At 40.8% G+C, this 57671-nt stretch carries 56 protein-coding genes and 6 pseudogenes (1 of these 62 running past the window's edge); 36 read left to right on the forward strand and 26 right to left on the reverse strand.

Translation table 11 applies throughout. The annotated features are described in order from the left end of the window. Positions 1-152 precede the first annotated feature (152 nt). The 10 genes and pseudogenes from JEU79_RS05090 to JEU79_RS28345 all read left to right on the forward strand — a co-directional run bounded on the left by JEU79_RS05090 (position 153) and on the right by JEU79_RS28345 (position 6961). A complete protein-coding gene (locus JEU79_RS05090; RefSeq protein WP_198263236.1) occupies positions 153-809 on the forward strand; it encodes an OB-fold-containig protein in 657 nt (218 codons plus the stop codon). Positions 810-854: 45 nt separating this feature from the next. Then, a complete protein-coding gene (locus JEU79_RS05095; protein ID WP_198263237.1) occupies positions 855-2975 on the forward strand; it encodes a flotillin family protein in 2121 nt (706 codons plus the stop codon). A gap of 52 nt (positions 2976-3027) precedes the next feature. Further along, positions 3028-4431, forward strand: coding sequence for a DNA repair ATPase (locus JEU79_RS05100; RefSeq protein ID WP_198263238.1), 1404 nt, complete (start codon positions 3028-3030; stop codon positions 4429-4431). Then, positions 4421-4897: pseudogene (locus JEU79_RS05105) on the forward strand (IS3 family transposase); the annotation flags it as partial. The gene JEU79_RS05100 and the pseudogene JEU79_RS05105, both read left to right, overlap by 11 nt. A 286-nt stretch (positions 4898-5183) precedes the next feature. Next, positions 5184-5414: pseudogene (locus tag JEU79_RS05110) on the forward strand (IS1595 family transposase); the annotation flags it as partial. Between the two features lie 52 nt (positions 5415-5466). Further along, positions 5467-5619, forward strand: coding sequence for a hypothetical protein (locus JEU79_RS05115; RefSeq protein WP_198266125.1), 153 nt, complete (start codon positions 5467-5469; stop codon positions 5617-5619). A 34-nt stretch (positions 5620-5653) separates the two neighbouring features. Further along, positions 5654-6059 (forward strand): annotated as a pseudogene (locus tag JEU79_RS05120) (hypothetical protein). Positions 6060-6092: 33 nt separating this feature from the next. After that, positions 6093-6551 carry a CAP domain-containing protein gene (locus tag JEU79_RS05125; RefSeq protein ID WP_198263240.1) on the forward strand — a complete coding sequence of 153 codons (459 nt, stop codon included), beginning with the start codon at positions 6093-6095 and terminating at the stop codon, positions 6549-6551. Beyond that, positions 6488-6643 (forward strand): CAP domain-containing protein, encoded by a 156-nt coding sequence (locus tag JEU79_RS27975; protein WP_343074945.1) that lies wholly within the window; start codon positions 6488-6490, stop codon positions 6641-6643. The genes JEU79_RS05125 and JEU79_RS27975 overlap by 64 nt, the downstream gene beginning before the upstream one ends. Before the next feature lie 165 nt (positions 6644-6808). Then, a complete protein-coding gene (locus JEU79_RS28345) occupies positions 6809-6961 on the forward strand; it encodes a hypothetical protein (RefSeq protein ID WP_198263055.1) in 153 nt (50 codons plus the stop codon). 206 nt (positions 6962-7167) lie between these two features. On the opposite strand, the gene JEU79_RS05140 is transcribed toward JEU79_RS28345, so the two are convergent. Continuing rightward, the gene (locus JEU79_RS05140) at positions 7168-7320 is read right to left on the reverse strand and encodes a hypothetical protein (RefSeq protein WP_214660499.1); all 153 of its coding nucleotides are present in this window, start codon (positions 7318-7320) and stop codon (positions 7168-7170) included. Positions 7321-7348: 28 nt separating this feature from the next. After that, positions 7349-8548 (reverse strand): radical SAM family heme chaperone HemW, encoded by a 1200-nt coding sequence (gene hemW, locus JEU79_RS05145; protein WP_198263242.1) that lies wholly within the window; start codon positions 8546-8548, stop codon positions 7349-7351. A 215-nt stretch (positions 8549-8763) separates the two neighbouring features. Between hemW and dapF the strand changes: the two genes are divergently transcribed. From dapF to JEU79_RS05165, 4 genes are all read left to right on the forward strand, one after another. Further along, positions 8764-9642, forward strand: a complete 879-nt coding sequence (gene dapF / locus JEU79_RS05150; RefSeq protein WP_198263243.1) for a diaminopimelate epimerase — start codon at positions 8764-8766, stop codon at positions 9640-9642. Between the two features lie 38 nt (positions 9643-9680). Then, on the forward strand, positions 9681-10424 hold the full coding sequence (locus JEU79_RS05155) for a DUF484 family protein (RefSeq protein ID WP_214660500.1): 744 nt from the start codon (positions 9681-9683) through the stop codon (positions 10422-10424). 342 nt (positions 10425-10766) lie between these two features. Beyond that, positions 10767-11546, forward strand: coding sequence for a PEP-CTERM/exosortase system-associated acyltransferase (locus JEU79_RS05160; RefSeq protein ID WP_198263245.1), 780 nt, complete (start codon positions 10767-10769; stop codon positions 11544-11546). Positions 11547-11630: 84 nt separating this feature from the next. After that, positions 11631-12095 carry a ThiF family adenylyltransferase gene (locus JEU79_RS05165; RefSeq protein ID WP_425511164.1) on the forward strand — a complete coding sequence of 155 codons (465 nt, stop codon included), beginning with the start codon at positions 11631-11633 and terminating at the stop codon, positions 12093-12095. 227 nt (positions 12096-12322) lie between these two features. Here the strand turns inward: JEU79_RS05165 and JEU79_RS05170 are convergent, their stop codons facing one another. The 6 genes from JEU79_RS05170 to gpmI all read right to left on the reverse strand — a co-directional run bounded on the left by JEU79_RS05170 (position 12323) and on the right by gpmI (position 18479). Beyond that, positions 12323-12640 (reverse strand): hypothetical protein, encoded by a 318-nt coding sequence (locus JEU79_RS05170; protein ID WP_198263246.1) that lies wholly within the window; start codon positions 12638-12640, stop codon positions 12323-12325. Between the two features lie 86 nt (positions 12641-12726). Then, entirely contained in the window at positions 12727-13290 is a 564-nt protein-coding gene (locus JEU79_RS05175) for a DJ-1 family glyoxalase III (RefSeq protein WP_198263247.1), read from the reverse strand. A 9-nt stretch (positions 13291-13299) separates the two neighbouring features. Beyond that, positions 13300-14139, reverse strand: coding sequence for a divergent polysaccharide deacetylase family protein (locus tag JEU79_RS05180; protein WP_214660501.1), 840 nt, complete (start codon positions 14137-14139; stop codon positions 13300-13302). Between the two features lie 74 nt (positions 14140-14213). Further along, positions 14214-15578, reverse strand: a complete 1365-nt coding sequence (locus JEU79_RS05185; RefSeq protein WP_198263249.1) for a S41 family peptidase — start codon at positions 15576-15578, stop codon at positions 14214-14216. Positions 15579-15709: 131 nt separating this feature from the next. Then, positions 15710-16891 carry a murein hydrolase activator EnvC family protein gene (locus JEU79_RS05190; RefSeq protein WP_198263250.1) on the reverse strand — a complete coding sequence of 394 codons (1182 nt, stop codon included), beginning with the start codon at positions 16889-16891 and terminating at the stop codon, positions 15710-15712. 19 nt (positions 16892-16910) lie between these two features. Then, entirely contained in the window at positions 16911-18479 is a 1569-nt protein-coding gene (gene gpmI / locus JEU79_RS05195; RefSeq protein WP_198263251.1) for a 2,3-bisphosphoglycerate-independent phosphoglycerate mutase, read from the reverse strand. A gap of 499 nt (positions 18480-18978) precedes the next feature. Between gpmI and JEU79_RS05200 the strand changes: the two genes are divergently transcribed. The 7 genes from JEU79_RS05200 (at position 18979) to murI (ending at position 23479) form a co-directional block, all read left to right on the forward strand. Continuing rightward, the gene (locus JEU79_RS05200) at positions 18979-19284 is read left to right on the forward strand and encodes an ArsR/SmtB family transcription factor (RefSeq protein ID WP_198263252.1); all 306 of its coding nucleotides are present in this window, start codon (positions 18979-18981) and stop codon (positions 19282-19284) included. Between the two features lie 520 nt (positions 19285-19804). Further along, the gene (locus JEU79_RS05205) at positions 19805-20152 is read left to right on the forward strand and encodes a rhodanese-like domain-containing protein (RefSeq protein WP_281401048.1); all 348 of its coding nucleotides are present in this window, start codon (positions 19805-19807) and stop codon (positions 20150-20152) included. Positions 20153-20185: 33 nt separating this feature from the next. Further along, positions 20186-20458: a glutaredoxin 3 gene (grxC, locus tag JEU79_RS05210; RefSeq protein ID WP_198263254.1), complete on the forward strand. Its 273-nt coding sequence runs from the start codon at positions 20186-20188 to the stop codon at positions 20456-20458. 149 nt (positions 20459-20607) lie between these two features. After that, the gene (gene trxC, locus JEU79_RS05215; protein ID WP_198263255.1) at positions 20608-21042 is read left to right on the forward strand and encodes a thioredoxin TrxC; all 435 of its coding nucleotides are present in this window, start codon (positions 20608-20610) and stop codon (positions 21040-21042) included. A 39-nt stretch (positions 21043-21081) separates the two neighbouring features. Further along, on the forward strand, positions 21082-21579 hold the full coding sequence (gene secB, locus JEU79_RS05220; protein WP_198263256.1) for a protein-export chaperone SecB: 498 nt from the start codon (positions 21082-21084) through the stop codon (positions 21577-21579). A 24-nt stretch (positions 21580-21603) separates the two neighbouring features. After that, positions 21604-22602: an NAD(P)H-dependent glycerol-3-phosphate dehydrogenase gene (locus JEU79_RS05225; RefSeq protein ID WP_198263257.1), complete on the forward strand. Its 999-nt coding sequence runs from the start codon at positions 21604-21606 to the stop codon at positions 22600-22602. A 28-nt stretch (positions 22603-22630) separates the two neighbouring features. Continuing rightward, positions 22631-23479, forward strand: a complete 849-nt coding sequence (murI, locus tag JEU79_RS05230) for a glutamate racemase (RefSeq protein WP_198263258.1) — start codon at positions 22631-22633, stop codon at positions 23477-23479. 133 nt (positions 23480-23612) lie between these two features. On the opposite strand, the gene JEU79_RS05235 is transcribed toward murI, so the two are convergent. Beyond that, positions 23613-24683 carry an integron integrase gene (locus JEU79_RS05235; protein WP_198263259.1) on the reverse strand — a complete coding sequence of 357 codons (1071 nt, stop codon included), beginning with the start codon at positions 24681-24683 and terminating at the stop codon, positions 23613-23615. Further along, entirely contained in the window at positions 24676-24918 is a 243-nt protein-coding gene (locus JEU79_RS05240; protein WP_198265871.1) for a phage integrase N-terminal SAM-like domain-containing protein, read from the reverse strand. The genes JEU79_RS05235 and JEU79_RS05240 overlap by 8 nt, the downstream gene beginning before the upstream one ends. A 232-nt stretch (positions 24919-25150) precedes the next feature. Between JEU79_RS05240 and JEU79_RS05245 the strand changes: the two genes are divergently transcribed. Together JEU79_RS05245 and JEU79_RS05250 are read left to right on the forward strand one after the other, a co-directional pair. Further along, positions 25151-25570 (forward strand): hypothetical protein, encoded by a 420-nt coding sequence (locus tag JEU79_RS05245; protein WP_198263260.1) that lies wholly within the window; start codon positions 25151-25153, stop codon positions 25568-25570. Between the two features lie 141 nt (positions 25571-25711). Continuing rightward, entirely contained in the window at positions 25712-26119 is a 408-nt protein-coding gene (locus JEU79_RS05250) for a hypothetical protein (protein WP_198263261.1), read from the forward strand. 28 nt (positions 26120-26147) lie between these two features. Here the strand turns inward: JEU79_RS05250 and JEU79_RS05255 are convergent, their stop codons facing one another. The 4 genes from JEU79_RS05255 to JEU79_RS26050 form a co-directional block, all read right to left on the reverse strand. Further along, complete coding sequence (locus tag JEU79_RS05255; RefSeq protein ID WP_198263262.1) at positions 26148-26312, reverse strand: hypothetical protein; 165 nt, start codon at positions 26310-26312, stop codon at positions 26148-26150. Positions 26313-26834: 522 nt separating this feature from the next. Next, complete coding sequence (locus JEU79_RS26040) at positions 26835-27056, reverse strand: transposase (RefSeq protein WP_246540016.1); 222 nt, start codon at positions 27054-27056, stop codon at positions 26835-26837. Next, positions 27041-27232, reverse strand: coding sequence for a hypothetical protein (locus JEU79_RS26045; protein ID WP_246540017.1), 192 nt, complete (start codon positions 27230-27232; stop codon positions 27041-27043). Before JEU79_RS26045 ends, JEU79_RS26040 begins: the two co-directional genes overlap by 16 nt. Positions 27233-27246: 14 nt before the next feature. After that, positions 27247-27714, reverse strand: a complete 468-nt coding sequence (locus JEU79_RS26050; protein WP_246540018.1) for an IS110 family RNA-guided transposase — start codon at positions 27712-27714, stop codon at positions 27247-27249. Positions 27715-28087: 373 nt separating this feature from the next. On the opposite strand from JEU79_RS26050, the gene JEU79_RS05265 reads away from it, so the two are divergent. Both JEU79_RS05265 and JEU79_RS05270 read left to right on the forward strand, forming a co-directional pair. Then, positions 28088-28552 (forward strand): tRNA (cytidine(34)-2'-O)-methyltransferase, encoded by a 465-nt coding sequence (locus JEU79_RS05265; RefSeq protein ID WP_198263263.1) that lies wholly within the window; start codon positions 28088-28090, stop codon positions 28550-28552. Between the two features lie 386 nt (positions 28553-28938). Beyond that, entirely contained in the window at positions 28939-29568 is a 630-nt protein-coding gene (locus JEU79_RS05270; RefSeq protein WP_198263264.1) for a DUF3334 family protein, read from the forward strand. A 68-nt stretch (positions 29569-29636) separates the two neighbouring features. Here JEU79_RS05270 and JEU79_RS05275 read toward each other — a convergent pair whose 3' ends face one another. The 4 genes from JEU79_RS05275 to JEU79_RS05290 form a co-directional block, all read right to left on the reverse strand. Beyond that, positions 29637-30110 (reverse strand): hypothetical protein, encoded by a 474-nt coding sequence (locus JEU79_RS05275; RefSeq protein ID WP_198263265.1) that lies wholly within the window; start codon positions 30108-30110, stop codon positions 29637-29639. A 183-nt stretch (positions 30111-30293) separates the two neighbouring features. Then, entirely contained in the window at positions 30294-31283 is a 990-nt protein-coding gene (gene moaA, locus JEU79_RS05280; RefSeq protein WP_198263266.1) for a GTP 3',8-cyclase MoaA, read from the reverse strand. A gap of 112 nt (positions 31284-31395) precedes the next feature. Beyond that, entirely contained in the window at positions 31396-32301 is a 906-nt protein-coding gene (locus JEU79_RS05285; protein WP_198263267.1) for an NAD-dependent epimerase/dehydratase family protein, read from the reverse strand. A gap of 29 nt (positions 32302-32330) precedes the next feature. Next, the gene (locus JEU79_RS05290) at positions 32331-33065 is read right to left on the reverse strand and encodes a ComFC family protein (protein ID WP_198263268.1); all 735 of its coding nucleotides are present in this window, start codon (positions 33063-33065) and stop codon (positions 32331-32333) included. 271 nt (positions 33066-33336) lie between these two features. Between JEU79_RS05290 and JEU79_RS05295 the strand changes: the two genes are divergently transcribed. The 3 genes and pseudogenes from JEU79_RS05295 to JEU79_RS05305 all read left to right on the forward strand — a co-directional run bounded on the left by JEU79_RS05295 (position 33337) and on the right by JEU79_RS05305 (position 40277). Continuing rightward, positions 33337-35697 (forward strand): penicillin acylase family protein, encoded by a 2361-nt coding sequence (locus JEU79_RS05295; protein ID WP_214660502.1) that lies wholly within the window; start codon positions 33337-33339, stop codon positions 35695-35697. A gap of 145 nt (positions 35698-35842) precedes the next feature. Continuing rightward, complete coding sequence (locus JEU79_RS05300) at positions 35843-39364, forward strand: EAL domain-containing protein (RefSeq protein WP_214660503.1); 3522 nt, start codon at positions 35843-35845, stop codon at positions 39362-39364. A 129-nt stretch (positions 39365-39493) separates the two neighbouring features. Then, positions 39494-40277, forward strand: a pseudogene (locus JEU79_RS05305) (IS1595 family transposase). 194 nt (positions 40278-40471) lie between these two features. On the opposite strand, the pseudogene JEU79_RS05310 reads toward JEU79_RS05305, so the two are convergent. Next, positions 40472-41414 (reverse strand): annotated as a pseudogene (locus JEU79_RS05310) (IS1595 family transposase). Between the two features lie 254 nt (positions 41415-41668). On the opposite strand from JEU79_RS05310, the gene bioB reads away from it, so the two are divergent. From bioB to JEU79_RS05325, 3 genes are read left to right on the forward strand one after another with little or no spacing between them, the layout of a single operon-like run. Further along, positions 41669-42724 carry a biotin synthase BioB gene (gene bioB, locus JEU79_RS05315; RefSeq protein ID WP_198263271.1) on the forward strand — a complete coding sequence of 352 codons (1056 nt, stop codon included), beginning with the start codon at positions 41669-41671 and terminating at the stop codon, positions 42722-42724. A gap of 8 nt (positions 42725-42732) precedes the next feature. Continuing rightward, positions 42733-43917 (forward strand): 8-amino-7-oxononanoate synthase, encoded by a 1185-nt coding sequence (bioF, locus tag JEU79_RS05320; RefSeq protein ID WP_198263272.1) that lies wholly within the window; start codon positions 42733-42735, stop codon positions 43915-43917. After that, positions 43914-44747, forward strand: coding sequence for an alpha/beta fold hydrolase (locus tag JEU79_RS05325; protein ID WP_198263273.1), 834 nt, complete (start codon positions 43914-43916; stop codon positions 44745-44747). The genes bioF and JEU79_RS05325 overlap by 4 nt, the downstream gene beginning before the upstream one ends. 224 nt (positions 44748-44971) lie before the next feature. Here the strand turns inward: JEU79_RS05325 and JEU79_RS05330 are convergent, their stop codons facing one another. From JEU79_RS05330 to JEU79_RS05345, 4 genes are all read right to left on the reverse strand, one after another. Then, entirely contained in the window at positions 44972-48286 is a 3315-nt protein-coding gene (locus JEU79_RS05330; protein ID WP_198263274.1) for an efflux RND transporter permease subunit, read from the reverse strand. 89 nt (positions 48287-48375) lie between these two features. Then, positions 48376-49245 (reverse strand): efflux RND transporter periplasmic adaptor subunit, encoded by an 870-nt coding sequence (locus tag JEU79_RS05335; protein WP_484637073.1) that lies wholly within the window; start codon positions 49243-49245, stop codon positions 48376-48378. A 365-nt stretch (positions 49246-49610) separates the two neighbouring features. Then, positions 49611-50021 (reverse strand): hypothetical protein, encoded by a 411-nt coding sequence (locus JEU79_RS05340; protein WP_246540019.1) that lies wholly within the window; start codon positions 50019-50021, stop codon positions 49611-49613. A 62-nt stretch (positions 50022-50083) separates the two neighbouring features. Next, positions 50084-50683, reverse strand: a complete 600-nt coding sequence (locus JEU79_RS05345; protein ID WP_198263277.1) for a TetR/AcrR family transcriptional regulator — start codon at positions 50681-50683, stop codon at positions 50084-50086. 153 nt (positions 50684-50836) lie between these two features. Here JEU79_RS05345 and JEU79_RS27980 point away from each other — a divergent pair, with 153 nt between their 5' ends. Further along, complete coding sequence (locus JEU79_RS27980; protein WP_343074946.1) at positions 50837-51013, forward strand: hypothetical protein; 177 nt, start codon at positions 50837-50839, stop codon at positions 51011-51013. Positions 51014-51313: 300 nt separating this feature from the next. Further along, positions 51314-52372: a tetratricopeptide repeat protein gene (locus JEU79_RS05355; protein ID WP_198263278.1), complete on the forward strand. Its 1059-nt coding sequence runs from the start codon at positions 51314-51316 to the stop codon at positions 52370-52372. A gap of 95 nt (positions 52373-52467) precedes the next feature. Here JEU79_RS05355 and JEU79_RS05360 read toward each other — a convergent pair whose 3' ends face one another. From JEU79_RS05360 to JEU79_RS05370, 3 genes are all read right to left on the reverse strand, one after another. Further along, positions 52468-53454, reverse strand: a complete 987-nt coding sequence (locus tag JEU79_RS05360) for a PEP-CTERM sorting domain-containing protein (protein ID WP_198263279.1) — start codon at positions 53452-53454, stop codon at positions 52468-52470. Between the two features lie 1098 nt (positions 53455-54552). Next, positions 54553-54924 carry a transposase gene (locus JEU79_RS05365; protein ID WP_198263280.1) on the reverse strand — a complete coding sequence of 124 codons (372 nt, stop codon included), beginning with the start codon at positions 54922-54924 and terminating at the stop codon, positions 54553-54555. A gap of 16 nt (positions 54925-54940) precedes the next feature. Next, complete coding sequence (locus JEU79_RS05370; protein WP_198263281.1) at positions 54941-55702, reverse strand: hypothetical protein; 762 nt, start codon at positions 55700-55702, stop codon at positions 54941-54943. 202 nt (positions 55703-55904) lie between these two features. Here JEU79_RS05370 and JEU79_RS05375 point away from each other — a divergent pair. The 3 genes and pseudogenes from JEU79_RS05375 to JEU79_RS05385 form a co-directional block, all read left to right on the forward strand. After that, a pseudogene (locus JEU79_RS05375) lies at positions 55905-57135 on the forward strand (ISL3 family transposase). A 111-nt stretch (positions 57136-57246) separates the two neighbouring features. Beyond that, positions 57247-57534, forward strand: coding sequence for a hypothetical protein (locus JEU79_RS05380; protein ID WP_198263282.1), 288 nt, complete (start codon positions 57247-57249; stop codon positions 57532-57534). A gap of 33 nt (positions 57535-57567) precedes the next feature. Beyond that, on the forward strand, positions 57568-57671 hold the 5' portion of the coding sequence (locus JEU79_RS05385) for a hypothetical protein (protein ID WP_198263283.1). Its footprint extends 361 nt past the window's final position; 104 of the gene's 465 nt are visible here — the first part of the coding sequence; it begins with the start codon at positions 57568-57570; its stop codon lies beyond the right edge, outside the window.

Here is a 57671-nt window from a genome sequence, read left to right on the forward strand (position 1 = left end):
CAGTATTCTCTAATGCCAACTGATTTAGTATGAATCTTTATTACTCGTCCACACTACATGATTACTGATTTTAGTTTAATCCAAACAAACTTGACATAATATGTCATTTTCTTTATTGTTAGTCTTTATACTTATCAGTAGACAGGATTAACATGGAATTAAATCAGCTCTGGGAAATACTAAGTGGCTACCCCACTGGCATCTATACGGTGTTCATTGGCCTGTTATTGGTTTTCTGGCTCTTTGTTATTATTGGTGCCCTGGATCTTGAGCTCATATCCTTTGATGCTGACATTGATGTTGATGCAGAAATTGAAATTCCCGGTTTTGTCGGTCTAATGCACACACTTGGCTTAACGGGCGTACCATTTACCATAGTTATAACCATCCTAGTATTTCTTGCCTGGGTTTTTAGCTATATTGTCTCGGCCTATCTCATTCCCCTTATACCTTCAAGCCTAGTGCAAATTTTAGTCGCTACAATAACACTTGTAGGTGCTTTCCTATTGGCTGTGCCCATCACATCACGTATTGTAGCGCCACTACAAAAACTGTCTCAAGAAAATCAGGCTAAGTCTAATAAAGACTTTTTGGGCAGTCACTGCACTGTCACCTCACTCAGTGTAGATGATACTTTTGGGCAGGGAAAAATTAAAACTCGGGGCGCTAGTTTAATTGTCAGAATTCGTGCTGAATTACCCAATACAATAAAAAAAGGTGATATAGTCAGACCGATTAGTTATGACGAAAATGACAATGTTTACCATATCGTCACCCATGAAGAGTTTGAAAAGAATTTAGAAAAATAGCAAGTACAAAATAATCCAGCAGCATTTAATTAAGGGAGTAATAATATGTATTTCATCGCTTTATCTGTCGGTGTCTTAGCGGCATTTCTATTAGGCGGCTTTTTCCTCTATGCCAGCTTTTACAAGAAAGTCGATCAAGGCAATGCCATGATCGTCAATACCTTAAAAGCTGAGCCGGATGTCACTTTTACCGGACGCTTAGTTATTCCCGTTATTCATCGTCGTGAAATCATGAATATCTCTCTAAAAACCATTGAAATTGATCGTCGCGGCAAAGATGGTTTGATTTGTATGGATAATATTCGCGCAGATATTAAAGTGGCCTTTTTTGTCCGCGTCAACAAAACCACCGAAGATGTACTCAGAGTCGCACAGGCCATTGGTTGTGACCGTGCATCAGAGCAAGAAACCATGGAAGAACTCTTCAGTGCCAAATTCTCCGAGGCCTTAAAAACTGTTGGCAAGCGTCTTAATTTTATCGACCTGTATCAAGAGCGTGATAAGTTTCGCGATGATATTATCAAAGTCATTGGTGAAGACTTAAATGGTTATGTACTCGAAGATGCCGCCATCGATTACCTTGAGCAAACCCCCATTGAGAGTCTGGACAAAGACAATATTCTCGATGCCCAGGGTATTAGAAAAATTACTGAGCTGACAGCGATTGAACATATCAGCACCAACAATCTTGAACGCGAAGAACAAATGAAAATCAAGAAAAAGGATGTTGAAACCCGTGAAACCATCCTTGAGCTAGAGCGTCAGGAAAAAGATGCCGAAGCCAAACAATTACGTGAAGTCTCCAGCGTCATTGCCCGCGAAGAAGCTGAAACCAAGAAAATTCAAGAAGAAGAGCGACAAAAATCAGAGCAGGCACGCATTGTTTCCGAAGAAAAAATTCTCGTGGCCGAAGAAAATATGCAACGTGAAATTGAAGTGGCCAATTTAAACCGTCAGCGTGTCGTGGTCACTGAAACAGAGCAAGTTAAACGCGCTCAAGAGCTTGAAGTCGTCGCGCGCGAACGTGCCGTTGAACTGGAAGAGATTGAGAAAGAAAAAGCCCTGGAAATTGAAAAGAAAAACATTGCCGATGTTATCCGTGAACGCATCGTGGTAGAAAAGTCCGTTGCCATCGAAGAGGAAGAAATTGAAAAAGTCCGCTTAGTTGCCGAAGCCGAACGTGAAAGAGAAGCCACTGTGATTAAAGCCGAAGCCGGAGCACAAGAAGCCCTGGTCAAAGAAATTAAGGCCGCCGAAGCCGATGAAATCAAAGCCTCACACAAGGCTAAAGAAGAAGTGGTATTAGCCCAAGGGCGTTTAAAATCTGCCGAACATAATGCTGAAGCAGACAAACGCAAAGCCGAAGGCATCGAAGCTGTTGAAGCCGCACCCGGACTGGCAAAAGCCCGGGTTCAGGAATTCCAGGCCGATGCTGATGAAAAATCAGGTATTGCCGAAGCGAAAGTGTTAGAAGAGAAATTACTCGCTCAGGCCACCGGCGATGAAAAATTGGGGCTTTCAGAAGCCAAAGTGCTGCAAGAAAAATTATCCGCCCAGGCCATTGGTGATGAAAAAATAGGTATCGCAGCGGTCAAAATCAAAGAAGCCGATGCCGTCGCTATCAAGGCGCTTGGTAAAGCCGAAGCCAGCAAAATTGCCGATCGTTTTGCCGCAGAAGCAGAAGGCTTAGAGAAGAAGTTTGTTGCCATGAAACAAATGGATGAAAACACCCGTGATCACGAAGAATTCCGTATGCGCTTAGATTTGGGGCATGCTGAAGCCATGAAAGGCATTGATGCTAACGTTGAGATTGCACAAGAACAAGCGGATGTGCTAGGCAAGGCAATGTCAGAAGCCAATATTGATATCGTGGGTGGTAATGGTGAATTTCTGGAAAAATTCATTAACTCACTGGCAGTAGGTAAATCCATTGATGCCGTTGCAGACAAGAGTAAAATTGTTTCCAAGGCCATCGAAGGTCACATGACAGGCGAAGAAAGCATTGTTGGCGATATTAAAGAAATTGTCTCTGGCCTAAGTGCTGGCAGTGGTAGCGTACAAAACCTGACCGTCAGCGCCTTTTTGTCACAGGTAATGAAAAGTGGCACAACTGAACAGCAGAACCTAGTTAAAAAGTTAATGGGTACGATTAACTCAGATTCCTAATTTTTTTGTTCAGTTTAAATAATCGCCCCAAAAGCAAAACAAGGAAGAAACCGTGCCCGGAATAAGCCCCGATGATAATACTGAAGTTGAAAATGCCGTCGCAGAAGGCGGTGCCTATGAACTCATTCGTAAACGTCTTGAAGAACAGGCTCGCACATTAGACAGTGCTGCCCGTCAACTTAATGACGAGCGCTTAGCTGAGTTTGGCGAAACATCAATGGGGGTGATTGGCCGTGTTCGAGTGCGCACAGAAAATAATTGTAATGCCCGTGATATTGTACAAATCAACAATTACCTATTATTTGGCTATAACGTCTTTATCGGTTTAAAAACAGAAACTCAGGTCAGCGATGTTTTTGCTCTGTATCAATTACACCATAATGATGCAACATTCACCATTGAACCCACCGAGGTCAAGGGCAGCTTTCTTGATGATGCTAAGTTTAAAAAAGAATTTTTCGAACTCTATAGCTATTACAAAAGCACCCATTTACTTAAATTACGCAAAACCCATAATCGCCTATTAGCATTTTTCCAAATTGGTGAAAAACTAGAAGATACCCGTGTTTTTCGCTGGTCGATTGAATCCAATGGCGAGCTTAAGTACATCGATGCTCGGGGTGAACGGGAATTAAAAAGCCCACCACGCTATGATTTTGCATGGCAGGAAACCACCCGTGACAATCATATCAGTGGCCGCCACCCGCACATCAGCATTCTTGATGAAATCTTTATTGAAACCATCGGTGGACACCTCACCATAAAAGTTGAAAATAACACCGAAGATGGTTTAGGTATCTATCAGGAAAAAGTGGATGACAAAAATCAATCATTAGCCGATGCAGAAATTTTCTATAGTAAACTGGGTTCGTTGATTTTATTAAAGATACAACCCTATCGCGAAAAAGTTTGGCGCTATCTGGTTTTTAATACCATTAACAATCAAATCAACCGCATCGATGCCATTGGTCAGGCCTGTGTACAACTCCCAGAAGATCACGGTCTTATTTTCCCTGGGGGTTACTACTTACAAAGTGGTGAAACCAAAGAGTTTGGTGATGAAGCCGATGGTATGATCTATGAACGTGCCATTAAATCACCTAACGGAGAGGATGTACTTTACCGCTTTTATCGTCGTGATGAAGGCAAGGTGGGCTTATTTAATTATAATTTAATCCGCAAAGAAGTTTCAACGCCCTTATATGGTCATGGCTTTAGTTTATTTGAAAATGGTCGTGCCGTGTTATTTTCTTCTGAGTCCAATGAGCCCTCACGCAATCATCCCATGCAAATCTGGGAAACCCCCTTCAGCAGTGATGACTATGCCAGCAAACAACCTAACAGCCAGACTTTTTTGGGCAAAATTGGCAATGCCGAATTAGTCCATGCTATCTCCGAACTCTATAGTCTGGTTCGAAGCATCAATGAACAATTAATGTGGCTACTATGTGGGTGATATTACCTATATTGCCACCAAGGAAGGCTGGTTATATTTAGCGGTTGTCATTGACTTATTCTCTAGGCAAATTGTTGGCTGGTCGATGGATGAGCGAATGAAAGCCAAGCTAGTCAATGATGCTTTACTGATGGCCATATGGAAGCGTAAACCAATGGATGGATTGCTTTGGCATACTGACCGAGGTAGCCAATATGCCTCTGATAGTCATAGAAAAATATTGTCGGATCATAACATAATTCAGTCTATGAGCCGCAAAGGAAATTGCTGGGACAATGCTGTATCAGAGAGCTTCTTTCATAGTTTGAAAACTGAATTGACGCACCATTGTCGATTCAAAACCAGAGTAGAAGCAAAGCAGGCAATATTTGAATATATTGAGGTATTTTATAATCGGGAGCGACTTCATTCGGCTAATGATTATTTGTCACCAGTCGATTATGAAATACAGCAGGAAATAGCTTAAATCGATTGATTGAAGAGGGAAAGGCGACATAAATGCCGCCCATTACCGTTGACGGCCATCGGCTCCTCAGCCTGTGCCGTGAAGATATTGTAACAGGATCATTACCGTTGTGAAAATACCTTGGGTGAATGGAACGGCTCTATCGTTCCAGAGGGCAAAGCCCTTTCTCTTCATCTGTTTAAAGTTAACATGAGAAACTAAAATGATAGGAAATACAAAATGACAAAAATCACTTGAAACAGCCAAAAAAAATATTTAGAAAACTGTCCGGAAAAGTGTTGACACATCAATTCATCTTATGACTCAATTGAAGACAGCGGTTTCAGCATTAGAATTAAAGAGACAGCTTAAGGTAAGCTACAATACAGCCTGGAGTATGAAACAAAAGATCATGCAGGTTATGAAAGAACGTGATGACAGTAAACCTTTATCAGGCATCATTCAAATTGATGATGCCTACTGGGGTGGTGAGCACAGAGGCGGCTCCAGAGGTCGTGGTTCAGAAAATAAAACACCGTTATCGGTTTAATAGACGCTTTAACTTAAAAAGACATGATGCCAAGGTTTTTATGCGTGGCGATGAAAACGCCACCTATGAATGGAAAGCTCCTAAAAATGGCGGAGCTTTATGGGTAATCAAGTTAATTTATGAGCCGAATAACGTATTGGCAACAAAGAATATTCGACGAGCAGAAAAAGTCATTAAAAACTCACAACATTAAGACAAAAACAAAAAAATTAATATAAGGACATAATATGCGTGGTGCAGGTGGAACGTCAGGTGGTTTAGGGCAATTCTTTTGGTTTTGCTATGTTATGCGGGGGTATTTATCTCTTATTAAATGCTATTACCGTTTCATCACACTTTGGCTTTGGCATGCGAATGTATGGCTTTGGTCGTTTTGGTGTCACCAGTGGTATGATCTTAATTCCCTTTATGTTTGGTGTGGGAATGATTTTCTATAATGGTAAAAATATGATTGGCTGGTTATTGGCAACGGGCTCTATTGTCGCATTAATTTTTGGTGTCATCTCACAAATACAATTCAGCTTTCGACATATGTCGGCCTTTGATCTAATTGTTATTCTTATTTTAACGGTGGGTGGTCTGGGCTTGTTTTTAAAATCCCTCAAAACTATTGATGAGACCTATCCGGATTGATTTTTAACGATAAAAAGCGCATAGAGTAAAAATATGTTAAAGCTGAGTATTTTTTTTATGTTAATGCTAGTGACCGAACTCTATGCCGATGTCATTAAGCTTAATCCACAGGCAATGACAGATGCGCATAATGAGCTGCGCAAGAAATATAATTCACCCCCTTTGAGCTATTCAAACAGCTTGCAAGCAGTCGCTGAAAAATGGGCAAAAACACTGCAAAGAGAGGGTTGTCGAATGCGTCATTCAATGGGTGAAACCGGTGAAAATATCTACTGGGCAAGTCCTCATACGACTATAAAAACAGATGGCAATAATATTAAAACCCGTAGCAGTAGATTGCAAAATATCACTGATAAAAACGTAGTACAATCTTGGTATGATGAAGTAAAGTGGTATGACTATGATACTAATCGTTGTAAAAAGGAAAAATGTGTGGGCATTATACGCAAGTTATTTGGCACACGACTCAACAACTCGGCTGTGCTGCTATAGCATGTAAGGATAAGTCACAAATTTGGCTTTGTGAATATGCACCTGCGGGTAATATTAATATGCATTATCGGGATGGAACTATTAAAACTTAAAATAACTAAAAGATAAAAAGATATTCCAAACCGGTGAAGACGGTAGCCAATAGAAGTGATGAACACATTTATGATGAAGTAAAACGTCTGAAAAAGAATTGGCAAAAGTGATTCAGGAGCGTGATTTATTAAAAAGGCCACAGCGTACTTTGCAAGGGAAACTTTGTGAAGTACGCATGGATAACTGATCAGGCTAAAGATTACCCGGTAACGATTCTGTGCCGTTTTATGGATGTTTCCGTAGTTGCTATTATGATTGGGTTAGCTCTCCTAAAACGGATAGAGAGAAAGAAAATGAAGCGCTTACTGAGCAGCTAAAAAACTGTTTGAAGACAGTCGCAAGACTTATGGAACCCGTCGTCTTAAAAGAAAACTGGCTGAAAAAGGCGTTCATATAAGCCGCCGGAGAATTGGTCGATTAATGAAAAAAGCCGGTTTGTTTTGTAAAACGAAGAGACGCTTTAAAGCGACGACTAATTCCAAGCATAATAAGCGTATATCTCCAAATTTACTGGAATGACACATCACGCCTGTGCGGCACGTAGCATCAATTCATAGCTATTATCGACAAAACCCTGATCGACCATGAGAAAATCAATATTCTTCACTGCCTCACTGGAATAACAATAATACACATAGTCATAAGGACTCGCCTCAGCACTTGCTGCGGCTTTCATTTTATGGCAATTGTGTTTGCTTGATGTTTCATAAGAAGATTGCTTGTAATTCATTGAGATACTGAAGCCCCCTTGCTGTTGGTTTGATTCGCTGCAGATGCCATTCGATGAGCCCTAGTTCCACGGCTCTTTTTAGCCCCTTCTCGATATGGCTAATGGGTAAACCTGTCTGCTGATAAAACAATTCCGTGCTAAAACCATTAGTTAGACGGCTGGCATTAAGCATAAACTCAAAACCAATGTCCTGACGCGAAAGTATTTCTTCTCCACCAATGATAGTTAACTTTAACTTATTTTCAGCACTTTTACCCGATATTACACTATTTTCGACATAAGTTTGTGGGTGTTTGAGCTTCCAGCGCCGAGTAATTCGCTGTTGTGCTGCATCACTGATTTTACCATGTGCCCCTGCACCAATGCCGACATAATCACCAAACTGCCAATAATTCAGGTTATGACGGCATTGCTTGCCCGGGCGGGCGTAGGCTGATACTTCATAATGCTCAAAGCCTGCATTGGCTAATAATTGCTGACATTGAGTTTGCATGTCATAACTTAGGTCATCATCCGGCAAAGCCGGTGGCTGACTGGCGAATAAGGTATTGGGTTCCAGTGTCAACTGATAATGGGATAGGTGGTTGGTGTCATAGTCGATAGCCTGTTGCACATCATCTAAGGCTAGTTGCAGGCTTTGACCGGGCAAGGCATACATCAAATCTAAATTAATATTATCAAAGCCTGCTAATTTCGCCCGTTCAATGGCTTGTCGAGCTTGTTGGCCGTTATGAATACGGCCAATTTTCTGTAATAGCTGATTATCAAAACTTTGAATGCCTATCGACAGGCGATTAATACCGGCGGCATGGAATTCAGCAAATTTTGCCTGATCAACGCTGCCCGGATTAGCTTCCATGGTGATTTCAGCCATGGGAGAGATAGCCAAGCGAGCATGTAATTGACTGAATAAGTCCGCCATGGTTTCAGGATGAATCAAACTGGGTGTACCACCACCAATAAAAATACTTTGAATGCTACGCCCCCAGATAGCAGGTAATTCCTGTTCTAAATCATGGATCAATGCTGCCACATATTGCTTGTCACGGGCTAATTCGCTTGGTGTCGTATTATTGGGGACATGGGAATTAAAATCACAATAGGGGCATTTTTGAGCGCACCAGGGATAGTGAATATAGAGTGTCAGTGGCGGTAGTGTGGTAAAATTTAACATCAGTTCATTCTACTGTGAGCGCAATTTTTAGCAAGACAATTGAGTGCCAAAACAATGATTGTGATACCCTTTATTGGACTGTATACTTGAGAATGTAGGGTGGTCACGCTTTTTGTGCCCACGCTGAAAGTGGGCAGATAAAGCCATGCCCACCCTACGGATGAAGTCAAAATATTGGAAAGTTATTCACTAAACTTTATATAACAAGAACAATAATGCCATTAAATTTTACTAAAATGCATGGTTTGGGCAATGACTTTGTGGTCATTGATGCCATTTCTCAGGCCGTCAATCTAAGTCCTGAGCAGGTACGCTTTATTGCGGATCGGCGCTTTGGTGTGGGCTGTGATCAATTGCTGTTAATTGAAGCGCCTGATAAGTCAACAGATGAGTCGGTGATTGATTTTAAATACCGCATCTTCAATGCCGATGGCAGTGAAGTCGAGCAATGTGGCAATGGTGCTCGTTGTTTTGCTCGCTTTGTACGGGAAAAACAACTCACCAACAAAGACACAATCACAGTGCAAACGCATAGTGGTATTATCCAACTTACGATCACTGAGCAGGATGAGGTGATAGTGGATATGGGACAGCCTGTTTTTGCCCCTGAGCAACTGCCTTTTATCCCTGCAAAAGATGATTCTCAAGACGATAATCGCTATACTCTTAAACTTGATACGTTAAGCGATGACGTCAATACAGAAAAATATGTGGAGTTTGCTGCTGTTTCTATGGGCAATCCGCATATTACCCTTAAAATTGCCGATGTTGAACACTATCCGGTGGCGAAGTTGGGGCAATGGCTGGAGTCACATCCCAGCTTTCCCAAACGGATCAATGTTGGCTTTATGCAGATAATCAACCGCCAGCAAATCCGTTTGCGCGTCTTTGAGCGCGGTTCGGGTGAAACATTAGCCTGTGGTACGGGTGCGTGTGCAGCAGTTGCCAATGGCATTTCCCGTGGCTGGCTGGACGAACAGGTTGAAGTTATTTTACCTGCCGGCAGTTTACACATACAATGGCAACAGGGTGAACATTCCCTGATGATGACTGGTCCGGCCAGTTTTGTTTATGAAGGTCAAATAACACTATGAATTCAAACAGTGAACTCGAAAACGCTAAAGTAAAAAGTATGAACATAAAAAGCACAGAAACCGATATCAGCACTGATACGGAAAACACTAATACAAAAAGCGCCGACGCAATAGTAAAAGACGCAGCTCAAATGACAGCGGACTACCTCACTGCGCACCCTGATTTTTTTACCGAACATAGCGCACTTTTAGCTTCCTTGGATGTATCCCATGACAGTGGTTCAGCAATCTCTCTGATAGAACGCCAGGTAGGTATACTCAGAGAACAAAATGCCCAGCATAAATCACAGCTTGCCGAATTGGTCAGCATTGCTAAAGACAATGAACAATCCAATCAAAAAATGCATAAGCTCACCCTCTCATTATTGGCTTGCAGTGGTATTGATGCCTGTGAAGTCGCTTTGGATGAAGTACTCTGTGATGAGTTTACCGTCGATGCAATTTCTCTGAAACTATTTTCCAAGCCCATCGATGAACAACCAGAGCACCTTTTTGTTACCGCTGAGTCTGCTTTAGCACAAGAGCTGGAGAAGTTACTCAACACCCGTAAGCCTATGTGTGGCTTCTTCAAAAAATTGCCCTTAGAGGAATTATTTGAAAGTAAATCAGACTCAATTTCCTCCGTGGCAGTGATACCACTCTTTGTAGAAAAGAATCATTGCTTTGGTGCCTTAATACTGGGTAGTAACAACATACGACGTTTTAATGCGGACATGGGCACTTTATTTTTAGAACGCTTGGGTGAAATCCTGAGCCACAAATTAAGTTTGTTCTTCAAGTAAGGATTCAAAATTCGTATAGGCTTAAACCGCTTAATTTTACAGGGACACTTGCCCTCGTACGTAGTACCTACTTTTAGCAAGCACGTCCCTATTTTCATCCCTCTCGTAGCACTTTTCTTATCAATAAGCCAAAAAAATGATACTCAGGTCACTTTTCAAGAGTTTGATCATTTTTTTCCCCTTATAAAAATGCAAAACTAATTATTTATCATCAAGAATGTTGGAAAATAAAGGATTGTTTTTCAACTTATGTAAAGTTTAGCCTCTAGGTCTACATAAAAAAATCGAAGAGTGATGCAATGTCTATAAGATTAATAATAGCCCGCACTGCAAAAGAACACGATGAGTGATCAGTATCCGGATAACACGCTGACACCGGCACAAATATTTAAAAAATATTTTTCTGTTATTTTGGCTGATACAAAGGAATTAAAACAACAGGTTTATAATATTCGCTACCGCGTTTATTGTGAAGAATTCAACTATGAAACCGTTGCTTCCTGTCCCAACACAATGGAGAGTGATAAATATGATCGCTATGCATTACACTGTCTGATCATTCATAATAGCAGTCGTATGCCGGCAGCCTGTGTTCGATTAGTACCTGCCACTAGTGGTAATGTCGATACTGAGCTTGCGGCTTTAGATTTATTGCCATTTGAAAAGTACTGCACCGATAGTCTGGATCATGATTTTATCGAACAGCTCAACTTAATTCGTAGCCGGCAATGTGAAATTTCTCGACTAGCCGTTGAGAAAACTTTTCGCAAACGCTCAGGTGAATCCTTAACACGTTTTGGTGACATTAATATTGAAGTTAGCAAAGAGGAACAGCGTACCTTTTTACTTATTGCAGTGGCGGCTTTTTTAGCGGCGACAGCACTCACCGATCTCTCAGGGAAAACAGATGTTTTTGCCATGATGGAACCTTTTTTGCCACGCTTATTAAAACGTTCTGGAATTGTCTTTCAACGTGCCGGGCAAGACATTGATTATCATGGCATCAGAGCGCCTTATTTTATTACTACTCAGTCCGCCCTTAAAACCATGCGCCCGGAACTATTAGCATTATATCAATGGATCCATCAACAAATTGCTCCCGCTTATTTAAAACTGACTTAACTGTTCAAGCAGAGATTCATTATGGCTCAAATTTCGCATCCAGATTTTAATTACAATACGGCTTTTTCCAGAAATCTTGGTTGAATAACGGCCACTGAACAGGAAATTTTACGCAGTAAACGCATTGCTATCGGCGGCTTAGGCGGAGTGGGTGGTTCACATTTAATTACCCTGACACGCTTAGGGATAGGACAATTTAATATCGCTGATATGGATATTTTTGAATTGGCTAATTTTAACCGTCAGACAGGTGCGAGCCTGAGTCATATTAATCGCCCCAAAACAGCAGTGATGGCAGAGCTTGCCCTAGAGATTAATGCCGATCTGGCACTGAATATTTTTTCTGAAGGCGTTAATGAGCAAAATCTTGATGAATTTTTAGAGGGCGTTGATCTCTATGTTGATGGCCTGGATTTTTTTGCCCTCAAAGTAAGAAAATCCGTGTTTAATGCCTGTGCAGAAAAGTGCATACCAGCAATAACCGCTGCCCCTTTAGGTGTGGGGGGTTGCGTTATTGTGTTTTTTGCCGGGGAAATGACCTTTGAATAATTAGCCTCGCCAAAGGAACATACTGAAGAAATACCTTTAGATACACCTATCACACGTATTCTTGATTTAGCCTGTTGGTCACCCAATGGTGATCATTATAAGCAGCGTGTTTTTATGGGACGTCTTGGCTTTGCAGCCACACCTCTATCGCGCTCACTGCGTTTGCCAATTAAGCAACTCATCAAGTAAAACATTAAGAATAAAAGCCTAGGTGTGAAATAATATTGTTAATCAATTAAATAGAAAAATCCAATGGCAATTAATAAAATCATGCTGATAAATAAAACCTCAGATAGTAAGTCAAATAAAAACATAAATAGACTTTTAGGTATATCTAATATGGGCTTAAATGTAAACTTATAGGTTCTATCACCCTCATCGTTGAGGCGTTGTTTTAAACCTTCAATCTGTTTTCTAATTTTCCTATTTTTATTATTGTCCGGGTTAGCAATGATAAACTCCTCCAATGAAGTAATTGCACTAGAAAATTGTCCCATTCGTTCAAGTTGAGCTGCCGCACGTAAATGGTTTAATTTTTTTATCATAGATATAAAAATTCCAAAATGTCGTTCAGAATGCTGTTAATTTAAGTGGTTTTTAGGGTGTATGAGTTAAACAGGCGAGTATAAAATTATGAGCACAATAAAGCAGAAGCAGCTTCATCACGTTTGCTTTTACCGCTGAGTAATTCAATTAGAGTTAGGGCAAAGTCCATTGCAGTGGCAGGTCCTCGGGAGGTAATGACATTGCCATCAATCACAACCGCATCGGTGCTGAGCCGGGTGCTGTTTAAATCCATGGTATCGAGCACGCCCGGATAACTGGTGGCGGACTTGCCATCTAATAGCTTGGCACGAGCTAGGACTTTGGGGGCAGCACAAATAGCAGCGGTATATTTATTATCAGCGCTCATGGATTGAAGTAATGTGTGAATACGAGCATCATTATCCAGATGATCAGCGCCGGGTAAGCCTCCAGGCAACACGATCATATCAAAACTTTGCTGCAAGGCCTGATCCAAGGTAATATCAGGAATGAGTACCACGCCACGGCTAGCCGTAACAGGAGAAACACTATCACCAGTATCTAGGCTGGCGCTGCTTACTTGAATCTCAGCACGGCGCAGGAGATCGATGATGGTAATGGCTTCAAGTTCTTCACAGCCTGGAGCAAGGGGGACTAAAACATGGGGCATGCTGATATCCTATTGTTGGGGGCGGGTCTCGGTTTGAGTGAAATTGGATAGATTTTTTTGTTGAGCGATATAGCGTATTTTATCTTGTTGCTTAATCAGTTCTGATACTGAAATCAGACGAATGCCAATGGCTTCAAGTTGTGGAATTCTTTCTTCTAAAACTTCCAGAGTTTGCTTAAATGGATGACCGATAGCCACTGCTGCCCCATCTCGTTTAGCGACTTCAATCAGGTGATTAAATTGAAATTCAATGGCGGGGCGATTGAGCTCATGATCTAAAAAACCATTGCGGCGGGTATTCTTAATTTGGTAAAGATTAGCGGTTTTTTCGGCCAGTGTTTTGACGGTAGTACGGCTATCAACAAAATATAAATCAGTCAGAACTATTTCATCCATCAACCATTTCATGGCACTTTTTTTGCTGGTAATAAGACTGCCCATATGATTATTAATGCCCTTGATATGGGGTATTGAACGAATACTTTTGACCACAGAATCTTTAAACTCTGCTTCACTCATATTATTGGTCAACGCACCAGGACCTAAAAAAAGCGTATCCATCACCGCCTGCATAGGCAGATGTAGCATGATGTCATTGCCCTTTTTATTGGCAATATCGGTCAGCACTTGAAGATGAGGCGTGTGAGGTAAAAAAGCAAATGTCACTTGACCGGGCAAATTAACGGCACGTTGATCCTGCTTTAATTTATAGCCCAAATCATCAATAATGATGGCGATGTAGGCGATAGGCACATTGCTTGTTGTGGTCTTATTCAAACTTGCTTTGGCATTAGCCAGAGAGGAAAAAAGAGCAGCAAAAAGCACACTACAACAGATGACTAAAAGCATCAGATAGTGGTTATGAGATTGCTCGTGCTCTTGATATAGTGATTTGGAAATACGATTGCTAACAATGCTCATGTTTATTTAGCCGTTTTGCTTTGGTTCAAAATATCAATCCCTTTTAGTAAGTTGAGTGCCTCATGCAAGGCGTAATCCTTGTCGTCATCAGATTTTTTGTCACTGTTCTTGGTTTTTTTCGAATCAGATTTTTTAGTCTTTTTACCTGAGCCATTATGATGCTTGTCCATTTTATGCTCTAAATGACCCTTTAAATCAGCTTCTTTAATTTGTGCGAAGTCATTGTCTTTTTTTGTTTCAAGGCTGATATTAGCGAGTTTAATATCCGGGGTGATGCCTTCAGCCTGAATAGAACGTCCTGATGGCGTATAGTAACGCGCAGTCGTTAATTTGATGGCGGTTGTTTTTGTCAGAGGCTTAATTGTTTGCACTGAGCCTTTGCCAAAGGTGTCTGAACCCATAATAATGGCACGTCGATGATCCTGTAATGCACCGGCTACAATTTCAGATGCGGAGGCAGAACCACCATTGACCAGCACCACAATCGGAGCGCCCTTTAAGGCGTCGCCACGAGTTGCAGAAAAGCGCAGTTCAGAATCCTTAATTCTGCCCCGGGTATAAACAATTAAACCTGAATCTAAAAATGTGTCAGAGACATCAACAGAACCGTTGAGCACGCCACCGGGATTGTTTCTTAAATCGAGAATAAGCCCTTTAAGTACGCGCTTGTTATTTTTTTTCACCAGTGATTTTAGGGCTTTTTTAAGTTGTTCAGCCGTACGTGATTGAAAGCTGGAAATACGTAGATAAGCAAAGTCTTTTTCCAGAAGACGAAACTTAACGCTTTTCACTTTAATGATGGCACGTTCTATGGTGATATTAACCGGCCCATCACTGTCTTCGCGGATAATGGATAGCTTAATTTTTGAACCGGGTTTGCCACGCATCATTTTAACGGCATCATCCAGTTCCATTTCTTTTACTGGCTTGCCATCAATACGGAAAATGAGATCCCCTGCCAATACACCGGCACGTTGTGCGGGCGTGTCATCAATGGGTGAAATGACTTTAATCAGTCCATCTTCCATACCTACTTCAATGCCTAAACCGCCAAATTCTCCAGTCGTGCCTTCCTTGAGGTGTTTAAAGCTTTTTTCATCCAGATAGCTGGAGTGGGGATCAAGACCTGACATCATGCCCTTGATGGCATTTTTTAGAATGGTTTTATCATCCACTTGCTCAACATAATCGGTTTTTATGCTGGCAAAGGCATCGGTAAATTCTTTGAGAATTTCCAGTGGTAAAGGTTCAGTCTGAGTCTTGTCTGATTTTGCCTCTGCCGTACTACTTGCTGTAGTAAAGGGTAGAGCCACAAAAAGGCCGAGTGATAGACTTAATAAAGCAGACAAATACACAGGTTTAGTCATCCAAAGCTCCGGAAAAATAGTCTTGAAAAAATAAGTACGACATGGAAACGATAACCATATCATGTAAAAAAATTAAAATCACGCTCATACAGCGCTTTGCCCATGCTTTTTATCAGGCTTTTTCTCAGGTTTTATATGCGTCGCTTCTTGCACCAGAGTGATGGATCTGATGGCTTGCCATTGTAGCGAACTTCAAAATACAGCCCAACACGCTTTATGCCTCCGCTATTACCAATAGTAGCAATGATCTCATTATTTTCTACCCAGTCCCCGACTTCTTTGAGCAAGGTTTGGTTATGGCCATATAGGCTCATATAGCCATCACCGTGATCAATAATTGTGATCAGGCCGTAGCCTCTGAGCCAGTCTGAGTAGGCAATCCGGCCATTAGAGATGGTATGTACCGGAGTGCCTTCTTTGCCACTGATGATATTACCCTGCCATTTGACCTTGCCTACACTGCGCCAGTGATCATATAACTTTTTTACCTTGCCTTTGGCGGGCCAATAGAGCTTGCCGCGTTTTTTGGCAAAGGGCTGATCGGTGGGCAAGCTGGGAATATCATCCAGGGCTTTTTTTAGTTTATTGATTAAACGGGTTAGATTTTTTTTGTTTTTGTTTAAATTTGCCAGTTGTTTGTCTTTAGATACAATATCCTGATTTAATAGGGTGACCAGGGCACTACGCTCAGCTTGCTTGGTTTGCATAGCGCGTTGTTCTTGTTGTAGTTGGTATTGTTTGTCTTGCAGTGTTTGTGACAAGAGACTGATTTTTTGTTTTTCCTGAACAATAGCCTGCAATAGTGTGTTGACCTTGTTGATCTGCTGGCTACGAGCTTCATTAAAATAATCATAATAAGTCATGATTCGGCTGATAGTGGCAGGGTCTTGCTGGTTGAGTAATAGCTTAATGTATTCTTGACGGCCTATGGCATAGCTAGCCTGTAATTGACCCGAGAGTAATTGCTGCTGAGTGATTAATTGCCTATTGTTTTGTGCAAGATTGTTATTCAGGGTGCTGAGCTGATGATTGAGTTCAGCAATTTGTTGCTGCGTGCTAAAGAGCTGCCGGGCATTGTTGGCAATGCTTTGCTCGGATTTTTGGATGTCTTGCTCTAATTCGCTTTTTTCGCTTTGTTGTTGCTTTAATTGCTTTTTGAGCGCGCTAATATCCTGCCGTAGCTGGTTTAGCTCTTGTTGTTTTAGCTGACCTTTTGATTGTGTCTCGGCGCTGGCTGACAAGGGTAGGCAGAAGGCAAAGAAAAGAAATAGCAAAATAAGACGTGAATGATATTCTGCCATTAATTTTTTCAAAAAAACCTTCAAAATCAGCTTACTCTTCTATGTTTTCAACATCGTCAGCAAGAGTGACAAGAGAGCGACCATTCATTTCCGGTGGCACTTCAAGATCCATTAAATAGAGCATAGTCGGAGCAATATCAGATAGTGCGCCACTTTCAGCCATGACGGCATCCCGTCCCAGATAAATAAACGGCACCGGGTTACAGGTATGTGCTGTATGCGCCTGACCGGTGCTTTCATCCATCATTAGCTCAGCATTACCGTGATCGGCAGTGATGAGAACTTCGCCGCCGACTTTGAGAATGGCATCAGTGACTTGCTTGATAATGGCATCCAGTGCTTCGATGGCTTCGATGGCAGCCGCTTCATTGCCGGTATGACCGACCATGTCCGGGTTAGCAAAGTTACAGATAATGGTATCATATTGGCCAGAATTAACCGCTTCAATTAACTTGTCCGCCAATTCAGGTGCATTCATCTCTGGTTGTAAATCATAGGTGGCAACATCCGGTGAATTTACCAGAATGCGATCTTCGTAAGGGAAAGGATCTTCTTCACCACCATTAAAGAAAAACGTCACATGGGCATATTTTTCAGTTTCTGCGATACGCAGCTGACGCATACCCATATTGGAGATATATTCCCCGAATACATTGGTCAAGCGCTCCGGTGGGAAGGCCACGGGAATATCAAATTTTGATGAATACTCCGTTAGACTGACAAAGGATTTAAGTTTGAATTTACGCTCGCGTTTGAAGGCCTCAAATGTGTCTTCGATAAAGGGGCGGGTAATTTGCCGTGCGCGATCAGAGCGATAGTTCATGAAAATCATGGTATCGCCGTCTTCGATTCGAATCGCTTCTTCACCCTCAGGTATAATGCTGGTCGCTAGTACAAACTCGTCGGTTTCGTCCCGTTTATAAGCTTGAACCAAGGCATCTATTGCCGTCGGGGAACTAAACACACCCTTGCCTTCGGCAATCACATCATAGGATGATTTTACTCGTTCCCAACGGTGGTCACGATCCATGGCATAGTAGCGACCGACGATGGAAGCAAATCGACCGACACCGAGTTCATCAAACACGGCTTGCATTTTGGTAATGGATTCTTTGGCACTTTTGGGCGCGGTATCACGGCCATCAAGAAATGCGTGCAGATAGATCTTTTTTACGCCACGTTCAGCGGCCAATTTGATCATGGCATGGATGTGGCACTCATGGCTATGCACACCACCGGGCGATAATAGCCCCATGATATGAATGGCAGAATCATTTTTGATAACTTCATCAACCGCTTCCGTTAAGGTGCAGTTGGTGAAGAATGAACCGGTACGAACAGCACGGCTGACTCGGGTATATTCCTGATAAACCACACGGCCTGAGCCAATGTTCAGGTGACCAACTTCAGAATTGCCCATTTGTCCGGCAGGTAGACCTACTTCAGCACCGGATGCCTTGATTAGCGTATGAGGGTATTTTTCCCATAAACCATCAAATACAGGTGTATTTGCTTCTAAAATAGCATTGTGGTTCGGGTCAGTTGAGTAGCCCCAGCCATCTAAAATGACTAGTGCCAGAGGTTTTGGTATATTTGACATAAAATTAAGTAGCTTAAATTAATCTGTTTTTAGGCATAGTGTTTGGTGTTTTGATATTAGCATTTCGGTACTAATTCAATCAATAGATTGACTAATACATGGTGCTAAATCCTATTTTTTCAAGTCGTTTTTTCAAGTCATTGTTTAGATGAGTATCTTGACGTTGGACAAATAATTTGTGATAAATCACCTTATTATGATAAGTTATTTTAGCAATGTGAATAAAGAAATTCTTTAATTTTGTTGTAAATTAGTAAAAAAAGGGCTTTTACTGGCATTATAGGGCTTCTCGTAGACGACTTGAGAGTGTCTTTTATCATGACTTAAGTCAAATTTAGACAATAAAACCATACAAAAACAAAGATAAGTAAAGAAAATTAAAATAAATAGCTCTTTTTAATAAATATTATTGTATACTTTTATTGTTATATTAGTGAATATCTAGGACAAAAAAAAGATGGGCGAAGAATTTAACCTTAGCGAAACGGATTGTTGCGATATGAATATGGATTTAATGTCACGTGATGAAGACATCGATAGAGCATCACGCTCATTGAAAGCAATGTCACATCCCTTGCGTTTGAAAATTTTATGTACTCTGGGCGATGCAGAGATCAGTGTTCAGGATATTGTTGAAAAAGTAGGCACTTCACAAAGTAATATTTCTCAGCATTTAGCTATTTTACGCGATAAGGGCATTCTTGCCTCGCGTAAGGATGCTAATCGAGTTTATTATCGTGTTGGTGATGCCAGAACATTACGTCTCATCGGTATGATGAGAGATGTTTTTTGTACTATTTCATAGATTTTCTGCACGATTTTATCAGCAGCACTATTTATAATGAATGCTGCTAGCACAGATACATCAAAGAAATAGAGTCGCAAGAGACTGCTTTGCATAGAGTCTCGCGGTATTAGGCATGGCTTTTCATACTACTTTTAGTATTGCACCGACAATTTGTCGGTGCTCTATGTAGTGAATTGTTATGCCGGAAATAACGCTTACAAATAGCCAGAATAAATCCCAGACATCCTTTTCTGATGGTGTGGGATGTTCTGGTTTTTTTGTTTCCAGAGCATTGAATATGCATGACTTTACAAAAAATTTGATCTTTCTAAGTTTAAATTCTATTAAAAATACACCTATTCAGATTTTCTTATGAGGTCATTTTTGCTATGCTACTCCTTTTTTACACGCTGCTCGCATCAGCAATACGCTTTTGCCTGCCAATATGAGATGTAACGGTATATAAACTATGGAACACTTGAACACGTTTGTTGAGACCAATTGGGTCATGATATTGATGTGGTTTTTTCTCTTAGGCATGATCATCAACTCCTTTTTGAAATCCAACTCGGACATTAGCCCTCAGCAAGCAGTACAAATCATGAGTCACGAAAACGGTAGTTTAGTACTGGATGTACGTGAAGATGCGGAATTTAAAACGGGTCATATAAAAGATTCAGTCCATATTCCATTAGGTGCATTGAAATCACGCTTGAGCGAGCTTGATAAATCTAAAGGCAAAGATATTATTGTGGGTTGTCGCTCCGGTAGTCGTTCCGGTAGAGCTTGTAGCCTACTGAAGAAAAATGGCTTCGAAAAAGTGCATAATTTACGTGGTGGTGTCATTGCATGGGAAAATGATAACTTACCTATGAGTAAAGCCTAACATTTAACGGATTGAAATATACAAGGTTTAAGAATGTCCAAAGAACAAGCAGAAATTACTATCTATTTGAGTCAATATTGCCCTTACTGTGTCAGAGCCAAGGGCTTGTTAAACAGTAAAGAAGTGACTTATAACGAAATTAATATCGGTGCGCAGCCTGAATTACGCAATGAAATGATACAAAAAAGTCATGGCGTGACTTCGGTGCCACAAATTTTTATTGGAGCGACCCATGTGGGTGGTTGTGATGAATTATTTGCTGCTGAATCTGCCGGTAAACTGGATGCGCTGTTGTTTCCAGGATAGAGCTTCCAGGATAGTATTTGGAAGGGGTCGGAGTCAAATGGCGTTAGATTTATTTTATTATAAATATCATAGTATTAAGCCATTTGACTCCGACCCCAGCTGTAGAGCAAGAAACTATTTAGAATTAATCAATTCATGAGGAATTTGACATGAGTGATGCTGTGCATATTGTTTGCCCTCATTGTGATGGCATTAATCGAATTCCCGGCACTAAATTATCTGCCGGTGGCAAATGTGGGAAGTGTCAGCAATTATTATTGCCCGGGCAACCGATTGCCTTAAATGCCTCCCGATTTGCAAAACATATTCAGAAAAATGACTTACCCGTGCTAGTGGATTTCTGGGCACCCTGGTGTGGCCCCTGCAAAATGATGGCGCCTGTTTTTGAGCAAACCGCCAAGCATTTTCAACACCAACTCGAACTGGTTAAAGTCGATACAGAACAAGAACAAAGTCTGGCAGCACAGTATAATATACGCAGTATTCCAACCATCGCATTATTTCATCATGGTAAGGAAATCGCACGTCAGGCCGGTGCAATGGATCAAAATAGTCTGATCCAATGGGTGCAGAGTCACCTCTAAACTCGAACAAATATTATTAATAAATCATCAGGGATTATCATGGCAGAAGAAGAACAAGCAAGCGAAACTAATAACGAAGCGGCAGAACAACAGTTTATTATTCAAAAAATATACTGCAAAGATGTTTCCTTTGAAACCCCTAACTCACCTGAAATGTTTACCCTAAAATGGGAGCCTGAACTAAAGGTCGATTTACACACGGCTGTTAATCCTCTTGGTCCTGATGTATTTGAAGTGGTATTGACCGTGACAGTGACGGTTAAAGTCGGTGATAAAACAGCATTTTTAGCTGAAGTTGAACAAGCGGGCATTTTTAATGTGTCGGGTTTTGAGAAAACGCAATTAGATGCCATGCTCGGTAGCTATTGCCCTAACCTCTTATTCCCTTATGTGCGTGAAGTGATTTCTGAGCTGGTTAATAAAGGTGGTTTCCCACAGCTTATTTTACAGCCGGTTAATTTTGAGGCGGTGTATGCACAACATTTGCAACAGCGTCAAGAAGAAGGTGATGCGCCTGCAACCGATGCTGTTCACTAGTATCCACTTGCTTAGCCATTCTTTATGACTAAAAATACTCTATGCGTGCTAGGAGCGGGTTCCTGGGGAACTGCTCTGGCGATTTTACTGGCGAAAAATGGTCATGAAGTCGTTTTGTGGGGACGTAATAAAGAAAAAATACGGGCGATGTATGAGGCTGGTGAAAATTCTTTTTTTCTACCCGGCATCCCTTTTCCGAAGACGCTCACTGTCAGCAGTAATTTATCGCAGGCTGTGTTGCAAAGTGACGAACTATTACTGGTCGTCCCTAGCCACGCCTTTCGTGACACTCTGGTGCAAATTCACTGTATTAAACCTGATCTGCAACGCCTGAGCTGGGCGACTAAAGGTTTGGAACCCGATACGCATCAACTCCTGCACACGGTTGTCGATGAGGTCTTTGAGCAAAGCTTGCAACAGGCCGTCATTTCCGGCCCAACCTTTGCGGCAGAAGTGGCAAAAGGCCTACCAACGGCTTTAACCGTTGCCGCTAATGATCAGGCTTATGCCCAAACACTGGCTGAATTATTAGGCAATGCCACCCTGCGTCCTTATGTCAGTCATGATATTATCGGTCTGGAAATTGGTGGGGCGGCCAAAAATGTGATGGCCATCGCCGCCGGTATTGCCGATGGTTTGGGCTATGGGGCTAATACCCGTTCGGCACTTATTACCCGAGGTTTACACGAAATCAGCCAATTATCCCTGAAATTAGGTGCAGAACAGCAAACGATTATGGGCTTGTCCGGTCTCGGTGATTTATTGCTGACCTGTACCGATGATCAATCGCGTAATCGCCGCATGGGCTTGGCAGTGGGACGAGGACAAAATATAGAGCAGGCTGAAATTGAAATTGGTCAGGTGGTTGAAGGGGTACAGGCAGCCAAGCAAATTTATTCACTGGCACAGGACTTAGGCATCGAAATGCCCATCGTCGAACAGGTGTATCAAGTGTTATATCAAAATCTTGCGCCACAAAAAGCAGTACAAAATTTATTGATGAGAGAGCATAAATCAGAATGATACGGGAATATGACTGAATAGTTATTTTATGTCTTTATTTACAGCTTCTTCTAAAGTGTCAGCACAAGCTAAGCCACCCATTGGTATTTTTGATTCCGGTGTGGGCGGGCTATCAGTCTTACAACATATCCAGCAACTATCACCCTCAGAAAACATTATATACGTCGCAGATAGTGGCCATGCACCCTATGGTTGCAAGGCTGAAGTCTTTATTGAACAACGCTCGCGAATTATAACGGAATATCTCTTATCGCAGGGTGCGAAAGCCATTGTGATTGCCTGTAATACCGCAACGGCATCCATTATCGAACGCTTCAGGCAGGATTATGGTATTCCTTTTATTGGTGTTGAACCGGGCATAAAACCCGCCATTGCAGTGACGAAAAACAATACTATTGGTGTCATGGCAACTGCTGCTACTTTGGCCAGTGAGCGTTATCAAGAATTGACGCAACGCTATGCCAGTGATGTGAATTTAATTAATCAATCCTGTCCGGGACTGGCAGATCAGGTTGAAGCAGGCTTGCTTGATAGTCATGAAACCATTACTTTATTAAAACAATACCTGGCTTCTTTATTGGCGCAACAGGTGGATACGATAGTCTTAGGTTGCACTCACTATTCATTTTTACAAGCACAAATACGCAATATCGTGGGACAAGAGATTCATCTGGTGGATCCCAGTCTTGCCATTGCTGAGCAACTAGAACGTGTGTTGCTACAGCTTGATGTCGCTTCGGACACAGGCCAAGCATTGCATGAGAGCAAAGGCCAAACGAGCTACTATAGCAGCGGTTCAGTGAAAGATTTTCAGAACACAATGATGCATCTATTGAAGCAAAATATTGTGGTTGAACCCCTGTCTCACACCTTATGAGAGGCTATGTGGAAGAACCCCCAAATTTGATAATTCACTTTCTTTGCACTCTAAGCGCTTATAGTTGAAAAACTGAAATTAATAACTTCAAGCAGAAAAATCTATTTTCAATATAACGCTTGGTAACAAAAAATTACTCATCGTGTTCACCTTCAGATATAAAATCAAGCGGGCTTTTAGCCTGCTTGATCGTTTTTCGCTGCAAAGTGTGAGTATATTTCATCGTTGTTCTAATATCGCTGTGCCCCAGTAGCTTCTGAATGGTTCGAATGTCATAGTTTTCTTGCAAGAGGTGACTCGCAAATGAATGTCGGAACGTCTGAGCAGAAGCTCTTTTTATAATATGAGCTGAACTAACGGCTTTCTTTATGGCTTTTTGAACCACCGTATCATGAAGGTGATAACGTCTGTATTCCTTTTTGTCCTTAATCAAGGTCAGTGTTGGTGCAGGAAAAAACCACTGCCAGAGATAATCCTTTGCTGCATTCTGGTATTTTTTTTCTAACTGTTCGGGTAAAAATACACCGGCAAAATTATCTTGTAAGTCCGCTTCATACAGAGATGTTGTTTTTCGTAATTGCTCTTGAAGCTCAGGCACTATGCTTTGTGGGATAGGAACCGTTCGGTCTTTCTTACCTTCGTTAATACGCCTACTATTGCTTTCATCATGTATGGTCAGAATGCCCGTATCAAAATTAAAATTACGTATACGAAGATTCACTCCCTCAGAAATTCTTAAGCCACACCCATAGAACAACTTCACAATCAAATTGAATGGCTGATCTAAATGGTCAAGGATCAAATCAATTTCATCCCGCGATAATACCACCGGTATGTAAGGCTTTCGTTTTGCTCTTGTGACCCCTTTGATTTCATCAAACTCTTTTTTTAATACCTGCTTAAATAAAAAGAGTAAAGCATTAAATGCTTGATGTTGGCTGGAAGCAGAGACCTTTCTTTCAACCGCTAGAAAGGTTAAAAAATCAATCACATCCTGCTGGGATAAATTTTGATAATTTTTACTTTTAGTATAGCCCTGCAACTGACGAGTCCAGGTTCGGTAAGCTTTCAAGGTTTTGGGTGAATAATGGCGTAATTTAATCTCATTTTCTAACTGTTTATAAACAGGTACCCAGCTTTGTACTGAGGTTTCAGGAGAACTCTGTTGTACAGTGATTGGATTATTATTATCACTTTCAGTCATAAAGTAAGCCTATGGCAAATTTGGCCTGATTTTGTTGTTGAACCGATTGCTTCTTTTCCTGCAATTTACTCAAAAACAAGGATAGGCTGGTTGGTATAAGTGGATTGTGATGGTATTTGTGGCAAAAATCCCAATAATAGCGAAGCCACTTTGTGTAAAGATATTGTTCTGGCTTTGGTAGTTTCCTATCAGGGAGTATTTGAGTAAATTTTTGATATAATTCATTTGGTAATATTTACATGAGCTTATCTGTAAACTTTTTAATGTGTGTTATTTTGTGTTATCCAGAAAGGAATTGCAAGTAATTAAAGAGGGTTGTTGAGCGAAAAACAAAAGTGTGCGATGATTAAACGAAAACTAGTCAATTACTTGTTATCGGTGCTTACATAAGGAATATTAATATTAAAAAAATTGCAGAAATATGTTCCTTTAGCATGTTACTTTTAGGGAGCCTTATTCTTGGGCTTATGGGTAATGCAACTGAAATGGGTCTGGCAATAGGTGCTGGTGCAATAGGTTTGGTTTTTCTTAACCTTGAACAAATCGCAAGCCTGAAAGCCGCCGGTATTGAGATTATAACTAAAGATCAAAAGGAACAGTTGCTCGCAGTAATTGAAAAGGAAACCGAGCCTTCATTTATTAAAACTGAAGCATTTAGTACAGATGATCAAACAAAAGAGGTTGTTAAAGCACTTAAAAACCAAAGATTCACATGGCGCTATTTAAATGGTTTGGTAAAAGACACAGGTCTACCTAAAGAAAAAGTTAAACAATCATTGGATTGGTTGTTGGATAATGATTTAGGAAGAAAATCAAAAGGAGATAAAGGTGATATTTGGAGCTTAACTCAAAAGGGTAGAGAAGTTTTTTTAGAACACAAAAAATAGCAATGGCATAACCAAAATTTGCAATGGAACACAGGGCCGTGGCTATTTTTTAAAAATAAATCGAGTAGGTTTGACGGGATTCCTTTTTTAATAAAGTCTTTCTCATCCTTGTGCCCATTGAAATAGGCGTTATATGAAAACATGCTGAAATTCTTTATAAAAACCATAAGTGTAATATTAGCTCTGATAATTATATGGTTATCTGCTTGGGCTCTTGGTGCATTTAGTAATACCAATGAAAACTATAAAGCAGAAGTAAAACAACTACTATCATCTGCTCTTACACAAAATACACCCAAAAATGAAATTATAGCCTTACTTAATAAAAAATCTTTCAAACATCATTTAACTAGTTTAAAAGACAGTAAGAATCATACTAAATATGAGAATAGGGAAAGTGAATGCGGCCAATCTGAAAGACTCTTTGCAAGAATAAAACTTGGCAGTGTTTTAAATCCTGTAGAAACGAGCGCAGCCATATACTTTACGTTTAATGAAAATAATCTCCTTATTGACTATTCTATTAATATCAGGCATTCATTTTTATAACTTGAAAATAAATCATATAACAAGTAAATTAACGCAGACCCAAAAAGTTACGCACCTTTTGTGGCGCTTCGCTATAATGCCACAAAGGTGCTCTTTCTTTTAACACTCTTTTAAAACCTCTTTTAAAGCCATATATGGACGCCCCACGAAAGTCAACTGATTTTGCTCTAAATCTTTTGATTTTTAACTTCATTTGTTAAATTCAAAATAAAGTAATCCATACATCTGAAGGTGGTTGAAGAGCGGGCTCTTTCTTACCCCCTTGGTCAGATCGCTTTTTTCTATTAATGGGTTATGTTTTCATTTATTTTAGATGCTCACTCCTAATTCCTCATTCGTTCACTTTTAGAAAAAAATCCAGGCCGCTCACATATATCCGGTCTCATTGTGGCAGTATTTTTAACTGCCGGACCTTGATGAAATACGCACCTTATCGCCTATACACCCACTCGGTGTTTAACCAATGGCCCGCCAGGCTCTGATAAGGCACGTAAGCCGTTTTTCTCATCCGTTATTGCGACGGGAGGAAAGGTTTTGTTAATTTTTTATCTTTTATTCATACTGAGCTGTTATTTTTTTGGGATCATAAATCTCACCTTGTAATATTCGCCAAGCTGCCCGTGTCAATTTGTTGGCCAATGCGACATAGGCTTTTCTTTTACCTCGTCTTGCAACTAGCCGCTGCACCCAACAACTTAGAGGGTCATTTTTTTTATTAATGATAATCCAACTGACGACCGTTCGAGCACCATGTATGAGTAAGGTTCTTAGATATTGATCCCCTTTTTTTAGTGCTGCCTACATTGGTGTTTTTACCACCCGTGCCAAAATGAGCCGGGGTTAAACCAATCCATGCTGATATTTGTCTGCCTTTAGAAAACTGACTGCCATTATTACCCACAGCCGCATATAACGCAGAGGCTACAATCGGACCCACTCCGGGGAGCGCTTGTAAGCGTTGACAGTAAATATTTTGGTTGTTACTGTGTTCAACTTGTTTTTTAATTCAATGGCTTTATTACGGGTATCAACCAAGCATTGATAATGCTCAAGGAGTAGTTGACGTGCCATGGGGGTTAAGTCATTCTCTTCATTATCAATGATTGTTGGCAAAGCATGGATTAATGTCATGATTTGTTTTTTTGTACGATGACGCCGTATTCTGATAAATAGGCTCTAATTTGATTCGCAATGGACGTGGTTTGTTTCACATGTAGCTGACGAATACGGTGAAGCATTTGAGTATCTTGCTGAACATGAGTTTTTATCATGGCAAAGTGCATATTAGGACGTTGTGCGGCTTCACAAATGGCCACTGCATCGTTTCGGTCATCTTTGTTGCCTTTGACAAAGGGCTTTACATGTTGAGCCGGTACCAGCCTAATGGTATGGCCCATTGCTTCAAACTTTCGAGCCCAGTAATTTGAACTACCACAAGCCTCCATTGCAACAATAACCGGACTCTGTTGTTGCATAAATTCAGATAGCTTGTTTCGTGTCAATTTACGATTAAACTGGACTTTATTCGCTTGGTTTAATCCACACACTTGAAAGTAGTTTTTTGCTAAATCAATTCCGAGTATACTGGTATTCATGATGGATGTTCCTCTTGTTACTTAAAGGTATCATCTTAAGTATGGCACATTGTGATGCCGCGATGATCGGGCGTCCATCTCATCACCCACCTAATAAAAAGCGATATCAAAGCTAAATTGTAAAAAATGTCTTCTCGAAATATGAATTCACAAAAAAATTAAATATTTTTCAGTGGGATGGGTAGTAAAAATGGCTACTTAATGATTGTGTTCTGCTAAGGTGTGTCATGGGTATATGTACCCAGCATTGTTTTAAATGTGTTTATAAAAAAACGATTAACGATGGCGTACCCTAAGAATTTATAGACAGATTTACTCGGGGTTCTTCTATCGCTTGGTCTTCCACACTGCCCCTATAAAACAGGAATAATAAATGTTTCATATCGCACTTTATGAGCCACGCATTGCACCCAATACTGGTAATATTATTCGTCTAGCGGCAAATAATGGTTGTGCGCTGCATTTGATCGAGCCTTTAGGCTTTGATTTTGAGGAGAAAAAATTACGCAGAGCTGGTCTGGATTATCATGATTTGGCCAATGTCACCCGTTACGCGAATTATGCACTGTTTTGTGAAGCGATGGGTGAGAGACGAATTTTGGCCTGTACCACGAAGGGTAGCAGGCCTCATGATGCACTCAATTATCAGGCGGGGGATGTATTATTGTTTGGCTCAGAAACGCATGGTTTGCCGGATGAGGTGTTGCTCAATATTGCGCCTGAGCGGCGCTTAAGAATTCCAATGATGCCGGATAGTAGAAGTTTGAACTTATCCAATGCCGTAGCTATTATTAGTTATGAAGCATGGCGGCAAAATGGTTTTTTAGAGGGTATTTAGCGAGCTGATATCCACCAAAGCGAATGTATCAGTCTCTGTATGAGTGATGATATTAGGGACCGCATTCGCTATTGAAGGACTAATCACAGTTCTTAGAGCAATCGTCATGGCGACAATTCCATATTAATAAGAAAATAATGACAATCGATGTTGATAAGGCAATGAGTGATAATGAATCAAATATCATGGGGAATTCTCCTGTTTTTACGTTTCCGCTAGTCTAAATAAAATAGAACTGATTTTGTTTGATCTATATCACAATTTACTTAAATATTAATGTCTATTCGCCATTCTGATGAGCTTCCACTTTAAAAAATACCGGCTATACTTTAGGTGCAACTGATTATTTAGGTTGAATCAAACAATTTAACGATGAGAGTACGTATATGGCTGTAAAGAAAAGTAAATCCACTGATGACGTCTTACTCATTTTATGTAAGGCTGTGAAAAAAAACCTCACACAGACCACTAAAAATGAAATTCAATACTCGTCGATGGTGCAAAAAATATCAAAAACTTGCCTAAAACCGGATATTGGCTGTTTTGTCTTATTTGAGGGGGCTTTTTCAGGACTGATTATTATTAATATGTCAGCAGGTGCTGCATTGGAGCTTTATCAGGCTTATATGTGCCAAATGGGTTTCCCGGAAGAGGAAATATCAACCCAACACACTTCCGATGATGTCAGCAATGTACTCGGTGAGCTAATGAATCAGATTGTCGGTGATTTTCAGGGCGAGTTGGAATATCAACTGTCCTTGTCAATTAACCAGACACAGCCAAGAATGCTGGCCGTGAATAAAGAGTTAATTTTATCGATTAATGCCAATATTGAACGCCCGCAATCACGCAGAGTCGTATTTCGCACAGAAAATCATAAGACATTTCATTTAGAAATGTCGATGGAAAGAACAGAGTTTATTGAATTGGATGATCCGGATAATCAAAATTATAATGATTCAGAATTATCTAAGGATGAGCAAAATAAAGCCTTCCTAGATGGCTTAGATATATAAGCTATTTAGCTTCCCCTTCTTGAGAAGGAAAGAAGCTAGAAGGGATGAAATTGCTGCATAAACAAGCTTTAATATGCTTTTTTAGCACTTTTCATTTGGCGATAAATCTTAGTACGCTTATTAATATCAAGTATTTCCACAATCCGTTCTAAAGCTAAATCAAAAGCCTCATCAAAACCATGCAAGTCGATACTGATACTACCCCAGGAGATGCTGCCATCGGGTAAGCGAATTCGTAATTTGAAAATATCAATTGTGCGATCGTTGCTTTGCTGTTGCTGACGTGTAAGACCAATAATTCGTCCATCACTATGAAACTTAACGGGGTTTGCCTCGTCAACTTCACGTAGATATTCAGCCTGAAATTCTAACAACTCCAGATCTCTGGCCTTTGCTAACGCGCGAATTTCGCGTTCACGTTTTTTGGATACGGGGTTACCGTTGTCTGTGAGGTAATAGACCTCATCATAAATGACATCGCCAATTTTTCGGTAAACTCTGAGACGATGACCATAATGTGCATTGTTTTCTGATACAGCCATTTCATACCTTCCTAAAATATTATTAGTCGTTTAAAATTATTCAGTTTAAATTATTATATAACGACTAATTTAAGTGTTTTTATGAAAAAAATACATGATCTTGATCAGAAGAAAAGTGAAAAGTTTACTAATTTATTGCTAGGGGTTGAATTATAAAATGGCTTGAGAGAACAGAGCTGAGAATCAGCCACCGGTCATGGACATAAAGCGGATTACTTTTTCTGGTTTTTCATTAAATTCGTGCTTATAAGGTTTTAAATCGATTGCTTTTTTTATCACTTCATCTAAGTCATCATCACTGATGCCCTGACGGAGTAAGGGGCGTAATTCAAATTTATGTTCGTCACCTAAACACATATAAAGTGTCCCACTGGCTGACAAGCGCACACGATTGCATGTGTCACAAAAATGCTGTGAGATAGGGGTTATAAAGCCTATTTTAAATTGTGTGTTAGCAATTTGCACATAACGTGCAGGGCCCGCACCGGCCATAACGGCAGGAATCAGTTCATAGCGTTTTGCTAACCGTGTTTCGATTTTCTGTAAATCAATATAATGATCGGCAGCATTACGACCGGTATCACCGACCGGCATGGTTTCTATAAAACGCAGGGTGAAATCATGTTTCAAACAAAATTCCACCATGTCTTCGACATCTTCGTCGTTGACTCCTTTCATCACCACCATATTGATTTTAATAGGACTCAAACCGGCTGCTTTTGCCGCCAGAAGACCATCGATGATCTTGTCTAATTTACCCTGAGTAATGTCTTTAAATTTAACGGGATCAACCGTATCAAGGCTGACGTTAATCCGTGAGATACCGGATTCATACAAGGCTTCGGCATGTTTTGCTAAACGAGTGGCATTGGTACTCAGTGATAAATCATCCAGCCCTGGTAGGGCTGAAAGGCGTTTTGCCAAGTCCGGTAAATTTTTACGCAATAAGGGCTCGCCACCGGTTAGGCGTACTGAGCTAACGCCCAAGCGAGTAAATGAGGCGATGACTTGTTCAATTTCGTCAAAGCTGAGCCAGTTTTCAGGCTCTTCATAGCCATCAAAACCCTTGGGCATGCAGTAGAAGCAACGGAGATCGCAGCGATCAGTGACCGAGATGCGAACGTACTTAATCTGTCGATTATATTGATCAATTAAACTCATGATATCCGTCATCTATAAAAAGGTATATTAGATAATACTATTATTGAGAAAAAATGAAAGTTTATCTAGCTAAATAGGCGATCTATGTCAATAAAATGCTTTTTACGCTCTTTAGTATAGCTGACTATTTAAGCCCGCTGTCTAAATCAGGGTATTTTAGTGTTAAATTAAAATCAGTGAGTAATTTTTTGTTGTTGATACGCCGTGATTCTGCCATATAGGAAAGCATTCCGGCAGAAAGCTGCGTTTGTGCTTGCTCTAGTGTGATGGTAGGCGGTGAGGGTAGGTGATTGGCCTTGGCAAGCTTCATAAAATAGTCACACATGGTGGTGGGATGACCGTCGGCACAGTTAAAAATACCTTCAATATCATGACTCAAGCCTGCTTTGAGGCAGATTTCCAATAAGTCGTCACTATGGATACGATTACTAAAAGGGGAATCTTCTTCCCTAACGATAGGGGTTTGAGCCTTAATACGCTGTAGAGGTAATTTTCCCGGCCCATAAATGCCGGATACCCTTAAAATCACCAGAGTTGTCTGTGTGTGGTCGCAAAACTGCTGGAATTGCTGTTCGGCATCTGCACGACGTAGGGCACGATCGACGCTGGGATTTAAGGGGGTATTTTCATCGACCCATTGACCCTTGCAATTACCATAAACCCCGGTGGTGCTGATCAGGATAATTTTAGTGATTTTTTCTCCTGTGCTGTGCAAATATTCCGTTAGCAGTTTAAGAAATTGTTTAGCACGGTCATCCGTTTTCCCCTGGCTGGGTGGTGGGGCAAAATAATAAATAATAGCCTCAGATAAATTAATCTCTGAAGGAAGAGTGCTATGGACCAAGTCCAGATCAAAAGCAATGCTAGTGACGCCTGACTGAGCACATTGAGATTGACTTGCGGTGCTTCTTACTAAGCAATGAATCATTGCCGGGGAGGTTAAGTTTCTACTAATGAGAGCATTAAGGAGTTTTTTTCCTAAATATCCGCAACCAATAATGTGAATATTGGGCTTTGTTTCTTGGCTCATTTTATGTTCTCGATGGTTGTTATTATGCTTTATATTTTTAATCCGGCACGTGCAATAATCCACACATCGACCTGCTTGACCCCATTTTGTTTCAGTACTTTAGCGGCTTCGTTAACGGTGCTGCCAGTAGTCATCACGTCATCAATTAGAGCGACATGTTCATAAGGCAAGGCGTGTTTAAGGCTAAAGGCCTGTTGTACATTCTTTTGCCTTTCTTTGGCGTTCATTCCGGCCTGAAGATTGGTGTGGCGAATTCTAATTAAGTGGCTATAGTTTAACGGTAGTTGGTAGTGAGATGCAAAAAAACGTCCTAGCTCTAGTGCTTGATTAAAGCCCCGTTGGCGTAGGCGTTTGGTATGCATAGGAACGGGCAGAATGGCCTGAGGCAGGTAAAAATTTTTGAGATGATGGCTTTTTTGTATAAATAATTGCGATAAGAGGCTGGCATAATGAATTTTTTTTTGATATTTCAGTTTTTTAATCAGATAACGCATTTCCTCGGCATAAAGCAAAGGACTATAAACTCGATCATAGTAATAATTATGACTCAGGCAATTGCCACAGAGGCTGATACTTTGCTTAAGTGAGGTTTCAAGCGGTGAGGCACAGCGATGGCAGCAGTCCTTATTTAAGCTGAGTGCAGCTATACAGGGATTGCATAATTCCAAATGATTATGAGTTTTTTCCAGACAAAAGAGGCAATGTCTGGGGATGACTTGCGTTATTTGTGTGCAGGCTTTCTGCCAAACTGTACTGTAATTCATGACATTCCTTGTCAATGAGTAAATAAAGGTGCAATTGATTATTCTGGGTTGAAGATGATAATCAATGAGGCTAAGATAAATCAACTATTTAGGATACATCAACTATCATCTTGATAGTGCTTCAGATTTAAAGTATTTAAAACAAGCTCTTAAAAAAAAGACTTAAAAAAAGTCCTTAAAAAAGTGATAACTAATTATAATGCGTAATTTTTTTAATAAAATTCTTTTTTCATTAAAGTGGCTTTCCCTTACTCTGCTTTTTCTATTATTAGTGATCTATTTCATTTTATACAGTAGTTTACCTGATCTGGACGGCACAAAAAAAATTACGCTATTAAATCAGGGCGTCACTATTGAGCGAGATGCTCAGGGCATTCCCACTATTCGTGGCAAACATCGTCAGGACACGGCCTTTGCCTTAGGCTATGTTCATGCTCAAGAGCGTTATTTTCAAATGGACTTATTACGCCGTAGTGCCGCAGGTGAATTAGCCGCTTTGTTTGGTGATGATGCTTATGAAAGTGATGTTAAAATCAGGTTGCACCGTTTTAGAGAGCGGGCAAAACAGGCGGTACGCAAACTACCCAAGGCACATTATGCCGCACTGGTTGCCTATAGTAATGGTGTGAACACTGGCATTGAGTCGTTGGTCAATGATCCTTATCAATATCTTCTGCTCGGACAAACACCAAAGCCATGGGAGCCAGAAGATAGTCTCTTGTGTGTCTATGCCATGTATTTTGATTTGAATGACGAATTGGGTGTCAGAGAAACCTCGCTGGCGATCCTAAAAGATGAACTGCCACCATCATGGTTTAAATTCTTGACCCCAAAAGGGGGTGAATGGGATGCGGCAATGGATGATAGTGCCTTGGAGGATGTGAAATTATCCATTCCAAGCCTCAGTTTGCCGAAAAAATTATTGGCATACAATTTATCAACACCAGCGCTATTTGTATCAAAGCTATCAGCGCATCCCAAGCAAACTTTGAACTTTGTTGACCGCCACTTCCTGCCGGGAACCAACACGAATTTTTTACCCGGCTCAAATAGCTGGGCGGTCGATGCCTCATTAACCCCTTATGATTCTGCAATGATGGCAAATGATATGCATCTGACCTTGCGTGTGCCTAATATCTGGTTTCGTGCCAGTTGGTATTTAGAAGATGGACGTCGCGTGACTGGTGTGACCTTGCCTGGCACACCGGCGATGGTGGTGGGAAGTAATGAACATATAGCCTGGGGCTTTACCAATAGTTATGGTAATTGGGGTGATATTATCGTATTGCAAACCAATGCCGATGAAACTCAATATCAGTCAGCTGAGGGTTGGAAAAATTTTACTGTCTATAAGCATTTAATTGAGAGTAGCAATGGGTCTGATAAGGAACTCCTGACGATAGAAACGCAATGGGGACCAGTGATTGGCAGAAATCACAAAGGACAATTACTGGCACATCAATGGCTAGCTTATTCACCCAATGCGACAAATTTAAACCTCCTGGTACTGGAAAAAAGTGATTCTGTTAAAGATGCTTTGGATGTTGCTAAGTCGCTGGGGATGCCACCGCAATCCATTGTGATCGCGGATAATGAGGGGCATATTGGCTGGACCATTGCGGGTTTAATTCCTAAGCGTGATGAAGCTGCTATGACTGGTGGTTGGCAGGACTATGAACAGGCTAATGACTACCCGATTTTATCTGATCCTGACTCTCATCGTATCTGGACTGCTAATAATCGGTTATTTTCCGCCAAAACTCTATCTCACATCGGTTTTGAGGGTGGAGATTTGGGAGCAAGAGCGCAGCAAGTCCGTGATGGTCTATTGGCAAAAACACAGTTTAAAGAAACTGATTTTCTGGCCATACAATTGGATAACGAAGCAAAATTGTTAGCCCGCTGGCGGCAGTTATTGCTTGATGTGCTGACTGCAAAAAATATTCATGAGGTCATTAGTAAAGGTCAAGTTGAGTCGATGTTAGCAGTCCTAAAAAAAGAACCGATATTGTATGCAAAGCCAGACTCAGTGGCCTATGGTCTGGTGAAATCATTTCGTAAAGTGATAACTAAAAACACGCTGGGCTGGGTGTTTGAAACGCTGGAAAAACAGCATCCCAAACTATTCAAAGCTTCTTTGCTGACCAAGCTCATTGAATACCCCGTTTGGGAACTGGTGCAGAACAGGCCGGTGCATCTAGTACCAGCAAATTATGCGAATTGGGCTTTGTTCTTTCAAGCTTCAGCAGAGCAGGCATACAATATAGTGACAGATAATGGTCAATATGATCTAGCGACACAGAGCTGGGGGGTACGACATAAAATTGATATTCAACATCCTTTGAGTGCAGCACTGCCCGAGTTGGGCTTTTTTCTGGATATGCCAGACTCACCCTTGAGTGGTGATACTGATATGCCTAAAGTGCTAGGTCATCATTTTGGTGCATCAGTGCGTATGGTAGTGGCCCCAGGACAGGAACAAAAGGCAATTATGCACATGCCTGCCGGGCAGAGTAGTCACCCACTATCATCTTATTATTCGAGTGGACATCAGGATTGGGTCGATGGTAAGGCCAGTGCGTTTTTGCCCGGTGAAACCAAATGGGTGTTGGAATTGCAGTCTATTCAATAAGCTCGTCTTATACCCATGATCAGTGTAGTAATTGACACATTTTAGTCTCTTGACTAAGCTTAAATAATCAACCATTTTAAGATTGGATTATATACTGCCCGTGATTTGTTTAAGTTCTTCTCATAAAACAGCGTTAATCTGCGTATTGTCATCTATCGTATATAGCTTTATTGCTATTTTTTCAGTGTTATCTATCAGTCATGTTCAAGCAAGTGAACAAAAAAATTCTACTATTGAGACTTCAGCTAAGCAGCTTGAAAAAGTGAGTTTGCAATTAAAATGGTTCCATCAATTTCAATTTGCAGGCTATTATGCCGCGAAGGAACAAGGCTTTTATCAGGCCGAAGGCCTTGATGTTGACATTATCCAGCGTAGCAAAGATACGGATGAAATTGATTCAGTGTCCAGTGCTGAGATAGATTATGCGGTGGCTGATAGCAGTATTATCGCCGGTTATGCTAATGGCGAACCCATCACAATTCTTGCCGCTATTTTTCAACATGATCCGTTGGTGTTTATCAGTAAAAAAACATCCAAAATACTGACACCCTATGATTTAATCGGCAAGCGGATTATGTTTGATCTGTCTGAGGGTAATGAGGCCAATCTTCGCTCTCTACTGTATTTAAGTAATATAAAACCCGATGAATATACGCATCTTATCCATAATTTTAACAAAGATGAGCTGATTACGGGCAAGGTTGATGTCACTTCCGCCTACCTAACTGATCAAGTGTATTATTATAAAAAGCGTGGTATTGATTTAAATATTATTTACCCACGTAATTATGGGGTGGATTTTTATGGTGATTTATTGATAACCAGTACCCAAGAAATTATTGAGCACCCCGGTCGGGCAGAGCGTTTTAAGCGGGCATCCATTAAAGGCTGGAAATATGCATTAAGCCATAAAGCAGAAATGATAGCGCTGATAAAACATAAATATAAGAGTCAGTTGAGTCTGGAGAATTTATGGTTTGAAGCAGAAGAAACCCATAAAATCATTATGCCTGAGCAAATTCCTTTAGGCCAGGTGGAGGTTAATCGTTTACGACGCGTGGCAGATATTTATGCACAGCTAAAAATGGCACCTTCACTCAGCGATTTAAAATTACGTAAATTAGTTTATGGCTCATCAACTCAATTATCCCTTACAGGCGAAGAACAAAGTTGGTTAGCACAGCACCCGATTATTCGCATTGGTATAAAACGAGACTTTGCCCCCTTTGAATGGCTGGATGAAGAGCAAAATTACTTAGGTATTAATGCTGACTATATTAGAAGTATTGAGGAAATACTGGGTGTTCAATTTGAAATTATAAAAGATAAAAATTGGCAACAAACCCTGAACATGATCAAAGCAGGTGAGTTGGAAATAATTTCTGGTATGCATAAAAGTGTAGCCAAGGAAAATGGTCTGGCCTTTTCCAAACCCTATTTATCTTCCAATGTGTCCATTATCATTGATATTAAAAATGCTTTCATTACGACGTTAGAGCAATTGAATGGTAGAAATATTGCGCTTGAAGAAGATTATTTTGTGCGGGATATTCTGGCGAGAAAATACCCTGACATTAATATAATTCCCACACCAGATAGTATCAAAGCATTACAATTGCTTGATTTAGGCATTGTAGATGCTTATATTGGTGATGAAATTTACTCCAATTACATTATTCAAAAAACCGGCATGTTGAATTTGCGTATGTCAGGTCGAACTGAATTTCGCAGCCAGTATCGCTTTGCAGTAGCACAGGAAAATCCGCAATTATTGAGCATCATCCAAAAGGCATTGGATCATATTTCGACTGAGAAAAAAGAGCAAATTTTAAATAAATGGCGTGGTCTGCATATCGAACAGGGTGTTCAGGTAGAGCAATTATTTAAACTGGGTGCTGCGATAAGCAGTGTTTTTGTGTTGTTTGTTTATTGGTTATATCGATTGAAAAAAGAAGTCCAGCAACGTAAACAAATGGAGCTGGCATTACAGCAAAGTGAAAATCGTTTTCGTAAAATATTTGAGGGCACCGATGCGATTTCAGTACAAGGATATAATACCAAAAGAGAAGTGATTTATTGGAATCCTGCCAGTGAAACACTTTATGGTTATGATGCAAAAACCGCGAGTGGAAAATTGCTTGAAGACTTAATTATTCCCGATGAAATGAAAGAGCCTGTGGTTGCTGGTATTGAAAATTGGTTTAATGGCGGTGAAGAAATACCCTCATCAGAGCTCACCTTGAAGCGACAAGATGGCTCGCCAGTACATGTGTTTTCCAGTCATGTGCTATTACATAATCAAAACAATGAAGCAGAAATGTACTGTATCGACATTGATTTGACGTTGCGTAAAGAGCAGGCTGATAAAATTAAACATCAGGCTTTTTTTGATAATTTAACTGATTTACCTAATCGCTTATTGGCCTTAGATCGCTTGTCACAACTATTAAACGAAGCCAGGCGCAATACAGAAAAAGTAGCCGTGCTGTTTTTAGACTTGGATGACTTTAAAAAAATCAATGATACCCTAGGGCATGAAACCGGCGATATGCTATTAATTGAGGCCGCCGAACGATTAAGCTCTGTGCTAAGAGAAGGTGATACCGTTGGCCGCTTGGGGGGTGATGAATTTATCTTATTACTGGGCGGCTTAGCGAGCAATGAAGCGGCACAACCCATTGCCGAAAATTTGCTCAAGCAATTCAGAATACCCTTTAAAATTGAATCACGGGAACTGATTTTAACGGCCAGCATAGGCATTGCATTGTATCCGGAAGATGGTAAAGACTCCTCCGAATTATTACGTAATGCGGATTCTGCCATGTACCATGCCAAGAAACTGGGTCGTAATACATATTCTTACTTTACTGCCAGTATGAATCAGGAAGTCTCACGGCGTTTGGCACTGGAAGAGCAGGTTCATGGTGCTTTAGAACGTAATGAACTGGAAGTATTTTATCAGCCTAAAATTGCCATAGAAAGTGGCAAGCTTGTGGGTGCTGAGGCATTATTACGTTGGCATAATCCCATTTTGGGGCATGTTTCCCCAGATGAATTTATTCCTATCTGTGAACAAACCAGTTTGATCATTGCTATTGGTGAATTTGTTTTGCGTCATGCAATGGAACAAGCAGTCGAATGGCAGCAAGCACTGCACGATGAATTTTATATGGCCATCAATCTCTCACCCAGACAATTTCGCGACCCTGCGCTGGTGCAAACCATCAGTGATGTGATTAAACAGTCAGGGATTCAGCCTGAGGCTGTGGAATTAGAGATCACCGAAGGCGTGTTGATGAGTGGCCATCAACACATCAGTGATGCCTTGTCTGCTCTGAGTGACTTAGGCGTGACTATTGCGATGGATGACTTTGGTACTGGCTATTCATCGCTGAGTTATTTGCGTAGCTATCCATTTAATGTGTTGAAAATTGATCGCTGTTTTGTCTGTGATATCATTGATGATCCAGAGGATAGAGCGTTGGTCAATGCCGTGATCGCGATGGCACATGGCCTAAAACTCAAGGTGGTGGCTGAGGGAGTGGAAACTGAGAAGCAATTAGCCTTATTGAAGCAAATGGGCTGTGATATAGCCCAGGGCTATTATTATAGCCAACCTGTCTCGGCTGCTGAGTTTAAGAAATTATTCATAGAAGGTACTCTCTAAATTAGTCCTAGTGCAAACCATTGTATGTGAAAACCATTATGCAAACCATTACTTGATTACCCACAAAGCTCCGCCATATTTCGATAATTATACTATAATTAAAGTATAGATTATGTGTGGAGTAGAATGATGTCAAAAAATAAAATTCAGTTTCAAGAAGGTTATAGTTTATTTGAGCTTTTTAATGATTATGGCACTGACAAACAGTGCCGACAAGCCTTATTTAAATGGAAATTTCCTGATGGATTTGTTTGCCCAGAGTGTGGCAATAAGACTTATTGCACTCTAGAACATCGCCATCTTTATCAGTGCCACCATTGTCATCATCAGACATCAGCAACCTGTGGGACAATATTTGATAGTACCAAACTGCCTTTATCTAAGTGGTTTTTAGCGCCTACTGGGGTGTAGTGAGCACAGAGGCGGCTCCAGAGGTCGTGGTTCAGAAAATAAAACACCGTTCGTTGCAGCCGTTTCTACTAATGAAGATGGACACCCGATTGCAATGAATTTAAATGTGCTTAAAGGGTTTAAATCCAGTGAAATAAAACGATGGGCACAAACTCATTTAACACCTGGAAGTACTGTTTACTCAGATGGGTTAAATTGTTTTCCTGCGGTTAAAGAAGCTGACTGTAAGCATGTTCCAATCGTCACGGGTGGTGGTGCGGCAAGTGTTGATAAAATTGAGTTTATCTGGGTTAACACTATGATAGGTAATATTAAAAACTCTATGAAGGGAAGCTATCATTCCATTAACTCAAAACATTTACCTCGGTATCTTGCTGAATTTTGTTATCGGTTTAATAGACGCTTTAACTTAAAAGACATGATGCCAAGGTTTTTATGCGTGGCGATGAAAACGCCACCTATGAATGGAAAGCTCCTAAAAATGGCGGAGCTTTATGGGTAATCAAGAACCATTATGCAAATATGTTATATTGCCCGCTTTAAAGCTATTTATAAGGCTCTTCTCCGCTTTGATGAGTGAACAACTTATCCATTTCAGCCTATAGAGCTCATCTTTATTTGGCTGAGCAACATAAGCAAGGTTATGTGTATAGGTAAAACTATAAAAAGCCTTCTTGATAAGAAAAGTTTTCTTGATTACCCATAAAGCTCCGCCATTTTTAGGAGCTTTCCATTCATAGGTGGCGTTTTCATCGCCACGCATAAAAACCTTGGCATCATGTCTTTTAAGTTAAAGCGTCTATTAAACCGATAACAAAATTCAGCAAGATACCGAGGTAAATGTTTTGAGTTAATGGAATGATAGCTTCCCTTCATAGAGTTTTTAATATTACCTATCATAGTGTTAACCCAGATAAACTCAATTTTATCAACACTTGCCGCACCACCACCCGTGACGATTGGAACATGCTTACAGTCAGCTTCTTCCGCAGGAAAACAATTTAACCCATCTGAGTAAACAGTACTTCCAGGTGTTAAATGAGTTTGTGCCCATCGTTTTATTTCACTGGATTTAAACCCTTTAAGCACATTTAAATTCATTGCAATCGGGTGTCCATCTTCATTAGTAGAAACGGCTGCAACGAACGGTGTTTTATTTTCTGAACCACGACCTCTGGAGCCGCCTCTGTGCTCACCACCCCAGTAGGCATCATCAATTTGAATGATGCCTGATAAAGGTTTACTGTCATCACGTTCTTTCATAACCTGCATGATCTTTTGTTTCATACTCCAGGCTGTATTGTAGCTTACCTTAAGCTGTCTCTTTAATTCTAATGCTGAAACCGCTGTCTTCAATTGAGTCATAAGATGAATCGCTAAAACCACTTAGATAAAGGCAGTTTGGTACTATCAAATATTGTCCCACAGGTTGCTGATGTCTGATGATGACAATGGTGGCACTGATAAAGATGGCGATGTTCTAGAGTGCATAAGTCTTATTGCCACACTCTGGGCAAACAAATCCATCAGGAAATTTCCATTTAAATAAGGCTTGTCGGCACTGTTTGTCAGTGCCATAATCATTAAAAAGCTCAAATAAACTATAACCTTCTTGAAACTGAATTTTATTTTTTGACATCATTCTACTCCACACATAATCTATACTTTAATTATAGTATAATTATAGTATAATTATAGTATAATTATAGTATAATTATAGTATAATTATAGTATAATTATCGAAATATGGCGGAGCTTTGTGGGTAATCAAGAAAGTTTTTATGTATCAATGCTTAACAGGGTTTTGAATGTGAATTTACACTCATCAAAGCGGAGAAGAACCATTTATAAAAGCTATACCCCTACATCTATTTTGCAAAAGGAATAATCGACATGAGCACTCAGGCTGGAGATGCATTAAGACACGATTGGAGTATCCCTGAGATTCAGGCATTATTTGACTTGCCTTTAAATGATCTATTGTTTCAGGCACATACGATTCATCGCGCTAATTTTGATCCCAATAGTGTGCAAATCAGCACATTATTGAGCATTAAAACGGGCAAGTGCTCAGAAGATTGTGGCTATTGTTCACAAAGTGCTCACCATAACACCGATCTTGAGCCAGAAGCGTTATTGTCCTTGGATGAAGTCATGACGGCGGCCAAACAAGCCAAGGCTGAAGGGGCTGACCGTTTTTGTATGGGCGCTGCTTGGTCACGGCCAAACAAACGTGACTTCCCTAAAGTGCTGGAAATGATCAAAGGTGTTAAATCCTTGGACATGGAAAGTTGTGTCACCTTGGGTATGCTGAGCTCTGAACAAGTCAAACAACTTAAAGAAGTGGGTCTTGATTATTACAATCATAACCTGGATACCTCACCCGAATTTTATGGTAACGTGATTTCAACACGTACTTTTCAAGATCGTTTAGATACCCTCGACAACGTTCAACAAGCGGGCATTAATGTCTGTAGTGGTGGCATTTTAGGCATGGGTGAAGAACGCAAAGACCGTTGTAGCCTCTTAGCCCAATTAGCCAATATGGCACAGCATCCGGATAGTGTGCCCATCAATATGCTGGTGCAGGTTGAAGGTACACCGATGTTTGGCCAGGATGAAATTGAGCCTTTGGAATTTGTGCGTTCTGTGGCAGTGGCAAGAATTATGATGCCACGCTCAGTGGTACGTTTGTCTGCCGGGCGTGAAGAAATGTCCGATGAAATGCAGGCCATGTGCTTTTTTGCCGGTGCTAATTCTGTTTTCTATGGTGAGCGCTTACTAACGACCGATGGTGCGAGCGCGGAAGGTGATCAAAAATTATTTGCCAGCCTCGGCATGAAAACCGGTCTGGAAAAAAAGCAAGGCAAAGCGCGTGTCAGTTCGGATGATTTACGTAAGCCAATAGCCAGTGATGAAAGCAAAATAACCAGTGCCTCACAAGCCTGATTGCACTTGTGAGTCTGGACGAAACCCTACAAACTGAGCTACAGCACCTCAAACAACAGTCCTTATACCGTCAGCGCAAAATAAGCGCTGGCCCACAAGCGGTTCATGCATACCACAATGGCCAAAAAGTCCTCAGTTTTTGTAGCAATGACTACCTTGGCCTCGCCAATCACCCCGATATCGCCAAGGCCTTAAAACAAGGCATTGATGAATATGGCGTAGGCAGTGGTGCCGCTCATCTGGTCAGCGGCCATAGTCGTGCCCATCATGAACTTGAAGAAGCACTGGCTGAATACACCGGCCGTAGTCGTGCGCTATTATTTTCCACGGGTTATATGGCTAATCTCGGCATCGTCAATGCGCTGATGAATAAAGGTGATATTGTCTTTCAAGACAAACTGAATCACGCTTCAATGATTGATGCCGCACTGCTTTCAGTATCGTTATCCGGTAGTCAATTGAAACGCTATCCACACAATGATTTACCGCGTCTTGAGCAGCAATTAAAAGACGCGAATATTGCTGATCAAACAAGAAAATTAGTCATGTCGGATGCTGTTTTTAGCATGGATGGTGATTTAGCCAAGGTCAGTCAATTAAGTCAATTATGTCAGCAAAATGATGCCTGGCTCATGTTGGACGATGCACATGGCTTTGGTGTGCTGGGTAAAACGGGTGCCGGCACGGCAGAAGAATATGCCTTAGATCAGCAACAATTGCCGATTTATATGGCCACTTTAGGCAAGGCTATGGGCGTTTTTGGTGCTTTTGTTGCCGGTAGCGATGCCCTGATTGAAACTTTGATTCAAAAATCCAGAGCCTATATTTATACCACTGCCATGCCACCTGCGTTGGCTAAAGCCACACTGATGAGTTTAAAAATTGCCCAAGAACAAAGCTGGCGCAGAGATAAGTTACAACAGCTGATTAAACAATTCCGTGCGGGTGCAAGCCAATTGGGCTTGTCATTAATGGATTCAGCAACGCCTATTCAGCCTATTTTAATTGGCGACAATGAACAAGCCTTAATGATGAGTCAAAAATTACAACAACAGGGTTTTTTAGTCACCGCGATCCGCCCACCGACAGTCCCCAAAGGCACCGCAAGATTACGTGTTACTCTTTGTGCGGAACATGATGAACAGGATGTTGAACAGCTTTTAGCCGCATTGGAAAAAATGCAGAAATCATGAGCATCCACTACCAACAATGGGGCAATGTCCAAGCCCGTGAACAAATTTTATTAATCCATGGCTGGGGGATGAATAGCGGTGTCTGGTGTGATATTGCAGAATATCTGGAAGAGTTATTACCGGAACATCTTATTCGTGCTGTTGATTTGCCCGGCTATGGAAAGAGTGCCACACTCTCGCTACAAGAATATTCCAGTCAAACACTGGCGCAAAGCATAGAGCCATTACTGGAAAACAAACAAACAACTATTATTGCCTGGTCAATGGGTGCTTTAGTCGCCATTGAGATGCTCAATGGCTGTGATAAAAATAGCTGTGATGAAAATAGTCGTAATGAAAATTCAGCTGAAAGTCCTAGCATTGACAATCTTATTCTAGTGGGTGCGACCCCCAAATTTGTGCAAGATAATGACTGGCCTCATGCTGTCGAAGCCCGAATTTTTGAAGAGTTCAGTCGCGGCTTGGTTAACGATCATCAGGCAACCCTCAGACGATTTCTTGCCATACAAGCACTGGGCAGTCGTACCGCAAGAGATGATATCAAAACCTTGCAAGCACAATTGTTTGTTCGTGGTGAACCTGATACCAAAGCACTGGAGCAGGGTTTAAATATTTTACTCCGTGAAGATAAACGTCAACCTCTAGCAGCAATTAGACAAATACCCATTAGCCTGATTGCTGGAGAAAAAGACACTCTGGCTCCCTTTAAAGTTCAGCAACAATTAGCCCTACAGGAAAATATCACCCTTTATAGCATCCCCTCAGCCGGACACGCTCCCTTTATCTCACATCCTGAAGCGTTCAAACAAATATTAGCAAAGGTGCTTTAACCTAAAAAAATCAGTTGAATCTACTGCGACCGCCTTATGCACTGAATCTTAAGGATTTTCCAGAACATTTTGACTTCACCCGTAGAGTGGCTACGAATAAAGCCAAAATAACCTGTAAAACCCTTAATTTTCAGCACCTAAGTCGCTCTCGCTACGATTCAACTGATTATTTTAGGTTTAAAGCCACGCATTAGTGGTTGAACAGGCAATCATTGTTATGAAGGCTATTTTATTACACAATCCTGATGCTGTGCGACCTTGCGGAAAGTTTCTTCACCAATAGACAGACAACCTAAAGGCACAACGACGAGAGTCAGCACGGTAGAAACCAAAAGTCCAAACAATAGCGATACCGCCATTCCTCCAAAAATAGGATCGGCTAAAATGATAGCAGCCCCCACCATGGTAGATATTGCCGTGATCAATATAGGGCGGGTTCTGGAGATGGCCGAATTAATCACTGCATCGTAAAGTGACTGACCGTTATTAATTTGCTGTAACGTCGTGTCAACTAGAAGAATGGAATTACGCACAATAATGCCGGCCAAGGCTATCCAACCAATCATGGATGTCGCAGTAAAATCTGTTGAAAACAACCAGTGTCCGGGTGAAATCCCTAGCAGGGTTAATGGAATCGGTGCCATGATCACAAGGGGAATGAGAAAATTGCCAAATTGCCAGACCACCAACATATAGATGGCTAGCAAGGCAACTCCATAGGCAATCCCCATATCACGAAATGTCTCAAAAGTGACTGTCCATTCACCGCCCCATTCAAAACCGGATTGAGCATCGCTTTCCGGTGGTCCGAGGTACTCACCTTTCAGGCTGACACCATCAGGAGTGATATAATTTTCCAATAATTTGGACACATCTATTTGTGCATAGACAGGAGCCGCCAAGCGCCCTGTGGCATCTGCGACCACATACTCTATTGGGCGTAGATCTTTACGGATAACGAACGACTCACGCACCTCTTCAACAAATTTTCCCAGTTGCCCAAGGGGTACGGTCGTGCCCGCAGGAGTCATTATCGGGAGGCTATTCAGGTTGTTTAAATCCGCTCTCATTGATAAGGGAACTTGCAACAATATGCGCGTGGGCTCTTCAAGACCTTTTTCTTTAAGGTCACTGACTTTGAACATTCCCATCGCCATCGCCAGGTTTTGATTGATACTCTTAATGGAAATGCCATTTAATGCTGCCTTTGTAGTGTTAATATCAAAACGCCAGATGGTCATTGGTTCGCGCATCATGGTTTCTGCTTCACCAACCATTTTAGATTGGTCGAAGATTTTTTTCAGATCCTGTGCAACTTGTTTACGGGTGGCGGCATCAGGGCCGTGTACTTCTGCCACTACGGTTTGTAAAACAGGTGGGCCTGGTGGCATTTCAACCACAGTAACACCCGATCCGTTTTTTGCCCTGATCCCCGATGCCTCAATAATCGGCTCGATCAGTTTACGTACGTCCATTGCTATTTCATGACTCGTTCGGCTACGCGCCTTCTTATCGAGTAAAGTAACTTGGATTTGCCCCTGCCACGGAAACATACGGAGATAATAGTGACGTACCAGACCATTAAAATCGAAAGGGATTGCGGTGCCTGAATAGGTTTGTACGGAAATTACTTCAGGGACTATACGAATGATTTGTGCTAATTCTTCGGTAAAACTTGCCGTTTCGGGTAACGCCGTACCGGCAGGCATATTAACGACTACTTGAAATTCTGACTTGTTATCATAAGGCAACATTTTTACGGTCACATGGGTGGAATAAAAAAGCCAGGCTGATGCAATGAAGCTGAGCAGTAGGAACAAAAGAAATAAACGCCCCTTGCTTCGCTGCTTCCAGAGAATGCCAAAAGTGTGTTCGTGAATCCCCGAAATCTTTTTGTCAATCGCTTTATCACGCTTTGCCATAGCCTTGAGTTGAGGCATGCTGGGTATAATGCGCATGGCCATCCAAGGGGCAAAAACCAGAGCGACAAACAGTGAAAACAACATGGCAACAGAACCCAGTGCTGGAATAGGCTCCATATAAGGACCCATCATGCCACTGACAAAGCCCATGGGAGCCAGTGCAGCAACAATACAAAAGCTGGCCAGTATCGTTGGGTTGCCAACCTCTCGTACGGCATCAATAGCAATTGCCGTGGATGGCGTACCCGCTATCAACCAGCGACGGTACATATTGTCAATAATAACAATGGCATTATCAACTAGAAAACCAATAGAAAAGATAAGCGCAAAAAGCGACACCCTGTTAATACTGTAATCCATTAGAAGGCCCGAAAAAATCGTGACAGTCAGCACTAATGGCACAGTCATAAACACCACGACAGAGGGTTTGAAGCCCATCGTAAACCATACTAGGAGCATTACCATTACAGAGGCTATCATCAAGTCGCTAAGCAGACCGTTGACCTTGTCGCTGGCACTTTTTCCATAATCACGAGTATATTCTATGTGCACATTATCAGGGATCAATACACCTTTGAGGCTTTCTACCTTATCCCGTATCGCCTGTACGACTTCAACCCCATTGGAACCTTCATGTTTGGCGATAGCAAGGGTCACAGCTTGAGCATTGTCAACAGGAGCGCCTGAATATGCAGGGCCACTGGAGAATGATACCATCTGGGAAGTCTGTTCCGGGCCAATGGTCACTTTGGCCACATCTCTCATAAAGATTGGATGTCCTTTATGCAAGCCGACCACTAATTGACGTACATCATTGGCGCTGCGCAGGAAAGCGCCTGTTTCGACATAAGCAAATAGATCCCCTCGCTCATTGAAACCGACAGTTTGTTGGTTGTTGAAACCCTGAATAACCTGAGCAATCTGCCCCATACTCAAACCGTATCCCACTAGGCGCTCGGGTGTAATATCAATGCGTAACTCGCGTGCACGCCCCCCTGATATAAATGAATTACCCGTTTGGGGGATCTGCTTTAAACGTTGTTCAAGTGTGGTTGCCAATGCTCGCAGGGTAGAATCATCAAGCTCCCTGGACCACAGGGTCATCGTCACCACAGGCACATCATCAATGCCTTTAGGTTTCATCATTGCTGGTTTTGCACCGGGTGGTAGTTTGTCCGTATTGGCTTGCAATTTCGCCATCGTACGTATTAGAGCAGATTCCATATCCTCACCCACCTTATATTGCAGGGTGATCATGCCCATTTCTTTATCACTGGCGGAGTAGACGTGTTTGATATCGTTGATTTCACTTAGTACACGTTCTTGTGGTGCAATCAATAATTCTGAAACTTGCTGTATAGTGGCTCCAGGCATCTGGTAAAAAATATCAATCATGGGGACAGATATTTCAGGATCCTCTTGACGGGGAGTGGCAAACAGACCGTAGATTCCTAATAACAACATGACGATATAGAGTAAGGGTGATAGGGGTGAATGTATAAAGGTTTCACACAATACACCTGCCGCGCCTTGTTTGTTGTTATTTAGTTGAGCATCAGATTCTTTTTGTAGTTTATTTTTAGTATCACTTTGCTGAGATTGTTTTGATGTACTCATAGCGGTAGTTATCCCATCAGGAAGAGCATATTGTAAAAAGGGTCATTTTCTATTAATCGAGGTTTTGGCACGCAACCCCCGATGAATCGTTAACGTGAAATATGTGTATTAGGGCCTGGCTGAGTAACAATCCTGTCTCCGGCCTTAATACCGGAAATGACACTGACCATGCCATTTAAGGGCATTTCATCAACGCGAATCAAACGCAATTTAAGACTGCCATTCTCTCGCACCTGAAATACTGCGGGCAAGCTACCACGCCATACGATGGCAGATTTTGGAATTGCCGGTAAAGCTGAATGTTTGCTTCCCGGATCGGCTAAAATAATCTCGGCATACATCCCCGAATGTGCTTCAATACCAGCGGGTAGAGCGAATTTTACGGTGGTCGTATGGCCGCCAGAATCCGCCATGGGGAAGATACGCTCAACGACTACAGGTACTAGATTTGTTTCGCCGTCTAGCTGTGCCTGCGCCTTGCTGCCAACCTTAATGACCTTGAGTAAACGCGAGGGTACATCCACACGAATCTGTAAACGGGTGATATCGGCAAAGTTGATCAAAGGCATACCCGGTTGAACAATATCACCTTCTACTACCATCTTGTTTACAATCACACCATCAAAAGGCGCATAACTGATGGTATTTTTCAGTGATTCATCAAGTTCGCGTATTGCTGCTTGTGCCTGCTGTACGCTATTGCTCGCGGTTTCGATGCCGACACTACGGGCATAGAGGCTAGAGTTTCGTTCTACGCGCTGATTTCCCTGTCCCATCATAGAACGCATTGGATCGGAGAAGGTGCTGAAGAGGTCAGGGGCACCACCCAGTAGTTGGTTTCCCTGGGAATTAGGATTGACACGTTCTAGGTTATATTGCACTTGCGCATTACGATAAGCAGCTTCGGCGCTCGCCAACTGCGACATAGCTTGTTGACGCTTTGCAATGAGACTTTTCATATTCAGGGAGACCAGGATCGCGCCGTTCTTGAAAGCATCACCCTCCGAACCCGCAACGAAGTTAACATCGCCTGGCATTTGTGCTGTGAAGTTGACGATTTTCTCTGGAACGACACTTCCACCCAAACGCACAATAGCTGCTAGGCTATTGCTGGATACCGTGTAGATCTCAGCTTGATCAATTTTCCCTGCAGGTTCGGATGCTAAGGCGCTGGATAGAAAAATAATGCCTGTACAGGCAATTGAGGTTAAAAAAAGTTTCATATGACGACGCCTTGTTATCTAGGGGCTTTAATGTTTTATTATTTATCAGTAATTATAGAGTCTACTGGCAGAATTTCACCTATTAGTGCTTGTTGGATTGCTCAAGGCGTAGAAAAAGCGTGTTTTACGCTGCCTTTAACAGGGCGAGATAAGAAGGTTTTCATGAGTAACTTCAATGAAAAGGGCTCCACTCTATTCCAAGGCAAAAGTGAGACTAACCGAGCCATTGTGCAATAGCCGAAGATAACCTGAGCCCAAGTACCAATACAGGGTATCCAAAATAGTATTTGCATTGGTGCAGGCAAGGAAATAATGAGTAATAGGAGATAGCCTATTCGAACCTGTACTGGAAAACTGGTGATGTTACGCTCATTAAATAGGAAATGAATCAACTGTATTATCGTCAGGCCGATGGCGAGAACAAAACCCGTGGGCTCACCTAAAATACCTAGAGTCAGCAATATCACGGTTACTAACCAATATCGCCAGCCAAGATCATTATAATCAATCATAAACATTACATTACTCCACTAAATTGTTACTAAAACGTGTATTCATTTTTAAAAAATGGGCTTCACTGAATAGCCACTGATCGCCACGCACATTTCCAAACCTCTTCTAATTTATCCATTAATGAATAGTTCAAGACACCATCCAAGCGTAAATAAATCATACGCAGTGCGCCCCCGTAAAGTGATGACGCGGCAATGAGATCATCCATTGGATAAAATTCACCTTTGTCGACTCCTAAAACAACAAATTCACGCATTTTTTGAAAAGGTTTGGATGAGCAGATAGGACGCTTGCCCGGCAAAAATTCTTTATGTTTTGCATACAGGATAAATTCCATCACCTCAGGCTCTGTTTCTGTGAGATGAAACAATAACTCTATGACTGCACGGCAACGTAGTTTTGATGTTGGATGCTTTTGTTCAATCTCATCCAGTGAACTATTCATCCGTTCTAACAAGTTTTCATACAAAGCGCTGGCAATGCCTTCTTTGTCTTTGAAGTGATGATAAATTGAGCCTGTGCTACAACCAGAAGAGTGAACAATATCAGGTATTGAGGTGTTGAAATATCCCTGTTTTGTAAATAAATGCAAGGCTGTATGAATGACTTGATCATAGACTGTATTATGGGCTTGATTTGTTTTCTTAGCGGATTTATGCATAAGAATAATATAAAACGAACGTTCATTCTAGTCAATGTTTTTTAAAAGATTGTTTGTTGTTGAAGCCTTTACTAAAGCACAAATCAGAGCGTCCTTCAATCCGTCAGCTCAGGACCTGCGCCCTTTATTTTCCACCCTAAATCATCTTTCAAATTGACTGAGTTTCTTTATGGCCAACAAACAGGTAGAAAAACTCAATTCATCTCATATCATGTTCTGGATGACTTTGATTGTGGTGTGACTGATTTAAATCAGTTCCTGATTAAATATGCCTTACAAAACCAAAGCGCTAATAGTGCCAACACCTATGTCGCTTGTGAGAATGGTTAAGTGATTGGATTTTATACTTTAGTGGTTGGTTCACTGTTACATGCCGCTGATATTACTGGAATGTGCGCTTTATTAGTTCATGCAAAAGATGATGTTGCCAGATAGTGGTATCAACAATTTAATTTTGATGAAAGCCTAACTGATCCATTACACCTTTATTTGCTACTTAAAGAGGTTAAAAATCTTCTTTGATATAATATTTCATCATAATAGTGTTATTATTATTCATGAGCTATTTTATCTTGACGCAGCAATTTTGATGTCTGTTCATGTTGCGTTTAATTGTAAGGAGAAGCTGCCATGAAACTTATAAATATTAATAAAACACTCATTATTTTTTATATTGGGATTGCATCAATCAGTGTTTTTTCAAGTCGTTTTGTGCTGGCCACAATTGTTGACTCTGCTTCTCTATCCTCTACAGGTGCAATAACTTTAGAGTCACAGAATTTTATATTAAAATCCAAAAAGGATATTCCCCGTGCTCTGTGGTTGGCTAAAAGTGCCCTGAAGGCCGGACAGTTTGAAAATGTCATAACAATCACAAAACAGATCATTGACAAAGAGGCCGAGAATATAGAAGCACTGGCTTTTATGACTGTGGCATATTATGCTCTGAATGATGAAACACATTATCTGCAGGGTGTTAAGCAACTAAATCTGCTGGCTCCTGAATCAGCCACTTTACATCTTGCATTGGCTACTCTATATCAGCAACAAGGGCACATAGATAAAGCGTCCAATCTGTATAAAAAAATTCTGCAAAAAAGAGCATTGGATGATCAGTCTTTTCTCAATGCTAGTTTTGCACTCTGTCAGATAGACTTAAATAACAAAGCCTATGAACAGGTTATACAGCGTGCCACTATTATTATCCAGGCCTATCCTCCTTTGCCTCAGGGATATAAATTTTTGGCCATAGCATATAATCAGCAGGCTAAGCCTGAACAATCGTTAAAAACCTATAAGAGATTGTTGGAAGTTAATCCCAATATCCCCCTTCCATATCAGGAACTGGCTCTATTATATGTCGATCAATTTAAGGACTTGGAACAAGCGATACAGTATGCCAAACTTGCAGTACAAAAATTCCCTAAGGATCCTAAAAGCCACGATGTCCTAGGCTGGGTTTATTATAACCAACAAAAATTTACTGCAGCATTGCGGCACTTCAGCAAAGCGATACAGCAAAACGCCAGTATGCCTGATTATTTCTATCATACGGGGCTGGCAAATCAGAAAATGGGTAATAATAGTGATGCACAATCAGCATTTCAGCATTCTCTTCTACTATCCAAAGGAAAAGCATCACCTGCCTTTGTTAATGAACTTAAAAAGCGAATTCAGCAAACCAGATAAATAAAAAAGGTCTCCTGAACTTATCAGGAGACCTTTTCCCTTTCTTTATTGGTGATGAGCACCTGTTTTACCAGAGCCCCCATGTATGCCAGAACTTAGTGCTTAAACTTTCTTCTGCGAATAGCCACCATACCAAGCAAGCCACTACCCAGTAGCAATAGAGTGGCAGGTTCTGGGATGGTATTATCTGTATACTGGCCAATATCGCCACCACCAACTTCATAAATTGCGCTACCGCTACCGGCCCAAAAATGACCCAGAGCACCGAAACCCATACCTTCTACTGCTTTAGCCGCGCCTCCAAGTTCTTCGGTGTAATCGAAAATATTCCATTGTGTCCAACCTGTTTCCGTTGCAAGTGTTTCGGGGTTGTCACCAAAGCCCCAACGCATCATGTAGTTAGAGGTCATATCAGAGAGCCAGATATTGCCATTGACCCATTCCAGACCATCAAGATGGCTACCACCGAGAGTGGGGATAGAATTGAATTCGAAATTCCAGTTACTGCCATCAATGGAACTATAAACGCTTTGATTTTCACCTCCAGCCCACCATTTTCCACCGCCATAAGACAGGAAGCTGAGAGGAGAACCCCAATCAGCGCTGGCGTAGGGAAGACCGCTTGAGTAGATCTTAGAAGCAGATGACACATAGGAGCCAGTTGTTTTATTAAAGGCATAAATGCTTTCATTTGAGGCGCCGGTATAAATATAATTTGCATCTACCCACATCTCACCCACACTTGCCGCCCTCAAACGACTGGGTGCGCCACTCAGGTTGTATGACTGGGAATTGCTAAAGAGGCGTGTCTGATAATTTGGATTTGCAGTGATACCATCAGCAAGATAACGAGGTTCATCTTTCTTACTCATATCTGCAACAGCGACATCGATTGAGTAAACAGAAGTTCCACCACCATAATAAATTGTATTGCCATACGATGCGACATCATATTCACTGCCTGACCCTTCATAGACGGAGAATTCATAAAAATTATTTGCTAACACGCTACTGGGGAAACTCGTAACACAAACTAATGTAATGCCAGGCAATAGCCGAAATTTTGAATGTTTGTTTTTCATAATAGTTACTCCTCATTTATTTACCGCAAGTAAACTTATAAATTATAAGTAATTAAGATCTTGCATAATCTGTGCAAAATTTTTTTTCAGATCATTAATTGGCTGGTAAATATTGACAGAATCATCCTCATTATGTGTTTAATGCTAGAGCTGTTGACACGATTTCATTATTTTATGCGTAAAAACATAATCTTATGCTGATATAAAAGTAGAGCTTGTATCTTTGTTACACAAAAAATATCTACAACTTTATTGATTCATATCAATAACTAACTTTCTTGGATCACAGTAATTTTTATTTATTTATTTAAATTAGGGGGGCAGGGCAAAAAGTGTAAATTATCTTGACACTTTGTACTGACAAAGTCATATCAAAATTGACTTTAATGTTTGTAGTACTGTATATGCTATATAAATCCTGTAAATATGAGTCTCCACCATAATATCAAGGTGTAAATCAGGTTTGATCTGTGCCAAATTAGGTTTAGAAAATAATTTGTGTATAAAAACCTGACACTTTAAAGGAAATTCGGGACAGCTCAATCCCGCTTTACAGTTTTCTGAGCTAAGCAATTAAAAAAGGGAAGTCATCAAGCCAGTATTCTGAGATAATATTGTTACCACACAAACTATCCAGCAGCATGACCCATGACAGGACTGCGCAACACTGATTTAACGACTTTCCAGAAAATAGAGTTTAGCGCAAAGGTCTTAGCAAACCAAGGATTACATGGTGCAAAGACTCGTCTGAGTCAAGAGTATGAGATTTCTCGCCCCACTCTCTATCCTGACACATGGGGTACAGGAAGATACAGCAGAAATTTTATTTCAGCATTTTAGTCAAACACCGGAGCAACTAAAAGCCCGTACAGTAATAGTTGATCAAGAACAGCTAGAGTGTACTCATAGGCTGGATCTTAAGGAATTATGAATTTTTAACATCATAAATTTACGCTCCATATAGAGGGTTTAGCCCCAGTTTTGATCGCCCAGATTTTTTATCTCGCTTTATACTATCACGCCGAGTATTGTTTTTTAAAAATAGAATCGCTTTTTCAAGAGCCATTCTGATTTTATCGGGGTCATGTATTATTGAATTCATAATATCACCCATAAAGTAACAAGCAGATTTAGCCACTTTGTGTGTTGAAATGGCAACGCCTGTCGCCTTTTGAGCAACATGGGCAATAAACCTTTTAAAATGGCCGCACATAAGGAAGCCCAAATCAGCCCCTCAACAATGGCTTCTTTTTCAGTGACAAATGTCCTCAGATTGGCAAATGATTTCCATTCTTTAAACATCAACTCAATTTGCCAGCGAAGTCGGTACGCTTCAATAATATGTTCTGGTGAAAATGTATCTCGTGGCAAATTTGTCGTTAAATATTGAAAGTAATTGGCACTGGGGTTCCAACTAACAATCATTCGGCAATTAATTATTTTATCTTTTTCTTCCCATTGAATATCCATATCAATTACATCAGTTTTAGATAATTTTTTCTTTTATGTCTTTGAGCTTTTTATTTGAAAATTTCTTAAGCTGTTTATCATCGATCAGTACTTTTTTAACATTAGGGTTTATTGCTGAAGTCGCTTTAATGATGCAATAAACACTGCTTTGTTGTAATACACGATACATGTAATCCTTTTTAAAATAGCCTCTGTCTCCCATAATTAAAGTGTCTTCTAATTGCTCAGGCTTTGGTAAATATTGGGCTTCAGCATTTGTGTCGGGAGTTAATATAATCGTCTCAGGTGTTTCTGAATATAAATCCAATGCAACATGCAACTCAACTGCCGCTGGGTTATAGTGGCTGAAACGACCAGGAAGCTTGTCTTTTAATTTGGGATTAACAGCAAAAGAAGAACCATCCTGTAATAGGATTTTCTTAAATATTTCAAATGGACTACCTTTGTTAAATGCCAGTGATTGATAGGCAAACTCATTGAGTAAATGTTCTAACATATGACGCATAAAAACAGGGAATTGCTTCTTTCGTAGTTGGTTATGAAATGGCTTATAAGCAATATTGATCCCAAACAGATTATTAAATCCTCGATGAAGATCTGCTATTGTTTTTATCTCATGTTGTGAAAGAACCGTTATAAAAGCCATGCCCAATCGGTAAGGTGTTATTTGCCTACAGCGTGATGCCAGTTTTAAGGATTTCCCCAAATCATTTAATGTCTTTTCTGAAAAAAACTTTTTGCATTTATTTCCAAGTTGTTTAATATAGATTTTGTTCATTTGATCAGTTCGCTATAAGTATTGGTCTACTTGATCTGATCATTTGAACGCCTAATAGTTCAACTTAAATGCTTAAATATCTGTTTTTTTACTCTTTTTTATATTTGGCTCTTCTCCGCTTTGATGAGTGAAGAAAGATGCTAATATTCAAGAAACCTGTTGAAATATAAAGCTTCTGAAGGTTTTATAAGCAATAGGTAATATGAGTATCAACATCTCACCCACCATTTTGGGACTGACTGGCCAAAGAGTCAATGAAATAACGTTAAATAAACACCATGAGACAGTTCATATAATCTGTCAAAGAGACAAGCGAAGGAAGGTAATTGATCCCTTAACCGGTCAGCAAGGGACGATAAATCGATACATAAAAAGACAAGTACGTGATGTGCCATTTATGGGCTATCCATGCTATCTGGAAATTGAGTTAGCTCAGGTTTGTATCAGTAAAAATGAACGCCGAATAGAGCGATGTGACTTTGTTGATAAAGGCTGTCGTTTTACACAACGATTTTGTCATATGATTAGTGGTCTTTGTCGTCATATCAGCATTCAGGCTGTTTCCAGGCATCTCAATATACGTTGGGAAACCGTTAAGAATATTGACAAAGCTTATCTTGAAAAAACATTGCCTGCATTAGAGCCCGAAAAATTAAAGGACTTAAAATATATCGGTGTTGATGAAGTGGCCAGAGCAAAAGGCCATGATTATATGACGGTCATTTATGATATGGTTGAAGGACATTTAATCGGGGTAGAAACAGGTCGAACTTCAGATGTATTTACAAAGTTTTTAAAACGAATACCGAAGGAAACCACTGAAAAAATAGAGGCGGTGGCCATGGACATGGGGCCCGCGTATCAAAAAATCAGTGAGAGAAATATTGCCCAATGCAGATATTGTTTTTGATCGATTTCATGTCATGAAGAATTTCTCTAACGTGATAAAAAATCAACGTAGGATTGAATTCAGACGAGCCAGCAAGCCTGGAAAAGATTTACTCAAGGGATGCTATTACTTGCTACTAAAAAATGAAGACAAGCTCACTGAGAAACAATCTGACCGATTGAATAACCTGTTATCAGAAAATCAGAATTTAAATATTTTATATCTGATGAAAGAACAGTTACAAGCACTGTGGAATAACAATGACGTGACTGAAATGAAAGATGAATTAGAGCAATGGTGTGTCATGGCTGATCAAAGCAATATGAGCTACTTAAAAACATTTGCTCGCTCAATGAGAAAGAATAAAGATGGTATTTGCAACTATGCAAAACATCAGCTGACATCCGCTAGAATTGAAGCAGGTAATGTCAGTATTGGCTTAATAAGAAAAAGGGCCAGAGGGATTCGGGATACCGAATATTTTAAACTTAAAATCAGGCAAACCTCCATTCCTGATGAGCAGAGTATGTTCTATTTTGGGTAAACCCTCACTCATCAAAGCGGAGAAGAGCCTATATTTTTAAAATAATACCTTATAAATCAATAGCTTTAAAGATCCAGCCTATGAGAGTGTACTATCATTGCATTGTCGATTATGACTCCTGGTAGTATCCGTGCCATAGAAGATCTCATCCCCATCATTTACCCAGGTGTCACTCGCTCCTTTGGGAGTATTCAGTCCTTGCTTATTGAAGCACAGGATAAGGCAAGACAATTTAATCACACGGTTGATTTCTCATCAATAAAAGTCGCCGCCTTAGATGAAATGTACAGTCAAAGCTCGCCTGTTTTAGCGGGTGTTGATTTAGACAGTGGTTTCTTACATTCACTTGAATTATGCGAAAGTCTCTCCACAGAAGATTGGGCAGCGGTACTACAATAAGCCAAATCACAAGGGCTGAATTTAGAGATTGCGGTGAAAGATGCAGCACCTGGAATTGCTTGTGGCGTCAAACAAGTTTTTCCAGATGCCCAACAAAGAGATGATTGTTTCCATGTTTTATACGATATGAATAAAGT

This window comes from sulfur-oxidizing endosymbiont of Gigantopelta aegis, assembly GCF_016097415.1.
In the GTDB taxonomy this organism is placed as follows: Bacteria; Pseudomonadota; Gammaproteobacteria; order GRL18; family GRL18; genus GRL18.

What these genes read in the sequence shown, in the direction of transcription:
- murI (WP_198263258.1), top strand. Translation starts at nt 22,631, where the DNA reads ATGTCTTTATTTACAGCTTCTTCTAAAGTGTCAGCACAAGCTAAGCCA.
- JEU79_RS05345 (WP_198263277.1), bottom strand. Translation starts at nt 50,683, where the DNA reads ATGCATAAATCCGCTAAGAAAACAAATCAAGCCCATAATACAGTCTAT.
- JEU79_RS05360 (WP_198263279.1), bottom strand. Translation starts at nt 53,454, where the DNA reads ATGAAAAACAAACATTCAAAATTTCGGCTATTGCCTGGCATTACATTA.
- JEU79_RS05155 (WP_214660500.1), top strand. Translation starts at nt 9,681, where the DNA reads ATGAACATAAAAAGCACAGAAACCGATATCAGCACTGATACGGAAAAC.
- JEU79_RS05250 (WP_198263261.1), top strand. Translation starts at nt 25,712, where the DNA reads ATGCTGAAATTCTTTATAAAAACCATAAGTGTAATATTAGCTCTGATA.
- JEU79_RS05090 (WP_198263236.1), top strand. Translation starts at nt 153, where the DNA reads ATGGAATTAAATCAGCTCTGGGAAATACTAAGTGGCTACCCCACTGGC.
- JEU79_RS05285 (WP_198263267.1), bottom strand. Translation starts at nt 32,301, where the DNA reads ATGAGCCAAGAAACAAAGCCCAATATTCACATTATTGGTTGCGGATAT.
- JEU79_RS05170 (WP_198263246.1), bottom strand. Translation starts at nt 12,640, where the DNA reads ATGATAAAAAAATTAAACCATTTACGTGCGGCAGCTCAACTTGAACGA.
- JEU79_RS05160 (WP_198263245.1), top strand. Translation starts at nt 10,767, where the DNA reads ATGAGTGATCAGTATCCGGATAACACGCTGACACCGGCACAAATATTT.
- JEU79_RS05355 (WP_198263278.1), top strand. Translation starts at nt 51,314, where the DNA reads ATGAAACTTATAAATATTAATAAAACACTCATTATTTTTTATATTGGG.
- JEU79_RS26050 (WP_246540018.1), bottom strand. Translation starts at nt 27,714, where the DNA reads ATGAATACCAGTATACTCGGAATTGATTTAGCAAAAAACTACTTTCAA.
- JEU79_RS05335 (WP_484637073.1), bottom strand. Translation starts at nt 49,245, where the DNA reads ATGAAAAGTCTCATTGCAAAGCGTCAACAAGCTATGTCGCAGTTGGCG.
- JEU79_RS05200 (WP_198263252.1), top strand. Translation starts at nt 18,979, where the DNA reads ATGAATATGGATTTAATGTCACGTGATGAAGACATCGATAGAGCATCA.
- JEU79_RS05125 (WP_198263240.1), top strand. Translation starts at nt 6,093, where the DNA reads ATGTTAAAGCTGAGTATTTTTTTTATGTTAATGCTAGTGACCGAACTC.
- trxC (WP_198263255.1), top strand. Translation starts at nt 20,608, where the DNA reads ATGAGTGATGCTGTGCATATTGTTTGCCCTCATTGTGATGGCATTAAT.
- gpmI (WP_198263251.1), bottom strand. Translation starts at nt 18,479, where the DNA reads ATGTCAAATATACCAAAACCTCTGGCACTAGTCATTTTAGATGGCTGG.
- secB (WP_198263256.1), top strand. Translation starts at nt 21,082, where the DNA reads ATGGCAGAAGAAGAACAAGCAAGCGAAACTAATAACGAAGCGGCAGAA.
- bioB (WP_198263271.1), top strand. Translation starts at nt 41,669, where the DNA reads ATGAGCACTCAGGCTGGAGATGCATTAAGACACGATTGGAGTATCCCT.
- JEU79_RS05275 (WP_198263265.1), bottom strand. Translation starts at nt 30,110, where the DNA reads ATGGCTGTATCAGAAAACAATGCACATTATGGTCATCGTCTCAGAGTT.
- JEU79_RS05330 (WP_198263274.1), bottom strand. Translation starts at nt 48,286, where the DNA reads ATGAGTACATCAAAACAATCTCAGCAAAGTGATACTAAAAATAAACTA.
- JEU79_RS05255 (WP_198263262.1), bottom strand. Translation starts at nt 26,312, where the DNA reads ATGAAGTTAAAAATCAAAAGATTTAGAGCAAAATCAGTTGACTTTCGT.
- JEU79_RS05380 (WP_198263282.1), top strand. Translation starts at nt 57,247, where the DNA reads ATGACTCCTGGTAGTATCCGTGCCATAGAAGATCTCATCCCCATCATT.
- JEU79_RS05265 (WP_198263263.1), top strand. Translation starts at nt 28,088, where the DNA reads ATGTTTCATATCGCACTTTATGAGCCACGCATTGCACCCAATACTGGT.
- JEU79_RS05290 (WP_198263268.1), bottom strand. Translation starts at nt 33,065, where the DNA reads ATGAATTACAGTACAGTTTGGCAGAAAGCCTGCACACAAATAACGCAA.
- moaA (WP_198263266.1), bottom strand. Translation starts at nt 31,283, where the DNA reads ATGACGGATATCATGAGTTTAATTGATCAATATAATCGACAGATTAAG.
- JEU79_RS05370 (WP_198263281.1), bottom strand. Translation starts at nt 55,702, where the DNA reads ATGAACAAAATCTATATTAAACAACTTGGAAATAAATGCAAAAAGTTT.
- JEU79_RS05175 (WP_198263247.1), bottom strand. Translation starts at nt 13,290, where the DNA reads ATGCCCCATGTTTTAGTCCCCCTTGCTCCAGGCTGTGAAGAACTTGAA.
- JEU79_RS05115 (WP_198266125.1), top strand. Translation starts at nt 5,467, where the DNA reads ATGCGTGGCGATGAAAACGCCACCTATGAATGGAAAGCTCCTAAAAAT.
- JEU79_RS05185 (WP_198263249.1), bottom strand. Translation starts at nt 15,578, where the DNA reads ATGACTAAACCTGTGTATTTGTCTGCTTTATTAAGTCTATCACTCGGC.
- JEU79_RS27975 (WP_343074945.1), top strand. Translation starts at nt 6,488, where the DNA reads ATGTGTGGGCATTATACGCAAGTTATTTGGCACACGACTCAACAACTC.
- JEU79_RS05095 (WP_198263237.1), top strand. Translation starts at nt 855, where the DNA reads ATGTATTTCATCGCTTTATCTGTCGGTGTCTTAGCGGCATTTCTATTA.
- JEU79_RS05235 (WP_198263259.1), bottom strand. Translation starts at nt 24,683, where the DNA reads ATGACTGAAAGTGATAATAATAATCCAATCACTGTACAACAGAGTTCT.
- JEU79_RS05180 (WP_214660501.1), bottom strand. Translation starts at nt 14,139, where the DNA reads ATGCTTTTAGTCATCTGTTGTAGTGTGCTTTTTGCTGCTCTTTTTTCC.
- grxC (WP_198263254.1), top strand. Translation starts at nt 20,186, where the DNA reads ATGTCCAAAGAACAAGCAGAAATTACTATCTATTTGAGTCAATATTGC.
- JEU79_RS05225 (WP_198263257.1), top strand. Translation starts at nt 21,604, where the DNA reads ATGACTAAAAATACTCTATGCGTGCTAGGAGCGGGTTCCTGGGGAACT.
- JEU79_RS05245 (WP_198263260.1), top strand. Translation starts at nt 25,151, where the DNA reads ATGGGTAATGCAACTGAAATGGGTCTGGCAATAGGTGCTGGTGCAATA.
- JEU79_RS05205 (WP_281401048.1), top strand. Translation starts at nt 19,805, where the DNA reads ATGATCATCAACTCCTTTTTGAAATCCAACTCGGACATTAGCCCTCAG.
- hemW (WP_198263242.1), bottom strand. Translation starts at nt 8,548, where the DNA reads ATGTTAAATTTTACCACACTACCGCCACTGACACTCTATATTCACTAT.
- JEU79_RS05340 (WP_246540019.1), bottom strand. Translation starts at nt 50,021, where the DNA reads ATGATTGATTATAATGATCTTGGCTGGCGATATTGGTTAGTAACCGTG.
- JEU79_RS05270 (WP_198263264.1), top strand. Translation starts at nt 28,939, where the DNA reads ATGGCTGTAAAGAAAAGTAAATCCACTGATGACGTCTTACTCATTTTA.
- JEU79_RS05140 (WP_214660499.1), bottom strand. Translation starts at nt 7,320, where the DNA reads ATGAAAGCCGCAGCAAGTGCTGAGGCGAGTCCTTATGACTATGTGTAT.
- JEU79_RS05365 (WP_198263280.1), bottom strand. Translation starts at nt 54,924, where the DNA reads ATGGATATTCAATGGGAAGAAAAAGATAAAATAATTAATTGCCGAATG.
- dapF (WP_198263243.1), top strand. Translation starts at nt 8,764, where the DNA reads ATGCCATTAAATTTTACTAAAATGCATGGTTTGGGCAATGACTTTGTG.
- JEU79_RS05325 (WP_198263273.1), top strand. Translation starts at nt 43,914, where the DNA reads ATGAGCATCCACTACCAACAATGGGGCAATGTCCAAGCCCGTGAACAA.